Annotated in this window: 48 protein-coding genes, 1 pseudogene and 1 riboswitch (2 of these 50 only partly in view); of the genes and pseudogenes, 29 read left to right on the top strand and 20 right to left on the bottom strand. The window is 72.2% G+C overall.

The genetic code is table 11. The features are described from left to right. Positions 1–808, bottom strand: partial view of a beta-galactosidase gene (locus AB0J42_RS12280; protein WP_364292166.1) — the 5' end (the start) only. The gene continues 1,214 nt to the left of window position 1, outside the view; 808 of the gene's 2,022 nt are visible here — the first part of the coding sequence; the start codon lies at positions 806–808; its stop codon lies off the left edge, out of view. Positions 809–971: 163 nt separating this feature from the next. On the opposite strand from AB0J42_RS12280, the gene AB0J42_RS12285 reads away from it, so the two are divergent. From AB0J42_RS12285 to AB0J42_RS12310, 6 genes are all read left to right on the top strand, one after another. Continuing rightward, positions 972–1,979 carry a LacI family DNA-binding transcriptional regulator gene (locus AB0J42_RS12285; protein WP_364292169.1) on the top strand — a complete coding sequence of 336 codons (1,008 nt, stop codon included), beginning with the start codon at positions 972–974 and terminating at the stop codon, positions 1,977–1,979. 200 nt (positions 1,980–2,179) lie between these two features. Further along, a complete protein-coding gene (locus AB0J42_RS12290) occupies positions 2,180–4,870 on the top strand; it encodes a glycoside hydrolase family 3 N-terminal domain-containing protein (RefSeq protein ID WP_364292172.1) in 2,691 nt (896 codons plus the stop codon). Beyond that, positions 4,867–5,841 carry an ABC transporter permease subunit gene (locus AB0J42_RS12295; RefSeq protein ID WP_364292175.1) on the top strand — a complete coding sequence of 325 codons (975 nt, stop codon included), beginning with the start codon at positions 4,867–4,869 and terminating at the stop codon, positions 5,839–5,841. The genes AB0J42_RS12290 and AB0J42_RS12295 overlap by 4 nt, the downstream gene beginning before the upstream one ends. Then, entirely contained in the window at positions 5,838–6,713 is an 876-nt protein-coding gene (locus AB0J42_RS12300) for a carbohydrate ABC transporter permease (protein WP_364292178.1), read from the top strand. The genes AB0J42_RS12295 and AB0J42_RS12300 overlap by 4 nt, the downstream gene beginning before the upstream one ends. A gap of 45 nt (positions 6,714–6,758) precedes the next feature. Continuing rightward, on the top strand, positions 6,759–8,399 hold the full coding sequence (locus tag AB0J42_RS12305; RefSeq protein WP_364292181.1) for an extracellular solute-binding protein: 1,641 nt from the start codon (positions 6,759–6,761) through the stop codon (positions 8,397–8,399). Between the two features lie 4 nt (positions 8,400–8,403). Next, positions 8,404–9,096, top strand: a complete 693-nt coding sequence (locus AB0J42_RS12310) for a hypothetical protein (RefSeq protein ID WP_364292184.1) — start codon at positions 8,404–8,406, stop codon at positions 9,094–9,096. Here the strand turns inward: AB0J42_RS12310 and AB0J42_RS12315 are convergent. Beyond that, positions 9,090–11,069: an alpha-glucuronidase gene (locus tag AB0J42_RS12315; protein WP_364292187.1), complete on the bottom strand. Its 1,980-nt coding sequence runs from the start codon at positions 11,067–11,069 to the stop codon at positions 9,090–9,092. The two genes, AB0J42_RS12310 and AB0J42_RS12315, sit on opposite strands and share 7 nt — an antisense overlap. Before the next feature lie 62 nt (positions 11,070–11,131). Here AB0J42_RS12315 and AB0J42_RS12320 point away from each other — a divergent pair. Further along, positions 11,132–11,537: pseudogene (locus tag AB0J42_RS12320) on the top strand (short-chain dehydrogenase); the annotation flags it as partial. Here AB0J42_RS12320 and AB0J42_RS12325 read toward each other — a convergent pair. The 4 genes from AB0J42_RS12325 to AB0J42_RS12340 form a co-directional block, all read right to left on the bottom strand. Further along, the gene (locus AB0J42_RS12325) at positions 11,528–12,475 is read right to left on the bottom strand and encodes a WYL domain-containing protein (protein WP_364292190.1); all 948 of its coding nucleotides are present in this window, start codon (positions 12,473–12,475) and stop codon (positions 11,528–11,530) included. The pseudogene AB0J42_RS12320 and the gene AB0J42_RS12325 sit on opposite strands and share 10 nt — an antisense overlap. After that, positions 12,457–14,043 (bottom strand): CocE/NonD family hydrolase, encoded by a 1,587-nt coding sequence (locus AB0J42_RS12330; protein WP_364292193.1) that lies wholly within the window; start codon positions 14,041–14,043, stop codon positions 12,457–12,459. Before AB0J42_RS12330 ends, AB0J42_RS12325 begins: the two co-directional genes overlap by 19 nt. 67 nt (positions 14,044–14,110) lie before the next feature. Next, positions 14,111–17,611: a S8 family serine peptidase gene (locus AB0J42_RS12335; RefSeq protein WP_364292196.1), complete on the bottom strand. Its 3,501-nt coding sequence runs from the start codon at positions 17,609–17,611 to the stop codon at positions 14,111–14,113. Between the two features lie 124 nt (positions 17,612–17,735). Beyond that, positions 17,736–19,169 (bottom strand): glycosyltransferase family 39 protein, encoded by a 1,434-nt coding sequence (locus tag AB0J42_RS12340; RefSeq protein ID WP_364292199.1) that lies wholly within the window; start codon positions 19,167–19,169, stop codon positions 17,736–17,738. A gap of 280 nt (positions 19,170–19,449) precedes the next feature. Here AB0J42_RS12340 and AB0J42_RS12345 point away from each other — a divergent pair, with 280 nt between their 5' ends. The 4 genes from AB0J42_RS12345 to thyX all read left to right on the top strand — a co-directional run bounded on the left by AB0J42_RS12345 (position 19,450) and on the right by thyX (position 26,310). Then, positions 19,450–21,573 carry an anthranilate synthase component I gene (locus AB0J42_RS12345; protein ID WP_364292202.1) on the top strand — a complete coding sequence of 708 codons (2,124 nt, stop codon included), beginning with the start codon at positions 19,450–19,452 and terminating at the stop codon, positions 21,571–21,573. Positions 21,574–21,623: 50 nt separating this feature from the next. Next, positions 21,624–22,769 (top strand): amidohydrolase family protein, encoded by a 1,146-nt coding sequence (locus AB0J42_RS12350; protein ID WP_364292205.1) that lies wholly within the window; start codon positions 21,624–21,626, stop codon positions 22,767–22,769. Between the two features lie 82 nt (positions 22,770–22,851). After that, the gene (locus AB0J42_RS12355) at positions 22,852–25,494 is read left to right on the top strand and encodes a M4 family metallopeptidase (RefSeq protein WP_364292208.1); all 2,643 of its coding nucleotides are present in this window, start codon (positions 22,852–22,854) and stop codon (positions 25,492–25,494) included. Positions 25,495–25,581: 87 nt separating this feature from the next. Then, positions 25,582–26,310 (top strand): FAD-dependent thymidylate synthase, encoded by a 729-nt coding sequence (thyX, locus tag AB0J42_RS12360; protein ID WP_364292211.1) that lies wholly within the window; start codon positions 25,582–25,584, stop codon positions 26,308–26,310. A 10-nt stretch (positions 26,311–26,320) separates the two neighbouring features. Here the strand turns inward: thyX and AB0J42_RS12365 are convergent, their stop codons facing one another. Together AB0J42_RS12365 and AB0J42_RS12370 are read right to left on the bottom strand one after the other, a co-directional pair. After that, positions 26,321–26,629, bottom strand: a complete 309-nt coding sequence (locus AB0J42_RS12365; RefSeq protein WP_364292214.1) for a molybdopterin synthase sulfur carrier subunit — start codon at positions 26,627–26,629, stop codon at positions 26,321–26,323. 3 nt (positions 26,630–26,632) lie between these two features. After that, positions 26,633–27,712 (bottom strand): exo-alpha-sialidase, encoded by a 1,080-nt coding sequence (locus AB0J42_RS12370; protein WP_364292217.1) that lies wholly within the window; start codon positions 27,710–27,712, stop codon positions 26,633–26,635. A gap of 173 nt (positions 27,713–27,885) precedes the next feature. Here AB0J42_RS12370 and AB0J42_RS12375 point away from each other — a divergent pair, with 173 nt between their 5' ends. Further along, positions 27,886–28,638 carry a helix-turn-helix transcriptional regulator gene (locus AB0J42_RS12375; RefSeq protein WP_364292220.1) on the top strand — a complete coding sequence of 251 codons (753 nt, stop codon included), beginning with the start codon at positions 27,886–27,888 and terminating at the stop codon, positions 28,636–28,638. On the opposite strand, the gene AB0J42_RS12380 is transcribed toward AB0J42_RS12375, so the two are convergent. Then, on the bottom strand, positions 28,639–29,757 hold the full coding sequence (locus AB0J42_RS12380) for a globin domain-containing protein (RefSeq protein WP_364292223.1): 1,119 nt from the start codon (positions 29,755–29,757) through the stop codon (positions 28,639–28,641). 452 nt (positions 29,758–30,209) lie between these two features. Here AB0J42_RS12380 and AB0J42_RS12385 point away from each other — a divergent pair, with 452 nt between their 5' ends. From AB0J42_RS12385 to AB0J42_RS12395, 3 genes are read left to right on the top strand one after another with little or no spacing between them, the layout of a single operon-like run. Next, positions 30,210–30,905, top strand: coding sequence for a gamma-glutamyl-gamma-aminobutyrate hydrolase family protein (locus AB0J42_RS12385; RefSeq protein ID WP_364292226.1), 696 nt, complete (start codon positions 30,210–30,212; stop codon positions 30,903–30,905). A 9-nt stretch (positions 30,906–30,914) separates the two neighbouring features. Continuing rightward, positions 30,915–31,829 (top strand): alpha/beta hydrolase, encoded by a 915-nt coding sequence (locus AB0J42_RS12390; RefSeq protein ID WP_364292229.1) that lies wholly within the window; start codon positions 30,915–30,917, stop codon positions 31,827–31,829. Beyond that, positions 31,826–32,617 carry an enoyl-CoA hydratase/isomerase family protein gene (locus AB0J42_RS12395; protein WP_364292232.1) on the top strand — a complete coding sequence of 264 codons (792 nt, stop codon included), beginning with the start codon at positions 31,826–31,828 and terminating at the stop codon, positions 32,615–32,617. The genes AB0J42_RS12390 and AB0J42_RS12395 overlap by 4 nt, the downstream gene beginning before the upstream one ends. A gap of 144 nt (positions 32,618–32,761) precedes the next feature. Here AB0J42_RS12395 and AB0J42_RS12400 read toward each other — a convergent pair whose 3' ends face one another. Both AB0J42_RS12400 and AB0J42_RS12405 read right to left on the bottom strand, forming a co-directional pair. Beyond that, positions 32,762–33,943, bottom strand: coding sequence for an acyl-CoA dehydrogenase family protein (locus AB0J42_RS12400; RefSeq protein WP_364292235.1), 1,182 nt, complete (start codon positions 33,941–33,943; stop codon positions 32,762–32,764). Further along, positions 33,943–34,560 (bottom strand): methyltransferase domain-containing protein, encoded by a 618-nt coding sequence (locus AB0J42_RS12405; RefSeq protein ID WP_364292238.1) that lies wholly within the window; start codon positions 34,558–34,560, stop codon positions 33,943–33,945. Before AB0J42_RS12405 ends, AB0J42_RS12400 begins: the two co-directional genes overlap by 1 nt. A gap of 435 nt (positions 34,561–34,995) precedes the next feature. On the opposite strand from AB0J42_RS12405, the gene AB0J42_RS12410 reads away from it, so the two are divergent. The 9 genes from AB0J42_RS12410 (at position 34,996) to AB0J42_RS12450 (ending at position 46,365) form a co-directional block, all read left to right on the top strand. Further along, a complete protein-coding gene (locus AB0J42_RS12410; RefSeq protein WP_364292241.1) occupies positions 34,996–35,601 on the top strand; it encodes a phosphoribosylanthranilate isomerase in 606 nt (201 codons plus the stop codon). Between the two features lie 479 nt (positions 35,602–36,080). Further along, entirely contained in the window at positions 36,081–36,662 is a 582-nt protein-coding gene (locus AB0J42_RS12415) for a CDP-alcohol phosphatidyltransferase family protein (RefSeq protein WP_364292244.1), read from the top strand. 4 nt (positions 36,663–36,666) lie between these two features. Beyond that, positions 36,667–39,165 carry a mannose-1-phosphate guanyltransferase gene (locus AB0J42_RS12420; protein WP_364292247.1) on the top strand — a complete coding sequence of 833 codons (2,499 nt, stop codon included), beginning with the start codon at positions 36,667–36,669 and terminating at the stop codon, positions 39,163–39,165. Positions 39,166–39,422: 257 nt separating this feature from the next. Further along, on the top strand, positions 39,423–39,935 hold the full coding sequence (locus tag AB0J42_RS12425; protein ID WP_364292250.1) for an FHA domain-containing protein: 513 nt from the start codon (positions 39,423–39,425) through the stop codon (positions 39,933–39,935). Between the two features lie 23 nt (positions 39,936–39,958). Beyond that, complete coding sequence (locus tag AB0J42_RS12430; RefSeq protein ID WP_364292253.1) at positions 39,959–40,585, top strand: MerR family transcriptional regulator; 627 nt, start codon at positions 39,959–39,961, stop codon at positions 40,583–40,585. Between the two features lie 106 nt (positions 40,586–40,691). Then, positions 40,692–41,162 (top strand): bifunctional nuclease family protein, encoded by a 471-nt coding sequence (locus AB0J42_RS12435; protein ID WP_364292256.1) that lies wholly within the window; start codon positions 40,692–40,694, stop codon positions 41,160–41,162. A gap of 148 nt (positions 41,163–41,310) precedes the next feature. Then, positions 41,311–41,931 carry a MerR family transcriptional regulator gene (locus AB0J42_RS12440; protein ID WP_364292583.1) on the top strand — a complete coding sequence of 207 codons (621 nt, stop codon included), beginning with the start codon at positions 41,311–41,313 and terminating at the stop codon, positions 41,929–41,931. Positions 41,932–41,982: 51 nt separating this feature from the next. Further along, positions 41,983–42,074, top strand: a riboswitch (glycine riboswitch). Positions 42,075–42,228: 154 nt separating this feature from the next. After that, positions 42,229–45,057 carry an aminomethyl-transferring glycine dehydrogenase gene (gene gcvP / locus AB0J42_RS12445; RefSeq protein WP_364292259.1) on the top strand — a complete coding sequence of 943 codons (2,829 nt, stop codon included), beginning with the start codon at positions 42,229–42,231 and terminating at the stop codon, positions 45,055–45,057. Between the two features lie 474 nt (positions 45,058–45,531). Continuing rightward, on the top strand, positions 45,532–46,365 hold the full coding sequence (locus AB0J42_RS12450) for a tetratricopeptide repeat protein (RefSeq protein ID WP_364292262.1): 834 nt from the start codon (positions 45,532–45,534) through the stop codon (positions 46,363–46,365). A 56-nt stretch (positions 46,366–46,421) separates the two neighbouring features. Here AB0J42_RS12450 and AB0J42_RS12455 read toward each other — a convergent pair whose 3' ends face one another. Next, positions 46,422–46,769 carry a hypothetical protein gene (locus AB0J42_RS12455; RefSeq protein ID WP_364292265.1) on the bottom strand — a complete coding sequence of 116 codons (348 nt, stop codon included), beginning with the start codon at positions 46,767–46,769 and terminating at the stop codon, positions 46,422–46,424. Between the two features lie 82 nt (positions 46,770–46,851). On the opposite strand from AB0J42_RS12455, the gene AB0J42_RS12460 reads away from it, so the two are divergent. Then, complete coding sequence (locus tag AB0J42_RS12460; protein ID WP_364292268.1) at positions 46,852–47,445, top strand: alpha/beta family hydrolase; 594 nt, start codon at positions 46,852–46,854, stop codon at positions 47,443–47,445. 19 nt (positions 47,446–47,464) lie between these two features. Here the strand turns inward: AB0J42_RS12460 and AB0J42_RS12465 are convergent, their stop codons facing one another. Continuing rightward, on the bottom strand, positions 47,465–47,656 hold the full coding sequence (locus AB0J42_RS12465) for a DUF5999 family protein (protein ID WP_364292271.1): 192 nt from the start codon (positions 47,654–47,656) through the stop codon (positions 47,465–47,467). 204 nt (positions 47,657–47,860) lie between these two features. After that, the gene (locus AB0J42_RS12470; RefSeq protein WP_364292274.1) at positions 47,861–48,421 is read right to left on the bottom strand and encodes a TetR/AcrR family transcriptional regulator C-terminal domain-containing protein; all 561 of its coding nucleotides are present in this window, start codon (positions 48,419–48,421) and stop codon (positions 47,861–47,863) included. A gap of 126 nt (positions 48,422–48,547) precedes the next feature. Here AB0J42_RS12470 and AB0J42_RS12475 point away from each other — a divergent pair, with 126 nt between their 5' ends. Next, entirely contained in the window at positions 48,548–48,946 is a 399-nt protein-coding gene (locus tag AB0J42_RS12475) for a hypothetical protein (RefSeq protein WP_364292277.1), read from the top strand. A gap of 95 nt (positions 48,947–49,041) precedes the next feature. On the opposite strand, the gene AB0J42_RS12480 is transcribed toward AB0J42_RS12475, so the two are convergent. From AB0J42_RS12480 to AB0J42_RS12490, 3 genes are all read right to left on the bottom strand, one after another. Next, a complete protein-coding gene (locus AB0J42_RS12480; RefSeq protein WP_364292280.1) occupies positions 49,042–50,412 on the bottom strand; it encodes an RNA polymerase sigma factor in 1,371 nt (456 codons plus the stop codon). Positions 50,413–50,590: 178 nt separating this feature from the next. Beyond that, on the bottom strand, positions 50,591–50,896 hold the full coding sequence (locus AB0J42_RS12485; RefSeq protein WP_364292283.1) for a hypothetical protein: 306 nt from the start codon (positions 50,894–50,896) through the stop codon (positions 50,591–50,593). 44 nt (positions 50,897–50,940) lie between these two features. Further along, on the bottom strand, positions 50,941–52,086 hold the full coding sequence (locus AB0J42_RS12490) for an AMP-binding protein (protein WP_364292286.1): 1,146 nt from the start codon (positions 52,084–52,086) through the stop codon (positions 50,941–50,943). A 214-nt stretch (positions 52,087–52,300) separates the two neighbouring features. Here AB0J42_RS12490 and AB0J42_RS12495 point away from each other — a divergent pair, with 214 nt between their 5' ends. Continuing rightward, positions 52,301–53,194, top strand: a complete 894-nt coding sequence (locus AB0J42_RS12495) for an o-succinylbenzoate synthase (RefSeq protein ID WP_364292586.1) — start codon at positions 52,301–52,303, stop codon at positions 53,192–53,194. Further along, positions 53,191–54,849 (top strand): 2-succinyl-5-enolpyruvyl-6-hydroxy-3-cyclohexene-1-carboxylic-acid synthase, encoded by a 1,659-nt coding sequence (menD, locus tag AB0J42_RS12500; protein ID WP_364292289.1) that lies wholly within the window; start codon positions 53,191–53,193, stop codon positions 54,847–54,849. Before AB0J42_RS12495 ends, menD begins: the two co-directional genes overlap by 4 nt. Here menD and AB0J42_RS12505 read toward each other — a convergent pair. Next, positions 54,803–55,171, bottom strand: coding sequence for an STAS domain-containing protein (locus AB0J42_RS12505; protein WP_364292292.1), 369 nt, complete (start codon positions 55,169–55,171; stop codon positions 54,803–54,805). The two genes, menD and AB0J42_RS12505, sit on opposite strands and share 47 nt — an antisense overlap. A 222-nt stretch (positions 55,172–55,393) precedes the next feature. Beyond that, positions 55,394–56,134: a GntR family transcriptional regulator gene (locus AB0J42_RS12510; RefSeq protein WP_364292295.1), complete on the bottom strand. Its 741-nt coding sequence runs from the start codon at positions 56,132–56,134 to the stop codon at positions 55,394–55,396. Positions 56,135–56,254: 120 nt separating this feature from the next. Between AB0J42_RS12510 and AB0J42_RS12515 the strand changes: the two genes are divergently transcribed. Further along, a complete protein-coding gene (locus AB0J42_RS12515; RefSeq protein ID WP_364292298.1) occupies positions 56,255–57,034 on the top strand; it encodes an inositol monophosphatase family protein in 780 nt (259 codons plus the stop codon). A gap of 67 nt (positions 57,035–57,101) precedes the next feature. Here AB0J42_RS12515 and AB0J42_RS12520 read toward each other — a convergent pair whose 3' ends face one another. Beyond that, positions 57,102–57,153 carry the 3' portion of an HAD family hydrolase gene (locus tag AB0J42_RS12520; RefSeq protein WP_364292301.1) on the bottom strand. It continues 638 nt past the right edge of the window, so 52 of the gene's 690 nt are visible here — the last part of the coding sequence; its start codon lies beyond the right edge, outside the window; it ends in the stop codon at positions 57,102–57,104.

Here is a 57,153-nt window from a genome sequence, read left to right on the forward strand (position 1 = left end):
CCTCCGGCGCCCAGCGCCAGTAGTCGGCATTGCGATAAAAACGCATAAAGTTGGTCATCACGGGAATGTCCGACCGATACGACCGGACGATGTCCCGCTCGGCGATGAAGCACTCCAGCAGCGCGTCCGAGGTGAAGCGCTTGAAGTCGAGCCGCCGCGCCGGGTTCGACCACGACCGCGGGATGTTCGGCACCTCGATCTGCTCCCAGTCGGTGTAGACCTGCCCCCAGAACCGGGTGGTCCACGCCTCGTTCAGCGCGTCGAGGCCGCCGTACCTGCGCTGCAGCCACTCCCGGAACGCGGCCGAACTGGCCTCGTTGTACGCGGTCGGACCGTACTCGTTGCTGATGTGCCACATGGCCAGCGCCGGGTGGTACGAGTACCGCTCGGCCAGCTTGTCCGTGATCGCCGCCGCGTACCGCCGGTAGATGGGGGAGGACGGGTCGTAGTGCAGCCGGCTGCCGAACCCGAACGGCTCCCCGTCCGCCATGATCGGGAAGACCTCGGGATGCAGGTGGGTGAGCCAGACCGGGGGCGCGGCGGTCGGGGTGGCCAGGTTGACCGCGATGCCGCCTTCGTGCAGCAGGTCCATGACCTCGTCCAGCCAGCCGAACTCGTACTTGCCCGGCTCCGGCTCCAGCGAGGCCCAGGCGAAGATGCCCAGCGAGACGACGTTCACCCCGGCCTCGCGCATGAGCCGCACGTCCTCCCGCCACACGGACGGGTCCCACTGCTCGGGGTTGTAGTCGCCGCCGTACGCCAGCCCGCCGACGCGGCTCCTGAACGCGGCCATCCGGGTACGAGACATGGCGCTCCACAGTGATTCAGCGCTGACAGAAGGTGGATCGAAGCCGCGCAACGTCCGAAAGTTTCAAATGGAGTTGCCGGAAATTTGGCTCTAACCTGTTGCGTTACGGTAGGCTCCGCTTCGCGGCCATGTCAACAGGCCGCGAGCGCTCCCAGGGGGTTCCGTGCAACGCGCCACGCTCGCCGACATCGCCGCGACCGCGGGTGTCTCCGTGCCCACGGTCTCCAAGGTCCTCAGCGGGCGGAAGCACGTCTCGCCCGCCACCCGCGACCGGGTGCTGGAGGCGGCCAAAGCCCACGGTTACGAGTCGCCGCGACCGCCGGGCGGCCCGCGGGCGGGCATCGTCGACCTGCTCATCAACGGCCTCGGCTCGCCCTGGGCGCACGTGCTCATCGAGGGCGCCGAGGCGGCCGCCGCGCGCTGGGGTTTCTCGCTGGTGGTGACCTCCTCCTACCGCCCCGACTTCGACCGGCGGCGCTGGGTCGGCGCGCTGCGCAAACGCGGCACCGACGGCATCGTGCTGGTGCTGTCGAGGGCCGACCAGGAGGAGATCGACGCGATCAAGGACCTGCTCCACGTTCCGCTCGTGCTGCTCGACCCGGTCGGCCAGCGCGACGTGGGGCTGTCGGCCGTCGGCGCCACCAACTGGACCGGCGGCGTGCAGGCGACCACCCACCTGCTGGAGCTCGGCCACCGGCGGATCGGCTTCATCGGCGGCCCGCTCGACAAGCAGTGCACGCGCGACCGCTACGAGGGCTACCTCGCCGCCCACCGCAGCTTCGGCATCGACCCCGACCCGGACCTGACCCGCTACGGCGACTTCGCCATCTCGGGCGGCCGGCTCCACGGCGGCGAGCTGCTCGACCGTCCCGACCGGCCGACCGCGGTCTTCGCCGGCTCCGACTTGCAGGCCGCCGGGGTCTACCACGCCGCCGCCGAGCGGGGGCTCCGCGTGCCCGACGACCTGTCGATCGTCGGCTTCGACGACGGGCCGTCGTGCGAGATGATGGCGCCGCCGCTCACCACCGTGCGCCAGCCCCTCGACGAGATGGCCAACGAGGCGATCCGCCTGGTCCACGAGGAGCTCACTCACCCGCGCTCCACCGGCACCCGCATCGAGCTCGCCACGAGCCTCGTGGTGCGGAGCAGCACCGCCCCTCCCGCTCGCTGACTCTGAAACTTTCCGGAAAGTCCGGGGGCGCCCGTGGCGTCGTCGCAGCTTCGGCATGCCCGCAGACCTGGCCCTCTGAGTGGACTCTTGACAGGTCTCGACGCCGCGCCTTAAGTTGCCGCACTATTAACGCGTATCCGAAAATTTTCGGCAACAACCGGCATTCCGGTTTCCGTCCGGAGGTCGGCCGAGAGGATGGCATGACGGGCCAGGCACCCCCCAACATCACGCCCGGCGAGAATCCCCCCTGGCAAGACCGGAAGCTGACGCCCGCCCAGCGGGCCGACGCCCTCATCCCGCTCATGACGCTGGAAGAGAAGGTAGCCCAGCTGGTGGGAGTGTGGGCCGGCGCCGACCCATCGGGGGACGGCGTCGCCCCACGCCAGTCGGACATGAACGTCGTCGACTGGGCGACGGTCATCCGCCACGGCCTGGGCCAGCTCACCCGCCCCTACGGGACCGCCCCCGTTGACCCCGAGGCGGGCGCCCGGTCCCTGGACGCCTCCCAGCGGGAGATCATGGCGGCCAACCGGTTCGGCATCCCCGCCCAGGTGCACGAGGAGTGCCTGACCGGCTTCTCCGCCTGGCGGGCGACCGTCTACCCGGCGCCGCTGAGCTGGGGCGCCTCCTTCGACCCCGAACTCGTCGAGGAGATGGCGGGCCGGATCGGGCGCTCCATGCGCGCCGCCGGCGTCCACCAGGGCCTCTCGCCCGTCCTCGACGTGACCCGCGACTACCGCTGGGGCCGCACCGAGGAGACCATCGGCGAGGACCCGCACCTGGTCGGCACCATCGCAGCCGCGTACGTGCGAGGCCTGGAGAACGCCGGCATCGTCGCCACCCTCAAGCACTTCGCCGGATACGCCTCCTCCCGCGGCGGCCGCAACCTCGCCCCCACCCACATGGGCCCCCGCGAACTGGCCGACATCGTCCTGCCGCCCTTCGAGATGGCGCTCCGCCTCGGCGGCGCCCGGTCCGTGATGAACTCGTACTCGGAGATCGACGGCGTCCCGGTGGCCGCCGACGAGGACCTGCTCACCGGGCTGCTGCGCGACGAATGGGGCTTCACCGGCACGGTCGTCGCCGACTACTTCGCCATCCGCTTCCTGGAGACCCTGCACGGCGTCGCCGCGGACGGCGCCGAGGCGGCCGGCCTCGCCCTCCGCGCCGGCATCGACGTCGAACTCCCCACCGTCGACACCTTCGCCGAACCCCTCATCGAAGCGGTCAAGTCCGGCGCCGTCAGCGAATCCCTCGTCGACCGCGCCCTCCACCGCGTCCTCACCCAGAAGGCCGAACTCGGCCTCCTCGACCCGGACTGGCAGCCCATCCCCGCCCCCAGCGCGGGCGCGGCCGGTGATGTGAACGACACACCCGCCTCGGATGACACCGCCCCCACTGCGGACGCGTCGGCCTCCGGTGGCGTCACCCCCGCTATCAACGCGCCTGCCTCCGGCGGCGCGGATGTTGGTGTGGAGGCGCAGGCTGGCGGTGGTGTGGGTGACGCGTCGGCCGTCGGCGGCGTCGCTCCCACTGTTGGCGCGCGCGATTCCGGCGGCGCGGGTAACGGCGGGCAGGTCGTCGGCCACCGTACGGACGCGTCCGGCGGCACGAATGACGGTGTGGGCGTTTCCGGAACCCCCGGCGGTGGGTTGCGGCTGGATGACGAGGAGTCTCAGGAGCTGGCGTTGCGGCTGGCCCGGGAGTCGGTGGTGCTGCTGCGGAACGACGGGGTGCTGCCGCTGGCGGACGGGCGGCGGGTCGCCCTGGTGGGGCCGGTGGCCGACGATCCGATGGCGATGCTCGGCTGCTACGCCTTCCCGAACCATGTGGCGCCGCACCATCCGGGGTACGAGCTCGGCCTGGAGATCGCGTCGCTGCGGGAGGAACTGGCCAGGCTCGTCCCCGATCTCACGTACGCGCAGGGCTGCGACGTCCGCGGCGAGGACACCTCAGGCATCGCGGCGGCCGTCGAAGCGGCGGCCGGGAGCGACGTGTGCGTGCTCGCGGTCGGCGACCGGGCCGGGCTGTTCGGCCGCGGCACGTCCGGCGAGGGCTGCGACGCCGCCGACCTGACCCTGCCGGGCGTGCAGGCCGAGCTGGTACGGGCCGTCCTCGCCACGGGCACCCCGGTGGTGCTGGTGCTGCTGGCGGGCCGCCCGTACGCGCTGGGCCCGGAGACGGACGCGGCCGCGGCCGTGGTGTTCGGTTTCTTCCCCGGCCAGCTCGGCGGAAGGGCGCTGGCCGAGGTGCTCACCGGCGCGGTGAACCCGTCGGGCCGGCTGCCGGTGAGCGTCCCCCGCGACGCGGGCGGGCTGCCGGCCACCTACCTGTCGCCGCCGCTCGGGCAGCGCACCGACGTGTCGTCCGTCGACCCGACCCCGGCCTTCCCGTTCGGTCACGGCCTGAGCTACACCGCCTTCGAGTGGACGGGGGCGGAGAGCGGCGGCGAGTGGCCCGTGGACGGCGAGACGGAGGTGTCCGTCACCGTCCGCAACACGGGGGAGCGCCCCGGCGCCGAGATCGTCCAGCTCTACCTGCACGACCCGGTCGCCCAGACCACCCGCCCGGTCGTCCGCCTCATCGGGTACGCCCGCGTACCGCTGGAGCCGGGCGAGGCGGCGAGGGTGACCTTCACCGTCCACGCCGACCTCACCTCGTTCACCGGCGTGCGCGGCAGGCGGGTCGTCGAGCCGGGCGACGTCGAGCTGCGCCTGGCCCGCTCCAGCGGAGACGTCGCGGCGGCGCTGCCGCTGCGCATGACGGGCGCCGAGCGCGAGACCGGCCACGACCGCCGTCTGCTGCCGGAGGTGCGCATGGACCACAGCACGACCAGCAAGCCCAGCATGACCGGCGCCGGCCGGAGAGAGGGAGCACCGGAGGTCAGATGAGCGCAACCGACACGGTCCCCCCGGAGAGCAAGGAACGGGCCGGGCCAGGCCGCCGCGCCAAACGGCCCCGCACCAGCTGGGGGCGGGCGATCCGCCGCGACTGGCAGCTCTACACCCTGGCGATCCTGCCGCTGGCGTTCTTCCTGATCTTCCGGTACACGCCGATGCTCGGCAACGTCATCGCGTTCCGCAAGTTCGAGCCGGGCGGCAGCATCTTCGGCGAGGAGTGGGTGGGCCTGCGCTACGTGCGCATGTTCCTGGACGACCCCACTTTCTGGACCGTGTTCACCAACACGCTCGTCCTCGGCGGGCTGACGCTGCTGTTCTGCTTCCCGCTGCCGATCGTGCTCGCGCTGCTGCTCAACGAGGTCCGCACCCGGGCGCTCAAGCGGTTCCTGCAGTCGGTCTCCTACCTGCCGCACTTCCTGTCGATCGTGATCGTGGCCGGCATCGTCATGCAGATGACGTCGATCGACGGCCCGATCAACCAGTTGCTGAAGGTGCTGGGCGAGGAGCCGGTGCCGTTCCTGCAGCGGCCGGAGTGGTTCCGGACGATCTACGTCACGTCGGAGATGTGGCAGACGGTCGGCTGGGGGACGATCCTCTATCTCGCCGCGCTGACCACGATCGACGACCATCTGTACGAGGCGGCCCGGATCGACGGCGCCGGCCGGTGGCGGCAGATCTGGCACGTCACCCTGCCGGGCATCCGGCCGACCATCGTGACGCTGCTGATCCTCAACATCGGCACGTTCATGGCGGTGGGCTTCGAGAAGGTCCTGCTGCTGTACAACCCGCTGACGTACCCGACCGCCGACGTGATCACGACCTACCTGTACCGGATGGGCGTGGAGTCCAGCAGCCTCAGCTACGCCGCCGCGATCGGCCTGTTCGAGGCGCTGATCGGGATCGTGCTCATCACCTCGGCGAACGTGATCTCCCGCCGCACAGTAGGGACGAGCCTGTGGTGACGCTGGACAGAAGCCCCGGCTACCGCGTGTTCCGGTGGATCAACGCGCTGGTCCTCACCGGCGTGGTGATCGTCACGCTGTATCCGTTCGCGAACATCATCTCGCGCTCCTTCAGCGAGGAGCAGTACATCGTCACCGGGCAGGTCAACCTGCTCCCGCGCGGGTTTAACCTCTCGACCTACAAGGTCGTGATCTCGGACCCGATGTTCTGGACGAACTACCGCAACACGGTGATCTACACCGTCGTCGCCACGGCCATCGCCATGTTCCTGACGACGTGTTACGCGTACGTGCTGTCGAAGAAGCACCTCAAGGGGCGCACGGTCCTGATCTGGATCGCCGTGTTCACCATGATCTTCTCCGGCGGCCTGATCCCGCAGTACGTGCTGGTCAACAGCCTCGGCCTGACCAACACCCTCTGGGCCATCGTGCTGCCCAACGCCATCAGCGTCTTCAACCTGCTGGTCATGAAGGCGTTCTTCGAGAACCTGCCGGGAGATCTGGAGGAGGCCGCCGCCATCGACGGCCTCAACACCTACGGCATCCTGTGGCGCATCGTGCTGCCGCTGTCGAAGGCGGTCATCGCCACGATGGTGCTCTTCTACTCGGTCTCGTTCTGGAACTCCTGGTTCACCGCGTTCCTGTACCTGCACGAGCAGGAGCTGTTCCCGGTCACCATCTACCTGCGCAACCTCATCGCCGGGGCCACGACCTCGGAGTCCTACGGCCTGGCGGCCGGCGACGTGACACAGGCGGCGTCGAACATCCAGTCGGTGGCGATCATGCTCACCGTCCTGCCCATCCTGGCGGTCTACCCCTTCGTCCAGAGGTACTTCGTGTCCGGAGTCATGCTCGGCGCGGTCAAGGGATAGGCGTCACCCAACCCCCCACGGCAAAGGAGTCACCCGATGCGTGACATGACACGACGAAAGGCGCTCATCGGATTGAGCGCGCTCACCCTCGTACTCGCGGGCTGCGGCGGCGGGGGCGACGGCGGAGAGGCCGCGGACCCGGCCGCCGACTCGTCCCTGAGCAGGGCGGGCGCGATGGCCGACTTCGGGGTCAACCAGCAGTTCAAGGCCACCGAGCCGCTCGAGTTCGAGGTGCTCTACAACAACCACTCGTTCTACCCGAACAAGAACGACTGGCTGTTCTGGGAAGAGCTCACCAAGCGGACCAACGTGAAGATCAAGCCCATCGAGGTGCCGCTCAGCGACTACGAGCAGAAGCGCGGCCTGCTCGTGGGCTCCGGCCAGGCCCCGCTCATCATCCCGAAGACCTATCCGGGGCAGGAGGACACCTTCGTCTCCTCCGGCGCGATCCTGCCGGTCAGCGACTACATCGACCTGATGCCGAACTTCAAGGACAAGGTCGCCAAGTGGCGGCTGGAGCCTGAGCTGAACACCCGCCGGCAGGCCGACGGCCGCTTCTACCTGCTGCCCGGCCTGCACGAGAACGTCTGGGTCGACTACACCCTGGCCGTCAGGACCGACATCATGGAGGAGCTCAATCTGGAGGTCCCGAAGACCTGGGACGAGCTCTACGAGGTGCTCAAGGCCATGAAGGCCAAGTACCCGGACCGCTACCCGATGACCGACCGGTGGGGCGACCCCACCCCGGGCGGCAACCTGTTCAAGCTCGTCGCCCAGGCGTACGGCACCAAGGGCGGCTGGGAGTACCAGCACGCGACCTGGGACCCCGCGGCCGGCAAGTTCGCCTACACCGGCGCCATGCCGCAGTACAAGCAGATGATCGAGTACCTCCACAAGCTGGTGGAGGAGAAGCTGATCGACCCCGAGTCCTTCACCCAGCAGGATGAGCCGGCCAAGCAGAAGTTCAACTCCGGCAAGTCCTTCGTGATCAGCACGAACGCGCAGACCCTGATCAACGACTACCGGGGGCCGCTGGAGAAGGCCGTCAAGGGCGCCAAGGTCGCCAAGATCCCGGTGCCGATGGGCCCGGTCGGCGAGTACAAGATCGGCACCCGGCTGGAGAACGGCATCATGATCTCCAGCAAGGCGAAGGACCACCCGAACTTCGTGGCCATGATGCAGTTCATCGACTGGCTGTGGTACTCCGACGAGGGCCAGGAGTTCGCCAAGTGGGGCGTCGAGGGCACCACCTACACCAAGGACTCCGACGGCAACTACAAGATCGCTGACGACATCGACTTCATCGGGCTCAACCCGGACGCCTCCAAGCACCTGCAGAAGGACTTCGGCTTCGGCAACGGCGTGTTCGCCTACGGCGGCACCACCCAGCTGCTCCAGTCCACCTTCTCCGAGGAGGAGAAGGAGTTCCAGGACGTGATGAACGCCAGGCAGCAGTGGCCGGTCGACCCGCCGCACCCGTTCACCGACGAGGAGCGCGAGCGCTCCACGCTCTGGGAGACGCCGCTGAAGGACCACGTCACCCAGAACACGCTCAAGTTCATCCTCGGCGAGCGCGACCTCAGCGAGTGGGACGCCTACGTCAAGGAGCTCGAAGCCAAGAACATGACCGCCTACATCGACCTGGTCAACGCCGCGGCCGAGCGGTTCAAGAAGGAGCACGGCTGAGCCGATGGGCGAGGTGACCGCCGGGCGGCGGTTCGGGGAGGGCCCTCTCTCCCGCGCCGCCGCCCTCATCTACACGGTGCTGGTCGTCGAGCTGCTGCTGGTGGCCGCGACCGCGCCGGGCCTGGCCGGGCTGATGCTGCTGGAGCGCGACGCGAGCAACATCCCGCTGTACGCGCTCTGCGCGCTGCCGGCCGGCCCGGCGCTGTCGGCGGCGCTGTACGCGCTGCACCACCGCAGCGCCGACCTGGCGGACCTGGCGCCCGCGGCCGGTTTCCTGCGCGGCTACCGGGCCAACGCCGCCGACGTGCTGAAGGTCTGGGCGCCGTGGCTGGCCGGGATGACGGTGGTCGGGATCAACCTCGCCCACCTGTCCGCCGCCGGGGTGCCCGGATGGTGGGCGGCGCTGCTCGTCGCGGTCGCGGCCGGGGCCGCGCTCTGGGCCGCCAACGCGCTGGTCATCGCGTCGCTCTTCCGGTTCCGGGCGGTGGACACCGCCCGGCTCGCCTCGTACTTCCTGGCCCGGCGCCCCGCGGCGACGCTCGGCAACGCCTGCCTGCTGGTCGTGGCGGGCGGGCTCACGCTGGCGGCCACCGAGCTGGCCCCGCTCGCGCTGGCGTTCGCCTTCGCGGCGGGGCTGCTGCGCAACAGCCGCCCGATGATCGCCGACATCCGCGAGCGGTTCGTCGCCGCTCAGTGAATCCGGCGCCCGTGCGCGTCGGGCACGCCCGACTTGCGGAAGAAGTACGTGTTGATCTGGTCGCGCCACTCCCGGGCGGAGCGCAGCTGCTCGTCCAGCAGCTCGCCCACCCGGGCGTGCAGCGCCGGGTCCACCAGCCCGGCCAGCCCGTCCCAGACCGGCCGCAGCGCCGCGACCTCCTCGGCCCCGGCGAAGTGGGTGTCGTAGATGTGCTGGATCACCGTCTTGCCGCTCTTCAGCACGTGGCCGTAGGGGACGTGGTGGAAGAAGAGCAGCAGCTCGTCCGGGCACCGCTCCAGCGACTCGTACACCTCCGACCACGGCTCGGGGTACTGGCCGGTGTAGCCGGTGCCGGTGGCGCGCGTCCGGTCCACGCCCACCCCGTCGCGGTCGGCGAAGTGGTACGTGCCCCACGGCGTGTACTCGTAGCCGTCCACGTCGGGGCCGTAGTGGTGACCGGGCCGGACCATGAAGCCGACGCCGAGCGGCGCCGTGTACCGCTCGTACGTCTCCCACGAGCCGTCCATGATCGTGCGCAGCGGCTCCCGCACCCGCTCGGCCACGTCCGGGAAGGTCAGGCCGATCCACTCGTCCAGGATCTCCCCGGGGTCCAGGCCCGGGTCCCAGGCCAGCCGCCCGAACGCGTACAGGTTGGCCTGCGCCAGCGGATGCCCGGTCCAGTACGGGTCGGCGCCCACGTTCGAGACCGCCACCAGCTCCTCGGCGACGCCCGCCACCGAACGCCCGCCCGGGCCCCACGGCTCGAAGCCGAGCACCTCGCGCCACATCGGCGCCAGATAGCAGACGTGCCGCTGCTGCCCGGTGTACTCCTGCGTCACCTGCAGCTCCACCGCCAGCCGGGTGCGCGGCATCGCGGCGATCACCGGCGAGACCGGCTCGCGCACCTGGAAGTCCATCGGCCCGTGCTTGACCTGGAGGATCGCGTTCTCCGCGAACTGCCCGTCCAGCGGCGCGAAGTGGTCGCAGGCGGCCCGGGCCCGGTCGGTGGAGCGGTCGCGCCAGTCCTGCCGGTGGTCGTAGACGAAGGCCCGCCAGTGCACCACCCCGCCGTACGGGGCGAGCACCCCGGCCAGCAGGTTGGCCCCGTCCGCGTGGGTGCGGCCGTAGGCGAACGGCCCCGGCTGCCCCTCGGAGTCGGCCTTGACCAGGTAGCCGCCGAAATCCGGGATCGCCTCGTACACCCGGTGGGTCGCCTCCGCCCACCACGCCCGCACGTCCTCGTCCAGCGGGTCGGCGGTGTCCAGCCCGCCCAGGACGACGGGCGCGGCGAAGGTCACCGACAGATGCACCTTGATCCCGTACGGGCGCAGCACGCCGGCGAGGTCGGCCACGTCGCCCAGCCGGTCGGTGAGCAGCCGCGCCTCGGTGGCGTGCACGTTGACGTTGTTCACGGCGACCGCGTTGACGCCCACGGCGGCGAGCAGCCTGCCGTAGGCGCGCACCCGCTCCAGGTCGCCGCGCGGGCCGCCCTCCTCCCAGAAGATCGACCCGCCCGCGTACCCCCGCTCGACCTGCCCCATCACGGGATGCACGTCGACGTTGTCCCAGTGGTCGAGCATCCGCCGCCGCATCGCGGGCCGGTGCGGCTCGGCCGCGAAGTCCGCCCCGAACGCCCGCTCGCCCATCCTCACCACGTGGAAGAGCCCGTACAGCACCCCGGCCGGACCGCCGGCCACCACGGTCACCCCGCCGCGCCGCCCGATCAGGAACTCCTCGTCCCCGCCGGGCTCCGCGCCGTCCAGCACCTTACGGGCGCCGTCCGGGAGGCTTTCCCAGGTGGCCAGCACGAGGTCGGCACCGTCCGCCAGGCTCCCGCCGAACCCGGCGCAGGCCCGGCCGACCTCCTCGCGGACGGTCTCCACGAGCGGGCCTTCCCCGGCCACGAGGACCCTGCGGGATCCGATCGCCCGGAACGCCTCGGGGGGAAGCCACGCGGAGTGGATCTCAGTCATGAGGCCGAATCTACCGAGAAAACATGACATGCGGTGTCCTCTTTCAGCGGAATCCTGGCCGCATCACCAGCCACCACACCCTGCCGCTGCTGATCAGGAACCCGGGCGGCCTGGTCGTCGAGGTCACCGACGGCACCTGGGACTTCAACGCCCCCCGCTACCGGGAGAACCTCTTCTACGACCTGGCCAAGACGGCGGTGAACCGGCTCGCCTTCGCACAGGCGCACGAGCTGCGCCCGCACGGCGGCACGGCGGTCGCGCTCACCCCCGGGTTCCTGCGCTCGGAGGCGATGCTGGAGCACTTCGGCGTCACCCGGCAGGATGCGCTGGTCCGGCCGCTCGGTCTCCAGCGCCGACCTGGCCAAGGAGTACGGGTTCACCGACGTCGACGGCAGCCGCCCCGACGTCTGGCGTTACCTCGCCGACACCGAGGGCGGCAAGGAGACGGACCCGGCGGACTACCGGTAGAGCGCGGCCGTGCGGGCGGCGGCGCCGGCGACCATCTCCCGCAGCTCGGCGGGCTCCAGCACCTCCGCCTCCGGGCCGAACCGCAGCACCTGCGAGTACGCGACCTCGATCGACTCCACGGCGAGCCGGACCGTGCCGTCGGGCCGGAGCGAGGCCTCCGCGTCCGGCAGCGCCGCCGGGTCGGCGATGTGCCGCAGCATCCGCCGCCCCGCCTCGGTGAGCCGGAGCGTGATCGAGGTGCGCAGCAGCGACCGCCGGAACGCCTCCGCCTGCTCGTCCCAGAACGCCGCCAGGTCGAAGCCGGGGTCGCGGTCGAACGTCTGGTCGAGCACGGTGATCTCGCCGAACCGGTCCACCCGGAACAGCAGGAACCGCGCCCGCCCCGGCAACCGGGCCGCGAGGTACCAGACGCCCGCCTTCAGCACCAGCCCGTACGGCTCCAGCGCGCGGGAGCGCTCCTTGTAGACGGCCGTCACCCTCCGGTCGCTCCACACCGCCCTGGCCAGCGGCGCGAGCTGCGGCGGCGGCGGGGAGCCGGTCGCGAACCAGCCGGGCGCGTCGAGGTGGAAGCGCTGCGCCGCCGTCGCCGGGGCGTCGCGCAGCCCGGGGGAGAGCGCGGCGGCGGCCTTCAGCCGGGCCGTCGCCGCCACCTCCTCCAGCCCCATCTCGCGCAGCGCGGCCGGGACCCCGGACAGGAACAGCGCCTCGGCCTCCGCCCGGTCCAGCCCGGTCAGCCGGGTCCGGTAGCCCTCCAGCAGCCGGTAGCCGCCGCCGCGCCCCCGTTCGGCGTAGACCGGGATGCCCGCCGACGACAGCGCCAGCACGTCGCGGTGGACGGTGCGCTCCGACACCTCCAGCTCGCGGGCCAGCTCCGCCGCCGTCATGCCGCCGCGGCCCTGCAGCAGCAGCACCAGCGACATCAGCCGGGCGGCGCGCACAGCGGCAGGATCACGGCGGAGGGGTGATCGGGGGAGTGGAAGACCTCGACGTCGCTCGGCGCCATCGGCCCGGTGTGACCCAGCGGATCGCCGACGCCCGGGTTGCGGGGGATGGTCGGGTAGGCGCCGGCGGCGACGTGCACGCGGATCCGGTGGCCCCGCCTGAACCGGTGGCCGATCGGCCACAGCTCCACCCGTACCCTGCGCACGTCCCCCAGCGTATCGGCGGCGAGCGGGCCCAGGCGCCGCACGCCCTCGCAGACGTTCATGGACCGCCCGTCCGGGTGCACGTCGCACACCCGGACGACCACGTCCGCGTAGGGCGTGCTGGCGCGGACGTACAGCTCGGCGCTGACCGGGCCGATCATCTCCAGGTCGGACTCCAGCGCGGGCGAGCTGTAGACGAGCACGTCCCGGCGGGCCTCCAGGCGGCGCTGGTCGCGCGGCCGGGAGTCGGCCAGCAGCACCGGGCCGCCGATCACCGGCGTCGGATGGTCCGGGTGGTAGCGGAACCGGTCGGGCTCCGACTCCACCGGCCCGTCCGTGCCCAGCCCGAAGTCGTGGCGCAGGTGCCAGCGCTGGTGGCGCAGGCCGGGGACGGGCCAGTCCGGGTACTCGCGCCACTCCTCGGCCCCCGTCACGTACAGCCGCACCGGCTGCTCGCGCAGGCGGGAGGCGTCGCCCAGCAGGTGGGCGCGGAACCAGGCGAGCGACTCGGCCATCGACGGCCCCAGGTGGCGGGCGTCGATGTGGGACCAGGGCCCGATCGTCAGGTACGGCTGCCGGCCCGCCGCCCGCATCGCCAGATAGTCCTTGAGCTGCCACGGCAGGAACACGTCGTACCAGCCGCCGAGCATGGTGACCGCCGCGTCCACCTCGCCGACCCTGGGGGAGTGGTCGCGCCGGGTCCAGTACGGGGCCGGGTCGGCGTGGTGGGCCAGCAGGTCGCGGTAGAAGCGGAGCGGCCGCCCGGCCGAGGCCAGGTCCAGCTCGGCCACCGGCCGCCCCGTCAGCACCGCGCGCCGGGTCACCCGCGGCGCGGTCAGCCCGGCGGCGCTGCCGAACCGGCCGCCCATCTGCTCGGTGAGCGTGGTCCAGCTCAGCGCCGACTCCAGCGCGAACGCGCCGCCCACGTAGGCGGCGTCGCGGAACTGGGAGGCGGTGATCTGGGTGGCCATCGCCTTGAGGTCCGGGCCCGCGTCCGCGGCCACGGCCCACTGGGTGAAGCCGAGGTAGGAGGGGCCGAAGGTGGCGAACGCGCCCCCGTACCAGGGCTGCTCGCGCATCCAGGCGATCGTCGCCAGCCCGTCGTCGTGCTCGTGGCCGAGCGGGTCGAGCTCGCCGCCGGAGCCGAAGCCGCCCCGGCAGCTCTGCATCAGCACCTGGAAGCCGTTCCAGGCGAAGCCGCGCCCGTACAGCAGCCCGAACATGCCGCGCCGGCCGTACGGGGAGCGGATCAGCACGACCGGGGCCCGCTCGGCGCCGGCCGGGACGTAGCGGTCGGCGAGCAGGGTGACGCCGTCGGGCATCCGTACGGGGATGTCGCGGTGGACACGTACGCGTCGCATTACTAACCAGTAACATACGCGCCGCCGCGAACGGTAGCCCCGGGGTGCCCCGGGGCTGCCTACGAGACTACGGCGCGGTCTTGTCCGGCCGCTCCGAGATCCGGATCGCGTTCACCAGCGTCGCCCCGTCCCGGGCCGCGAACCGGACGTTGAGCTGGCCGTCGGCGACCCGCACCGTGTACTGCCTGCTCACCGCCGTGTACGTGCCCGCCTCCAGGGCCAGATCCAGCGCCGGGATGGCGAGCTCGCCCTCCACCAGCAGGTCGAAGACCCGCTTGCCCATGCGCATGTCGCGGATCTCGGCGAAGTCCAGCTCCACCGTGTAGACGCCGTCGGGCACGGAGTCGAAGCGGTACTCCAGCATCCGCTCGCGGGCGGTCCTGAAGAGCGTCTGGTCCTCGGTCCCCTTGATCTTCTTGTGGGTGCTCGCCGTGGCGGTGGAGTCGGCGACGTAGCCGTGCGAGCCCGCCCGGTAGCGCCGGTCGGCCGTCCAGGCGTCACCGGCGGCGTCGGTGTGGCCGCGCGAGGCGCCCACGTCCACCGCCACCTGGTGCTTGGGCACCACCACGGTCACCGCGATCTCGATCACCGGCTGACGCCCGCTGGCCGACTTGACCAGGAGCTTCCCGGCCCGGGTCGTGCCCGGCCGCACGCCGTCGCTCGACACCGTCACCTTCAGCGTCGCCTGCTGCCCCTTGGCGAGGGTGCCGGAGGCCGGGGTGACGCCGAGCCGGCCGTCCGCCGGGTCCGCGGTGACGGTGTACGGGGTCGGCGAGCCGAGGTTGGTCAGCTCCAGCGTGCGCTCCCTCGTCTGCCCGGCCGGCATGACCACGGTCAGCTCGGCCGCCGAGGCGGCCACCCGCCCCGTCACCAGCGCCGTGTCGACCCGGGTCACCGTGCCCGGGGCCACCGTCACCGGCTGGGTGAAGGTGCCGTAGTCCGCCTTCGAGACCTCCACCTCGTAGTCGCCGGCCAGCACCTGCCCGTAGAAGGAGCCGTCGTCGCCGGTGGTGAACGTCGCCGCGTCGCCCACCTGCACCGTCGCGCCGGGCAGCGGCTCGCCGTCGTTGGCGTCCGACACCACGCCCGTCACCAGGCCGTGCCTGCTCGCCGTGATGGTCAGGCTCTGCCCGTCGGCCAGCGCCGCGGTGTCGTAGGAGTAGAGCAGCGCGTCGTCCCCGGCCGCGTTCTCCACGCCGACCGTGCCGAACGCGCCGCGCGCCCGGTCGGCCTCCAGGCCCTTGTAGCGGAAGCCGATCGTGCCGTCCTCGCCCAGCAGGGCCGCGAACGACACGCGCAGCGACTGGTCGGAGTAGAACTTGACGTCCCGCCACTCCACCACGAACCGCCGGTGCGGCGCCGTGCCGGTCACCGCCGTGTACACGCCGCTCTCCGCGTCCACCACGAAGTCGTCCCAGAACGGGTAGACCGCGTTGTTCGGCGTGCCCGAGCTCGGCAGGTTCCCGTTGCCCGGCGCCGTCACCCGGGACTCGGCGAAGGTGAGGAACCCGTTGGTGGACACCCAGGCCCGGCTCTGCCCGGTGCCGTAGAACGGCACGGAGAACGGCAGCGTCACCTGGACCGCGTCGTCGTCGCCGGTCAGCGCCAGCCTCTCGGTGCCCGCCACGTACGGCTCGGCGCCCGCGCGGCAGGTGTAGCCGAAGTTGTCGCCGCGCAGCGGCAGCTCCACGTCCCTGACCACGTCGCCGTCCACCGTCACCTCCGCGGTGGCGGCCGAGGAGCAGCGCGAGGAGGGGGTGACGGCCAGCTCGTAGGAGCCGTGCGGCAGCGTCAGCGAGTACCGGCCCTCGGCGTCGGTCACCGCGCTGAGCGGCGTGCCGGACGCCGCCACCTGGGCGTCCGCCTCGGGCGCGCCGGCGGTGGTGACCGTGCCGGTCACCACGCCCGACGGGAGCGCGGTCACGGTCAGCTCCACGGTGGCGGTCTCCTCGCCGGTCACCGCCACCGTCGCGGTGCCGCGCTCGTAACCGAACTTCTCCGCCGTCACCTCGTACTCGCCGGGCAGCAGGCGTACGAACGAGAACGCGCCGTCGTCACCCGTCACCAGGCTGCGGCTGATCGGGCCGTCGACCGTCACCGTCGCCCCGGCCACCGGCTGCCCGCCGGCCGTGACCGTACCGCTCAGCCCGCCGAGGCTGTCCTGCGGCGCGGCCAGCACCGCGGCGTAGGTGTCGAGCTTGCCCTCGCCCCAGACGTTGTTGTCCTCGGCCGTGCCCCCGCAGCTGGTGTCGGCGGTGTCGGCCGCCGTGGCGTCCAGCAGCGGCCGGGTCGCGGCGACGTCGCCGTGCAGCCGCGGCGAGGCCGACCACATGAGCGCCACCGTCGCCGCCACGTGCGGCGAGGCCATCGAGGTGCCGGAGAAGGAGGCGTAGCCGCCCGGCACCGAGGAGCGCACCGCCACGCCGGGGGCGGCGATGTTCGGCTTGATCTCGCCGTCCTCGCCCGCGCCCTTGCTGGACCTGGTGTAGAGCGCGCCGTTCACGTCGAACGCGCCGGCGCTGTAGCTGACGGCGTACTGGCCGGGCGAGCCGCTGCTCTGGCAGGACGGTCCCTCGTTGCCGTTGGCGAACGCCGGGAAGATGCCGGCCGCGACCCACGCCTCGACCGTCTCCTTGTACCAGGGGTCGAAGCCCTCACCGCCCCAGGAGTTGTTGACGATGTCCGGCGCCAGGTCGGGGCGCGGGTTCTCGCCATTGGCGTCGGTGGGCGCCAGCACCCACTGGCCCGCGGCCAGCAGCGAGGCGTCCGTGCAGGTGCTGAACTCGCAGCCCTTGGCCGCGATCCAGCGGGCGCCCGGGGCCACGCCGATGCCGTTCGCGCCGACCATCGTGCCTATGACGTGGGTGCCGTGGTCGTTGTTGTCGCACGGCGCCGCCGACGGGCAGATCCCCGCCGGATCGAACCAGTTGTAGTCGTGCACGACCGTGCCGTCCGGCTGGGTGCCCCGGTACGCGGCGATCAGGTCCGGGTGGTCGAACTGCACGCCGCTGTCGATGTTGGCCACCACGACGCCCTCGCCGCGGTTGCCCAGCTCATCCCAGACGCGCGGGGCGCCCACCCGGTCGATGTTCCACTCGTTCGCCCTGATCCGGGCCTGGGGCTTGTCCTCCGCCGGCTTGGGCAGCGTCAGCGTGCGGACCGGCTCGATCCGGTCCACCTCGGGCATCCCCGAGATCTCCGCCGCCAGCTTGGACCCGGCCGTCACCTTGACCGCGTTGACGATCCAGAACGGGGTGTACTCGGCGCGGTGCTGGTCCAGCAGCTTGCGCAGGCCCGCCTGCGCGGACTCGGCCGTCCGCGTCTTGGCCTCGTAGACCAGCTCGGCCTTGGTCTCCTTGGTCCCGGCCCGGCGGGCGCCGCTCAGGTCGGCGCCGCGCTTCATCCGCACCCAGAACGTGGCCTTGTCGTCGCTGTCCAGCTGCGCCTGGACCGCTCTGTCGATGTTGCCTGGATCGGGGGCGGCCTGGGCCACCCCGGTGGGGACGATCAGGGATAAGGCGGCGGCGGCTCCCATGAGGAGCGCGCGCCAGCGGGGGGTGTTCGGCACTGGCTCTCCTTCGCGCCCGCCGGAAAGGATCTTTTCCGGCTCTGTCGAGAAGAGTGAAGAGAGCTTGTCGGGATTGCAAGAGAAAATCCTGACAAGCTGTCATGTGTAACAAAATGTAATGTGGTCAGTTGAAATGTCGCCAGCGGTCCCAGGTGGCGCTCCACGGCTGCCGCAGCCCCCGGCACAGGAACACCGGCACGCCCTGCTCCTCGTTCTCCACCCCCAGGCCGTTGTCCACCGTGGCCCGCACCTCGCAGGAGGAGAACTCGCCGCTCATCAGGCCCGCGTTCACCAGGATCGCCGGGTCTCCGTCCGCCGGCGGCGGCCCGTACTCCCAGAGCTGGTTGTGACCCGAGTAGACCCGCGTCAGTCCCGCCTGGGAGAGCGAGCCGTGCTCGCCGTAGTTCGCCGTCACCACGACGGCGCGCCGGCGCTCGTCCGGCGGCAGCGCGTCCAGCACCCCGGTGACGGCCGCGTTCAGCGCCGGCCAGCCGACCGACTCGCGCGCCACCTCGTTGATCATCGGCACCGGCGTGCTCCCCAGGACGGCCAGCGGCACCAGCGGCAGCGCGATCACCGCGTTGCCGGCCCCGCCCAGCGCCAGCGACCAGCCCGCCGACCTGATCTTGTCGCGGCCCGCCGCCTCCGCCGTCACGCAGCCCGCCGCGAACAGCAGCAGGATCAGCCCCGCCGTGTAGTCGAACCGGCCGCCGCTGACCAGCGTCAGCGCCGCGGCGGCCGGGTAGGCGACGGCCAGCGCCCGCACCCGGCGGTCCCGCCAGAGCCGCACGAACCCGAACCCGCCGATCACCGCCACCACCGGCCCGAACAGCAGCAGCTGCATCGGTGCGAACAGCACCCGCATCTCGCCGCCCTTGTTCTCGCCCAGCGCCGCCGCCATCTTGAGCTGCGGCAGGTCGTGGGTGAGCTGGTAGAGCAGGTTCGGCAGCGCCACCACGACGGCGACCAGCGCCCCCGCCCACAGCCAGCGGCTCATCAGCAGCCGCCGCGGCCCCGCCGCCAGCACGCCCGCCGCCAGCGCCAGCACCAGCATGGCGATGAGGAGTTTGTTGTACGTGGCCGCGCCGATCACCGCGCCGGCCGCGAGCCACCAGCGCCCGCCGCGCAGCAGCGCCCTGAGCGTGAACAGGATGGCCGCCGCCCAGAACGGCAGGTCGAAGCTCACGGTCAGCAGCGTGTGCCCGGCGATCAGCACGTACGCGCCGGTCGCGGTCCCGGCCGCGGCCAGCGTCTGCGCCGCCCGCCCGCCGCCCAGCTCGCGGGCGATCAGCGCCGTCAGCACCACCAGCGCCGCCATCGCCAGCGCGGGCAGCACCCGCAGCGCCGCCGGCGAGTCGCCGAACAGCGCCATCGAGACCCGCGCCGCCATCGGGGTGAAGGGCGGCTGGTCGACGTAGCCCCAGCCGGGATGCTCCGCCAGCACCCGGAAGTAGAGCTCGTCGCGGTGATATCCGTACCGGGGGCTGAGCGCCGGCAGCAGGGCCACGAGCGCGGCCGAGACGGCGCCCACCGGCCGCCAGGCGAGGGGTCTTTCCATGGCGCTTCAACCTATCGGGAGAAAGATCCCATCTGTCATACACGGTGCCATTTGCCCTGTTAAAGGCGCGTCTGTGACGCGCCGCGGCCCACCCGTGTCGCGTTGCGCGATCTTGAGGGCGGGAGTAGCCTGTGCCCTATGCGACATCACTCCTCGCTTCAGTGGTGGCGCCGCTCGTAGGCGGCGCGATGATTTCGCATACCCTCTGGAAGGCCGCCCCGGTTGGCGGCCTTTGTCGTGTTCGCCCCGGGGCTCAATGGAAGTGCGCGAAGGGGCAGCAGTGGAGACGAGCGGATATACCACCGCCAAGGGCATCGGCGTCGAACTCGAGGTGCGCGCGGTGTCCGAGGACGCGCTCGAGGAGATCGTGACAGCCCTGGGGGAGCGGCGCGGCGGCGCGTTCTCCTCGGGCATGGACTACCCGGGCCGCTACAGCAGGTGGGCGTTCGGCTACGTCGACCCCTGCCTGGAGCTGGTGGCCAAGGGCCGCACCATCTCGGCGCGGGCGCTCAACGAGCGCGGCCGGGTGGTGCTTCCCGCCGTCGCCTCCTGCCTGCTCGCCGCGGGCAAGCCGGCCGGCGAGCCGACCGCCGACTTCGTCCAGGTGTACGTGCCGGAGTCGGAGGATCTGCTGCCCGAGGAGATGCGCAGCCGCCGGCCCACCGTCTTCACCGCCATCCGGGAGGTCATCGCCGCCTTCAAGGGCGACGACCCGCACCTCGGCCTCTACGGCGCCTTCGGCTACGACCTGGCCTTCCAGTTCGAGCCGATCAGGCAGCGGCTGGAGCGCCCCGCCGACCAGCGCGACCTCGTCCTCCACCTGCCCGACCGGCTCGTCGTCATCGACCGGCAGCGCGAGACCTGCTTCGAGCGCCGCTACGAGTTCACCGTCGACGGCCGCGGCACCCGCGGCCTGGAGCGCACCGGCGAGGTCACCCCGCCCTCCGCCCCCGCCGAGGTGCCGCCCAACCCGCCCAAGGGCCAGTACGCCGAGGTCGTGGCCGCCGCCAAGGAGCGCTTCAAGCGCGGCGACCTGTTCGAGGTGGTGCCCGGCCAGGTCTTCCACGCCACCTGCGACGACCCGCCCGCCTTCTACCGCGGCCTGCGCAAGAGCAACCCCGCCCCGTACGAGTTCATCATCAGCCTCGGCGAGGGCGAGCACCTCGTCGGCGCCTCGCCCGAGATGTTCGTCCGCGTCACCGGCGACCGGGTCGAGACCTGCCCGATCTCCGGCACCATCGCCCGCGGCGCCGACCCGGTCGGCGACGCCGAGGCCATCCGCACCCTCCTGACCAGCGTCAAGGAGGAGTCGGAGCTGACCATGTGCACCGACGTCGACCGCAACGACAAGTCGCGCGTCTGCGTCCCCGGCACCGTCAAGGTCATCGGCCGCCGCCAGATCGAGCTCTACTCGCGGCTCATCCACACCGTCGACCACATCGAGGGGCGGCTGCGGCCCGGGTTCGACGCGCTGGACGCCTTCCTCACCCACATGTGGGCCGTCACCGTCACCGGCGCCCCCAAGACCTGGGCCATGCAGTTCATCGAGGACCACGAGGCCACCACCCGCCGCTGGTACGGCGGCGCCATCGGGTTCATCGGCTTCGACGGCTCCATGAACACCGGCCTGACCCTGCGCACCGCCCAGATCAGGGACGGCGTGGCCGCCGTGCGGGCCGGCGCCACGCTGCTGTTCGACTCCGACCCCGAGGCCGAGGAGCGCGAGACCGAGCTGAAGGCCAGCGCCCTGCTCGGCGCCCTGGCCGCGGTGGGCCGGCCGGAGACCGTGACCGAGGAGCCGCCCCGGGAGCAGCCCGGGCTGGGCATGAAGGTGCTGCTCGTCGACCACGAGGACTCCTTCGTCAACACCCTCGCCGACTACTTCCGGCAGGAGGGCGCCGAGGTGGTCACCCTCCGCCACGGCTTCCCCACGGCGATGATCGACGAGATCGGCCCCGACCTGGTGGTGCTCTCGCCCGGCCCCGGCTGGCCGTCCGACTTCGGGATGTCCGCCCTGATCGACCAGCTCTACGCCCGGAACCTGCCCGTCTTCGGCGTCTGCCTGGGCCTGCAGGCGATGGTCGAGCACGCCGGCGGCACACTCGAACTGCTCGATCAGCCCGAGCACGGCAAGCGCGGGCAGGTCTCCCGGCTCGGCCCCAGCGCCCTGCTCGACGGGCTGCCCGAAGAGTTCACCGCCGCCCGCTACCACTCGCTGCACGCCAAGCGGCCCGGAGTGGTGGGCTTCACGGCGACCGCCGTCACCCCCGACGGCAACGTCATGGCCATCGAGGACCCCGAGCGGCGCCGCTTCGCCGTGCAGTTCCACCCGGAGTCGATCCTCACCGCCGAGGACGGCGTCGGCGCGAAGATCATCCAGAACGTGCTGAGGCTGAGCCGGTGAGTCGGTAAAACGTCCGCGGGGGCGTGCGGGAACCGCCTAGAGTCTCCCGCATGCTCCCCGTAGATCTGCCCGACACGGTGCGTGACGCCCTCCTCGCCCCGCTCGTCGACCACGCCTGCCACGGGGTGCGCCGCGACGACCTGACCCGCGGCCGTTTCGAGCTGCTGCTCAACGAGGGCGGCAGCCCGGCCCCGCCCGGCACCACCCACTTCGACACCCCGCTCGGCGCGGCCGTGCGGCGCTGGTGCGCGCCCGTGCTCGGCCTGGAGCCGCGCGCGCCGGCCGCGGTCTACCTGTCGCGCCGCGCCGACCTGGGCGCGGCCGAGGTCAACCGGCTCCTGCTGCGCGCCGCCGGCGTCTCGGCGTTCCTCGTCGACACCGGCACCGAGGGCGCCGACCTGCTGACCGCGGCCGAGATGGGCGCGGGCGGCGGCGCGGGCGCCGACGAGATCGTCAGGATCGAGCAGATCGAGCAGGACGTGGCCGAGATGGCGGGCGGCGGCGTCGAGTACCTGGACAGCCTCGGCGAGGAGCTGTCCGCCCGCGCCGTCCGGGCGGCCGGGCTGAAGACCGTCGTGGCCGGGCGGGTCGGGCTCGACCTCGACCCGGCGCGGCCCAGCCGGGGCGCGGTGCTCGCCGCCGCCAACCGGCGCCTCGCCGACCCCAAGCAGCCGCTCGCCGAGCCGGCGCTGGCCCGCCACCTGCTCTGGGCCGCCGCCGACGTGGCCCGCGAGCGCGGGCTGCCGCTGCAGGTGCAGACGGGCCTGGCCGCCTGCGAGGCCGGGCTCCACCTGGCCCGCCCGGCCCTGCTCACCGGCTTCATCCGGGCGCTGCAGCCCGCCGGGGTGCCGGTCGTCCTGCTCACCGGCTACCCCTACCAGCGCGAGGCGGCCCAGCTGGCGCACGCCTTCCCACACGTGTACGTGGACATCGGGCTCGCCCTGGCCCACACCGCCGCCGGGTCGCCCCGGGTGCTGGCCGAGCTGCTGGAGCTGGCGCCGTTCCACAAGCAGCTGTACGGCTCCGGCTGCCGCGGCCTGGCCGAGACGTGCCTGCTGGGCGCGGTCTACTTCCGGCGGGCGCTCGGGCAGGCGCTGAAGGAGCGGCTGGACGCGGGGGAGTGGACCACCGCCGACGCCGCCAGGGTCGCGCACATGATCGGCGCGGGCAACGCCCGCCGGGTGTACCGCCTCTGAGTTACCAAATCGTGATTTGTCGGGTAGTAAACCCGGCAGTGATGATCGGGGACGCCGGTGTCTGTCCACACCTGGAGGTGCCGTGTCCTGGCGTCCCCCCGCTCTCATCACCACGGCGCTCGCCGTCGTCCTCGCCTTACCCGGCGTCGCGGCGGCCGACGACCCCCCGCCGCCCCAGGTCGAGTCCCGCGCGGGCACCGAGGCCCCGGCGGAGGTCAGCGGCCTCGCCGAGCCCGCCGGGGCGGGCGACCCCGTCGCCGCCGCCCGGGACCACCTGGCCGGCCCGCGTTACCACATCGACCCGGCCGACCTGACCCCGCTGCACACCGTCGCCGACGGCCGGGACGAGACGGTCAGGTTCGCCCAGCGCCACCGCGGCCTGCCGGTGCTCGGCGGCCAGTACCTGGTCCACTTCCGCAACGAGGGCGGGCAGCGTACGGTCACCGGCGCGGGCGGCCGCTATCTCACCGAGCTGGACGTCGCCACCACCCCCGCGATCACCGCCGGGCAGGCCGGGCAACTGGCCCGCGCCCGGCTCATCCCCGACCGCGCCACCCGCGAGACCGTTCAAGCCGGAGCCGGCGAGCTCGTCGTCGTGCCCACCGGCAGCGGCGTGCTCGCCTGGCGGGTCACGCTCCGCGGCCGGGACGCGCGGCTCGGCCTGCCGCTGCTGCGCGAGGCGTACGTCGACGCGCACACCGGGCGGGCCCTGTTCAGCGTCGACCGGCTGCGCCTGGCGGACCCGGGCGAGGCCAGCGGCACGACCGCGCACGGCCAGAGCGTCACCCTCCGCGCTCACCTGCGCGACGACGGCGCCTACGAGCTGCGCGACCGCTCCAGGCCCATGTGGAACGGCGCCACCGGCGAGATCCTCACCTACGACGCCAAGGGCGGCGACGTCTCCGGCTACGTGGTGCCGGGCATCCCGCAGGGGCTGGAACCGGCCCGCTCGGACACCCCCGCGTTCGGGCCCGAGCACACCGAGAGCGGCGCGGTCGACGCCCACCACCACGCGGGCCTCGTCTACTCCTACTTCCGGGAGCTCGGCCGCGACGGGCTCGACGGCCGCGGCGGCACCATGCACTCGGTGGTCGACGTCACCGACGAGGGCGAGCCGTTCGCCAACGCCTTCTGGGACGGCACCAAGATGGTGTACGGCGGGGGCGGCCCCGACTTCCACTCCTTCGCCGCCGGCCTCGACGTCGTGGGCCACGAGATGACCCACGGCGTCATCGAGCACAGCGCCGGCCTGCTCTACCTCGGCCAGTCCGGCGCCATCAACGAGGCCCTCGCCGACTACTTCGGCAACGCCATCGAGGTCGACACGCTCGGCGTGCCCATGACCGACCCGGAGGCGAGCCTGCTCGGCGAACGGCTGTGCAAGACCGCCGCGCCCGCCGCCTGCGCGATCCGCGACCTCGGCGACGGCCGGCACGCCACCCGCGACTACATCGGCGCCGGGGTCAGCCTCGACAGCGGAGGGGTCCACCTCAACTCGACGATCTTCTCCGGCGCCCTGTGGGAGATCCGCGAGGCGCTCGGCGGCGCGAAGACCGACCGGGTCGTCTACAAGGCGCTCACCGAGTACATGACCCCGCTCGACGACTTCGTGGACGGCCGCCGCGCCGTCGAGTCCGCCGCCCGCGCCGCCCGCCTGCCCGCCCGCGACCGGCTCACCGTCGCGCGGGCCTTCGACCGGCACGGCATCCGGCCCGGCTGGGAACGGCGCATCCCCACCGACAGCCGGGTGCTCGCCGACGGGCTCACCGTGGCGTTCACGCCGCCGGGCCTCGCAGGCGACCGGTACGTGATGACCGGCGGCGCCGCCGACGGCACCGGGCCCACCTACATCGTCACCGGCCGGACAGGCGGCGGCGGGCCGGTCCGGCTGTCGGAGAACGACGACCTCGACGACCTGCCCGCCACCGACGGCCGCCGCGCCGTCTGGGTGTCCATGCGGACGGGGCCGCAGCTGACGTTCCGGGTCCTGTCGCGGCCCCTGGACCGCCGCGCGCCGGAGACCGTCCTGCACGAGTCGCCGGAGGTCATCAACGGCGTCGCGGTCGACGGCGACACCGTCGCCTGGGCGGGCACCGACCCGGCCACCGGCGAGAAGGAGGTGTGGGTCAAGCACGGCGCCGCCGCGCCCGTCGTCATCACCGCCGAGCCCGGGGTGCATGGCTTCCAGCCCTCGGTCGAGGACGGCAAGGTGGCGTACGTGCGCGTCTGGGAGGAGGGCGGCGCCGGCCGCTCGACCCCGGCCGTGTACGACGTGGCCAGCCGGACCGAGGTCGTGGTGCCCGAGGTGCCCGGCACCGGAGGGGGCCCGTCGTTCTCCGGCAGGCCCGTCATCACCTCCCGGCACGTCGTCTGGCTGACCGACACCGACGGCGACGGCAGGGCGGGCGTCATGCGGGCGGCGACCGACGGCACCGGCACGACCGCGCTCGTCCCGGACGGCCCGGACGCGCCCCGGGTTGTCTGGCTCGACGCCGTGGACACGACCGTCACGGTCAACGTCCAGCCGGGGCTGACGCCGCGCAACCGCGACCTGCCCAAACTGTTCCAGATCCCGATGACGGGCGGGAAACTGGAGCGCTTCTCCTGCAACCGCGGCAACCAGTACCTGCCCGCCGCCGGTGACGGCAGACGGGTGATCTGGTACGACGGCACCGCCGGCGACACCGACCTGGTCATCCGCGACCGGCCGGCCCGCCGCTGCTGACCCCCGGCGGGGGCCCGGCTCCGGCGGGCCCCCGCCTGTGGTTTGCTTGGGTGCCGTCAGCATCACCGAACCGACCGGGGGGTTCCCATGGGCAGCGCCGAGCCCGAGATCACGTTCCGCAGCGACATGGACGTGGAGCTCGTCAAGTCCGCCGCGTCAGACGCCGACGTGCTCTGGGCGGCGCGCGTCTCCACCAAGGGCGAGAGCTCGCTGGCCGAGATCGAGGCCGACCCCGAGCGCTCCAAGGGCCTGATCAACTTCCTGATGCGCGACCGGCACGGCACGCCGTTCGAGCACTCGTCCATGACCTTCTACGTGAGCGCGCCGATCTTCGTCTTCCGCGAGTTCATGCGCCACCGGACCTTCTCCTACAACGAGGAGTCGGGCCGGTACCGGCAGCTGACGCCGGTCTTCTACGTGCCGGGCCCCGACCGCAAGCTGGTGCAGGAGGGCAGGCCCGGCAAGTACGTCTTCCGCGAGGGCACCCCCGAGCAGCACAAGCTCGTCACCGAGGCGACGATGGAGAGCTACCGCCAGTCCTACCGCGCCTACCAGGAGATGCTCGACGCCGGGGTCGCCCGGGAGGTCGCCCGCACGGTCCTGCCGGTCGGCCTCTACTCCTCGATGTACGCCACCTGCAACGCCCGCGCCCTGATGAACTTCCTCTCCCTGCGGGTCAAGCGCGAGGACTCCACGTTCCCGTCGTTCCCGCAGCGGGAGATCGAGATGGTGGCCGAGCAGATGGAGGCCATCTGGGCCGGGCTCATGCCGCTGACGCACGCCGCCTTCGAGGCCAACGGCCGCGTCTGCCCCTGACCGGCCCGGCTCACGCCAGGACGGGCATGACGTAGACCTCCGCGCCCGGCGGCAGCGCGCAGTCGAGGCCGCCGAGGCCGCGGGCGTTCTCGCCGCACACGATCATGCTGATGTGCCGGCGGATCCGCCCGTACTCGTCCCTGATCCGCTCCTCCAGCAGGGGGTGGGTGCGGCGCAGCACGTCGAGCGCCGCGCCCAGGGTCGGCGGCGAGTGGCGGTCGCGGCCGACCGCGAACACCTTCACCTCCGTACGGCCGCTCACCCACCGGCGCAGCACGGCGGGCAGCACGAACACGACCAGCATCACCGGACGGGCCATGGCTCAGAGCACCGCCGCCCGCACGGTCAGCACGTCGGGCAGGTGGGCGGCCACCCTCGACCAGGTCGCCCCGTCGTCGGCCGACCAGTGGACCTCGCCGTCGCGGGTGCCGAAGAACAGGCCCGTCTCCGTGGCGGCCATCGCGTCGCGCAGGACGCTCGCGTACACCGGGCCCTCGGGCAGCCCCCGCTCCAGCGGCTCCCACGACCCGCCCGCGTCGGCGCTGCGGAAGACCCGGTAGCGGTGGTCCACCGGCGTGCGGTCCACGTCGGCGTGGAGCGGCAGCACGTACAGCGTGTCCGGGCGGGACGGGTGGGTGACGATGGGGAAGCCGAAGTCGGAGGGCAGCCCCGCGCCGATGTCGTGCCAGGCGCCGCCGAAGTCGTCGCTGCGGTAGACGCCGAAGTGGTGCTGCAGGAACAGCCGGTCCGGCCGGGCCGGGTCCATCGCCACCTTGTGCACGCACTGGCCGAACTCCGGATACTGCTGCCCCTCGGGCAGGAACGGGGCGCGGATGCCCCGGTTGGCCGCCTCCCACGTCAGGCCGCCGTCGGCGGTGCGGTAGAAGCCGGCGGCGGAGACCGCCACGCCGAGCACGCGCGGGTCGGTCGGGTGCGGGATGATCGTGTGCAGGCAGAGCCCGCCGCCGCCCGGCTGCCAGCGGGGCCGGTGCGGGTGCTCCCACAGGCTCTCCACCAGGCGGTAGGTGACGCCGCCGTCCTCCGACCTGAACAGCGCGCCCGGCTCGGCGCCGGCCCACACCACGCCGGGCTCCGAGGGGGAGGGCGTGAGCTGCCAGACGCGGGTGAGCGTGGCCTCCGTCTTCTCGGGGAAGGCGATCGGCGGCTGGCCGGCCTCCTGCCAGGTCTCGCCGAGATCGTCGGAGTACATGACCGAGGGGCCGAAGTGGCCGTACTCGATGCCGGCCAGCAGGCGGGGAGTCCGGCCGCGGGTGTCGATCGCGACGGAGGGGACCCCGACGGTGGAGAACCGGACCGGGTCGACGCGGAACGCGCCGGTGGCGGTGGAACGGGCGAGGAACAGGCCCTTGCGGGTGCCGATGGCGAGCAATGTCTCTGTCATGGCGTTCGCTCCCGTGGTCGGTTGCGGCCATCGTGTCACGGGGCTGCCGGGCTCGCTGAGTTCTGGGAGATTCGCCCCGCGATTACCTCCCGGGTAATCGTGGTCTTTCTCCTGTCATCGCTAATGTGCCGGATATGGGAGCTGTTGCCGTACAAGAAGAGACGTTTGGTGAATTGCTGCGTACGTGGCGGCAGCGGCGCCGCGTCAGCCAGCTCGATCTGGCGATCGAGGCCGGCGTCTCCAGCCGGCACATCAGTTTCCTGGAGACCGGGCGCGCCCGGCCCAGCAGGGAGATGGTGATGAAGCTGGCCGAGGAGCTGGACATCCCGCTGCGGCACCGCAACCGGCTCCTGGTCGCGGCGGGGTTCGCGCCGGTCTTCGCCGAGCGCGAGGTGCGCGACCCCGAGATGCGGGCGGTACGGGAGGCGCTCGGCACGATCCTGGCCGGGCACGAACCGTACCCGGCGCTGGTCGTGGACGCCGCGTGGGACCTGGTGGCCGCGAACACGGCGGCCGGGCTGTTCACGGCGGGGGTCCCGGAGGAGCTGCTGGCGGAGCCGGTCAACGTGATGCGGCTGTCCCTGCACCCGGAGGCGCTGGGCGGGCGGCTGGTGAACCTGGCCGAGGTCCGCGCCCGCCTGCTGCACCAGCTCCGCAGGCAGGCCGAGATGTCCGGGCACGGGCGGCTGGCCGAGCTGCACGACGAACTCGCCGCCTACCGCTACCCCGGCGTGGACCTGAACGTGACGCACGTGCCCGGCCCGGGCGACATCCTGCTGCCGTTCCGGATCAGGCACGGCGACCGCGTGCTGTCCATGTTCACCACGATCGCCACCTTCGGCACGCCCGTCGAGGTGACGGCCTCCGAGCTGGCGATCGAGACGTTCTGGCCCGCCGACGAGGAGACCGCCGCGGCGTTCCGCTGATCACCGCTCCCCGGGCATCACGTCCCGGTGGATGCGCTGCGGCGGCACCCCGTCGCGCCGCAGGTTGCCCACCGTCTCGGTGACCATCGAGGGCGGCCCGCACACGTACACCTCGTGCTCGGCCCAGGAGTGGAAGCGGCGCGTCACGTCCGCCAGGCGCCCCCGGATCCCCTCGTACCCCGGATCGTCCGACACCACGGGCAGCACCCGCAGCCACGGGAACGCGGACTCCATCCTGACCAGGTCCGGCAGGTCGTACAGCTCGGCCGCGGTGCGCGCCCCGTACAGCAGGTGCATCCCGCGGCGGCGGCCGGAGGCGATCACCTGCTCGATGATCGCCTTCAGCGGCGCCAGCCCGGTGCCGCCCGCCACGAACAGCAGGTCGCGCCCGTCGTGCTCGGGCGGGGCCATCGAGCCCATCGGCGGGCCCAGCATGACCGTGTCGCCGATGCGCGTGTCGCGGATCAGCGTGGCCGACACCCAGCCGCCGGGCACCGAGCGCACGTGCAGCCGGATCGTGTTGTCGGGACGCGGCGCGTTCGCGATCGAGTACGTCCGCCACACCCGCGGCCAGCGCGCGGTCTGCACGCTGACGTACTGGCCGGGCGTGTACGGGAGCGGCTCCGACGGGCGCAGGGTGACGACCGCGATGTCGCTGTGGCGGCGCTCGTGGTCCACCACCTCCGCCAGCCACCAGGCGGGGGAGACCCCGGCGTCGGCCTCGGCGGACTCGATCATGATGTTGGCCGCCGCCGTGAACGCCGACACCCAGGCGGCCTCGACCTCGGCGTTCCAGACGGCGGCGGCGAAGCGCCGGACGGTGGCGAGCAGCGCGCTGCCGATGGCGGTGTAGTGCTCGGCGAGCACTCCGTACTTGCGATGGTCCCTCCCCAGCCGGCTCAGGTACGCGCGCATGCTCTCCGGGCTGTCGACGCTCCACACGATGCGGGTCAGCGCGCTGAAGAGCCGGTCGCGCTGGACGTCCAGCGCCGGCGGGAACATCCCGCGCAGGTGCGGGTTCTCCGCGAACAGCCTGCCGTAGAAGTATGCGGTCGCCTTGTCGGCCACCGGCTCGATGATGGAGAAACTCTCCTTGACCAGGCGCGGATTCAATGACATATACCCAACCCGTCCTATAGACCGGAAATCATTTCCGGTCGTGCTGTCCCACCTCCCTGGCGGCTCCGGGTGATGAGCGTCCGGCCTGCCCCGGCACGTCCGATCGCTCGAAATCCAGTGTTACACCGCGTCCGTAGCCCCACAACCGATTCGCCCGATGAAGTGCGGATCTGAACTATCGGTAACGGTCACGCTGTTTTCTCTATCTGCTGGCGCGGTGTTTCGAGTATTAAACACGAATAAGAATTGTATTCGGCTTCATGCCGATATTTACGGATTTGGACGGTGAATCCTTGCTCCCGGCCGCCCTGCGCCGGGACCGGACGGCGAGCTCCAGACGGGCAGCCGGGAGGAGACTTGTGGGACAAGCGACATAAGCGAAATGGTGTGCGCCATGATGGTCAGGTGCCCGCACCCCAGGCCACCCCGCACAACCCTCCCTTGGAGATCGCATGTCCCGACCGCTGATCGGCGTCACCGCCTACCTCGAGGCCGCCCGCTGGGATGAATACGTGCGCGAGGCCGTGCTCTCCCCGCCCGCGTACGCCAAGGCGGTCGAACGGGCCGGCGGCGCGCCGGTGGTGCTGCCGCCCATCAGCCCGCACGCCATCGGCGACTACGTCAGGACGCTGCGCGGCGTGGTGCTGACCGGCGGCGTCGAGGTGGGCGCGAGCACCTACGGCGGCGAGCAGGACCCCCGCGCCCCCGAGCCGCAGCCGCACCGCGACCGGTTCGAGCTGGCCCTGGCCCGCGCCGCCGTCCAGGCCGACATCCCCGTCCTGGGCATCGCCCGCGGCATGCACGTGCTCAACGTCGCCCAGGGCGGCAGCCTCATCCCGTGGCTGCCCGAGATGCTGGAGCACGAGCGGCACAACGAGCCCGGCGCCCGCCACCGCATCCAGGTGAGCGTGTCGAGCAAGCTCGGCAAGGCCGTCGGCGACCAGGTGGAGGTCGTCGCCCCGCACACCCAGTCGGTGCGCCGCCTCGGCACCGGGCTGCTCGCCGTGGCCTGGGCCGACGACCAGATCGTGGAGGGCATCGAGCTGCAGGGCCACCGGTTCGGCGTCGGCGTGCAGTGGCACCCCGAGCGTGACACCGGCCAGGGCGCGAACGGATTGTTCGATGCGCTGGTGGAAGCCGCCCGCTAGGCTTCGATCATGACGCTGCATCCCCAGGCCCGCGCGTACGTCTCCGCCTACCCGTCGGACCTGGGCGACGACCCGGACACGCTCGATCTGGAGCGGATCCGGGAGATGCGCGCCGTCGACGGGCTCGCCGCCCACCGCGGCCCGCTCGCGCAGCTGCCCTCGGTCCGCGACGAGACGGCCGAGGGCGTGCCCATCCGCATCTACCGCGCCGGCCGCGGCGACGAGCCGCTGCCCGTCGTCGTCTACTTCCACGGCGGCGGCTTCGTCTTCGGCAGCGTCAAACGGAACGACGCGCTCGGCCGGGACCTGGCCATCCGCACCGGCGCCGTGGTCGTCTCCGTCGGCTACCGGCTCGCCCCCGAGCACCCGTTCCCGGCCGCCGCCGACGACGCCTGGACCGTCGTGCGCGATGTCTTCGCCCGGCCCGCCTTCTACCAGTGCGACGGCCGGGTCGCCGTGGTCGGCGACAGCGCGGGCGGCAACCTCGCCGCGGTGGCCGCCTGGCAGGCGCGCGACGCCGGGCTCGCCCTCGCCCACCAGGTCCTCGTCTACCCGGTGCTCGACGCCGCCATGGACACCCCCAGCTACCGCGAGTTCGCCCGGGGCTACGGCCTGGACGCCAGGGAGATGGCCTGGTTCCTGCGCCAGTACGCCGCCGGCGCCGACCCCGCCGACCCGCGGCTGTCGCCGCTGCGGCTGGAGTCCCTCGCCGGGCTGCCCCCCGCCACCGTGGTGACCGCCGAGTGCGACGTGCTGCGCGACGAGGGCGAACGCTACGCCGCCCGGCTCGCCGAGGCGGGGGTGCCGGTCGAGCTGCGCCGGTACGAGGGCGCGGTCCACAGCTTCTTCGCCCTGCCGCGCCTGTTCGACCAGGCGGCCGAGGCGCGGGAGTTCGTCGCCGCCCGGCTCAAGGAGTTCCTGTGACGTACGAGAAGGCCTACGAGCGGCTCAAGCTGGACCGTCCCGCCGACGGCGTGCTGCGCGTGACCATCAGCGCGCCTGGCCGGCTCAACGCCGTCGACAGCACCGGCCACCGCGAACTGGCCGAGATCTGGCGCGACGCCGACCGCGACGACTCCGTCCGGGCCGTGCTGGTCCGCGGCGAGGGCGAGGCGTTCTCCGCGGGCGGCGACCTGGCCATGATCGAGGAGATGACGCGCGACCACGACATGCGGATGCGCGTCTTCACCGAGGCCCGCGACATCGTCTACAACGTGATCAACTGCGCCAAGCCCGTGGTCTCCGCCATCCAGGGCCCGGCCGTGGGCGCCGGGCTGGCCGTCGCCCTGCTCGCCGACATCTCCGTCGCCGGCCGCACCGCGCGCATCATCGACGGCCACACCCGCCTCGGCGTCGCCGCAGGCGACCACGCCGCCATCGTCTGGCCGCTGCTGTGCGGCATGGCCAAGGCCAAGTACCATCTGCTGCTCTGCGAGCCCGTCACCGGCGAGCAGGCCGAGCGGATGGGGCTGGTCAGCCTCTGCGCCGACGACGACGCCGTCCACGAGACCGCCCTGGAGATCGCGGTCAAGCTCGCCGCCGGCTCGCCGGAGGCCATCCGGCTCACCAAGTACGCGCTCAACAACTGGCTGCGCCTGGCCGGGCCCGCGTTCGACGCCTCGCTCGCCATGGAGTTCCTCGGATTCACCGGCCCCGACGTCGCGGAAGGGGTCCGGGCGGTGCGCGAGAAACGGCCGCCGCGCTTCACCTGAACTGGGGTTTCGCCGCCGTAACCGGGGTAGTCGCACAGGCATGGAACGCATGGCCGGATCGCACCGGGGGCCTGTCCGCCGGGGCCGAGAACGCAGCCCCGGGGGACGAAGCAGCGGCCCGCCGCGGTCCGGGCCGGGTGGCGGTCAGAAGCCGCGGGGGAGGCCGAGCACCTGCGTCGCGAGGTAGTTGAGCAGAAGCTCCTCGGTCACGGGTGCCACCCTCCCGATCCGGGCGTCGGCGAGCAGCCGGGCCACCGGATACTCCAGGGAGTACGCCATGCCGCCGTGGGTCTGGAAGGCGGCATCGGCGGCCTCCCAGGCGGCCTGGGAGGCGGTCAGCTTGGCGATGTTGGCCTCGGTGCCGCAGGGCAGCCGCCGGTCGAACGACCAGGCCGCCTTGTAGATCATCAGCCGGGCCAGCTCGATCTTCGCCTTCACCTGGGCGAGCGGGAACGCCACCGCCTGGTTGGCGCCGATCGGCCGCCCGAACACCTCGCGCTCCTTGGCGTACTGCACGGCCACCCGTAGCGCCACCTCGGCGCCGCCCAGCGCGGAGGCCGCCAGCAGGACGCGCTCGGGGTTGAGGATGTCCCACAGCACGGCCGCGCCCTGGTCGATCTCGCCCACCACGTTCGCGGCGGGCACCCGCAGGTCGTCGATGAACACCATGTTCGACGGCGTGGTGTTGGCGCCCATCTTCGGGATCGGCTGGAACGACAGCCGCCCGGCCGCGACCGCCTCCGGCACGTTGACCAGGAACACGGTCAGCCCGTGAGTGCGCGGCTTGGCCTCGGCCGCCGGCACCGTCCTGGTGACCAGCAGCATCCAGGTGGCCCGCTGCACGCCGGTGATCCAGATCTTCTGCCCGTTGATCACGAAGTCGTCGCCGTCGCGGCGGGCCGAGGTGGTGATCGCCAGCGAGTTCGACCCGGCGTCCGGCTCGGTCAGCGCGAAACACGTCTCCAGCTCGCCGCTCGCCAGCCGCGGCAGCAGCTCCTCCTGCTGCCACGCACTGCCGTGGCGGGTCAGGGTCAGCGCCCCGAAACCGGGCGTCAGCACGTACGTGAAAGCCGAGCCGCCCGCCGCGCCCGACGCCGAGATCGTCTCCGTCGCCACCGCCAGCTCCAGCAGGCCCTGCCCGCCCCCGCCGAACCGCTCCGGCACCGCCAGCCCCAGCCAGCCGCCCTCGCCGAGCTCCTCCCACACCTCCTGCGGCCAGCGCTTCTCGGCCTCGCACCGCTGCCAGTAATCAAGGTCGTAGCGGGCACAGATGTCGGCGACGCCCCGCTGCACGGCGAGCGCGCTCTCCGGGAGAGTGAAATCCATCACGCCATGGTAGAAGGAAGCTCTGTTCGGGGGCGAGGCCTGCGCGCGTGGAACACGAACGCCGGAGGCGCGTTCCGCCACACCGTCCGCCCCGCCACCACCTCCTCGAACCGCTCGGTCAGCAGCGCCCGGAAGCGCCGCGCCCTGCTCAGCGGGATCGCGTGCACGTACGAGAAAGTGGTGAACGCGGCCGTCTGGCTCATCACCGACGTCACCGCGTCCATCAGCACGAGCTGCAGCCGCTGCGGGAACGCCGCCCACGGCAGCCCGCTCACCACCACGTCCGCGTGCTTCAGGTCGCGTTCGGCCAGCAGCTCCGGCAGCTTGGCGGCGTCGCCGTTGACCACGTCGACGGTCGGGAAACGCTCGGCCAGCAGCGCGGCCATCGTCTCGTTGAGCTCCACCGCGAGGTGGTGACCCCGGCCGTCCAGCCGGCGCTGGATCTCCGCGGTGAACGGTCCTGTCCCGGGCCCCAGCTCCACCACGGTCGGCTCACCGCGTTCGGGCACCGGTGCGCAGACCGCCGCGGCTAGCCGCTGCGAGCTGGGCCAGAAGGCGCCGATCGTGGCTGGTGAGCGCAGGAATTGGCCCAGGAACAGCGAGGTGTCGTTGGACATGGCTCCGACGGTAGAGGGAAGATCGCCTCCGGGTCTCCCCGGCGGAGATCCGGCCACTTGGAGGATACGGCATCCTCCGCCGTGAGGGCGGTCCCAAGCCGTTCCCGGCTCTCTCGGCGGCCATGACCTGGGGCGTCGTCCACCGGCCTGCTTTCCAATGAATCTACAGTGTAAAGGCGCTCCGGCTGCTCACTCGTGCGGCTGAACCCGCCACGATGCTCACTCGTACGGCTGAAACCCGCCACGATGCTCATCCGTACAGCTGAACCTGTCACGAGGCGGGGTGGTGTTCCCGCATGGGCAACCGCCCGGGAGGCAGGGTGGAGTTCCGCACGGACAACCGCCCGGCGCGATCGTGGGTGTTGCCGGGGCGATCCGAGGTGCTCATCCCGGCGTGGTCGCGGGGGGAGTGCCCGCGCCGCTAACCTCTTGGGTGTGTACGTGAAGATCTGCGGTCTGACCGATCCCGGCGCCGTGGCCGCCGCCGTCGAGGCGGGTGCCGACGCCATCGGGCTCGTGATGACCGCCAGCCCACGGCAGATCACGCCGGAGCGGGCGGCCGAACTGGCGGCCGCGGTCCCGCCGGAGGTGCTCACCGTGGGCGTGTTCCGCGGGGAGGACCCGGCGACGGTCCGGGCCGCGGCGCTCACGGCCGGGGTGCGCGCCATCCAGCTTCACGGGCGTCACCCGCACGGCGACTTCACCGCGCTCAAGGACCTCGGGCTCACCCTGATCCGGGCCGTCGACGCCCAGGCCGACCTCCGATGCGGCGCCTTCGACGAGAGCCTGCTCCTCGTCGACGCGCCCCGGGCCGGTTCCGGCGAGCCGTGGGACTGGTCGGCCGTCCGCGGCCGTCCGACCGGACAGTGGCTGCTCGCCGGCGGCCTGGCCCCCGGCAACGTCGCCGAGGCCGTGGCCGCCGCCCGCCCGTGGGGGGTCGACGTCTCCAGCGGCGTCGAGGCCTCTCCCGGCGTCAAGGACCCGGCGCTGATCACCGCCTTCATCGACGCCGCCCGCGCCGCCTCCCCCCGCACCGAATAACCCCCCGCCTCTCGCGACGGCGCCCTTACGCCTCCCCCGCGCCGAATAACCTCCGCCCCTTCACGACGGCGCCCTTAGGCCTCTCGTCCGACGCCCCTCACGGCGGAGGCCCCCTCACGACCCCACACATCCCTCTCGGGCTGTCCTGGTCCCGCCTTACAAGGGCGGGCCCGGCGATCCCCTCGCTCACGCGGACCTTCACAGTTCTGTTTCTACGGCGTGAGCCCGGCGACGGCGGGGCGCTCTCCCCGTCCCGCTTTTCGGCGTGAGGCCGGCGATCGCGTCTCCCGCGCGGGTCCCGTTTCTCTCACCGGGTTACCGGTCCTGGATCTCCGGGTTCTGCCTCTGGAGCTTGCCCGGCTTGGACTTATTCGCTCGAATCCGCTCCGCGGAAAACCGGCCGCACCCGCGCCTGACGCCCCCGACCTGGCCGGAAGCGGCCCCGCTGTGCTGGGAGTTCGCACAGTAGGGTCTGGGGCGTGAGTGAAACTTCCGCCGAGGACCGAATCTGGACGGTTCCGAACCTGCTGAGCTTCCTGCGCCTTCTCGGCGTGCCTGTGTTCCTGTGGCTGGCTCTGGGGCCGCGGGCGGACGGATGGGCGCTCGCTGTGCTGGCGGTGGCCGGGTTGACCGACTGGCTGGACGGGAAGGTCGCTCGCGCGTTCAACCAGGTGAGCAGGCTCGGGCGGCTGATCGATCCGGCCGCGGACAAGCTGTACGTGTTCGCGACGATCTTGGCGCTGCTGGTGAGGGAGATCATTCCGTGGTGGCTGGCGGCCGTGATCCTCGCCCGGGAAATCTTCGTCGGCGCGTTCTTCCCCGTTCTCCGTAAACATGGTTATCGGGCACTTCAGGTGCATTTCCTGGGCAAGGCCGCCATGTTCAACCTCATGTACGCCTTCCCTCTCCTCTTCCTTGCCTCCCACACGGGGTGGTATGCCGAAGGGGCACGCGTCGCAGGGTGGGCGTTCGCGCTGTGGGGAACGGGGCTCTACTGGTGGGCCGGCGTGTTGTACGCGATACAGGTACGACAGCTCGTGACCGCGAACACGAAGGAGTGAGCGGGTGAAGGCGGTTGTCATGGCGGGCGGCGAAGGCACCCGGTTGCGGCCGATGACGGCCAACCAGCCCAAACCCCTGCTTCCGGTGGTCAACCGCCCGATCATGGAACACGTGCTGCGCCTGCTGAAACGGCACGGCGTCACCGAGACCGTGGTCACCGTCCAGTTCCTGGCCGCGCTCGTACGCAACTACTTCGGCGACGGCGACGAGCTCGGCATGAGCCTGCAGTACGCGATCGAGGACGTGCCCCTGGGCACGGCCGGGAGCGTCAAGAACGCCGCCGCCCGGCTGCGCGACGGCCGCTTCCTGGTCATCTCGGGCGACGCGCTCACCGACATCGACCTCACCGACATGATCCGCTCCCACCGGGAGACGGGGGCGCTCGTCACGATCGGGCTCAAGCGGGTGCCCAACCCCCTGGAGTTCGGCATCGTCATCGTCGACGAGGCCGGGCGGGTGCAGCGCTTCCTGGAGAAGCCCACCTGGGGCCAGGTCTTCTCCGACACCGTCAACACCGGCATCTACGTCATGGAGCCCGAGGTGCTGGGCGACGTCCCCGCCGGAGAGCCCGCCGACTGGTCGGCCGACGTCTTCCCCCGGCTGCTGGAGCGCGGCGCCCCCATCTACGGCTACGTGGCCGAGGGCTACTGGGAGGACGTCGGCAGCCACGGCAGCTACCTCAAGGCGCAGGCCGACGCCCTGTCCGGCAAGGTCCGCCTCGACATCGGCGGCTTCGAGGTGTCGCCCGGCGTCTGGGTGGCCGGCTCCGCCTCGGTCGAGCCGGACGCGGTGCTCAAGGGGCCGCTGTTCGTCGGCGAGTACGCCAAGGTCGAGGCCGGCGCCGAGCTGCGCGAGTACACGGTGCTCGGCAACAACGCGGTGGTGCGCGAGGGCGCCTTCCTGCACCGTGCGGTCGTGCACGACAACGTCTACCTGGGCCCCGGCACCCACCTGCGCGGCTGCGTGATCGGCAAGTCCACCGACGTGATGAGCGGCGCCCGCATAGAGGAGAACGCGGTCATCGGCGACGAGTGCGTCATCGAGGCCGAGGCGTACGTGTCGAGCGGGGTCAAGATCTACCCGTTCAAGACCATAGAGGCCGGGGCCGTCGTCAACACCAGCGTCATCTGGGAGTCGCGCGGCCAGCGCAACCTGTTCGGCCCGCGCGGCGTCAGCGGGCTGGTCAACGTCGAGATCACGCCCGAGCTCTGCGTCCGCCTGGCCAGCGCGTACGCCACGACCCTGCGCAAGGGCGAGCACGTCGTCATCTCGCGCGACTCCTCGCTGGCCGCCCGGGCGCTCAAGCGGGCCGTGATCGGGGCGCTCACCGCCAGCGCGATCAACGTGGACGACCTGGAGGCCGCGCCGCTGCCGGTGGCGCGCTTCCACGCCGCCAGGGGCACCGCGGCGGGCGGCGTCGCGCTGCGCACCACGGCGGGCGACCCGCAGAGCGTCGACATCGTCATCATGGACGACCGCGGCGCCGACCTGCCGCCCGGCTCCCAGCGCAAGCTGGAGCGGGTCTTCTCGCGGCAGGAGTTCCGCCGCGCCTTCCCCGGCGAGATCGCCGAGCTCACCTACCCGGCCAGGGCCGTCGAGGACTACACCCGCGAGCTGCTGAGCCGGGTGGACATGACCGGCGTGCGCGGCATGAAAGTGGTGGCCGACTGCGCGGGCGGCACCTCGTCGCTGGTGCTGCCGCGGCTGCTGGGCCGGGCCGGGATCGAGGTGCTCACCGTCAACGCCGTGCTGGACGACCTGTCGCCCACCGAGACGCTCGCCGAGCGCCGCCGCGACCTGCAGCGGCTGGCGGAGCTGGTCAGCTCCTCGCGGGCGGCGTTCGGGGTCCGGTTCGACCCGGTGGGGGAGCGCATCGCGCTGGTGGACGAGCAGGGCCAGCTCATCAGCGAGGAGCGGGCGCTGCTGGTGGTCCTGGACCTGGTGGCGGCCGAGCGCAGGAGCGGCCAGGTGGCGCTGCCCGTCACCACCACCCGGGTCGCCGAGCAGGTGTGCCGCTTCCACGGCGTGCAGGTGCAGTGGACCTCCACCGCCGTCGACGCGCTCACCTCGGCCGCCGCCGGCCCCGGCATGATCTTCGCCGGTGACGGGCGGGGCGGTTTCGTGGTGCCGGAGTTCAGCCCGGCCATCGACGGGCTGGCGGCCTTCATGCGGCTGCTCGGGCTGGTCGCCCGCACCCGCCTCTCGCTCAGCCAGATCGACGCCAGGATCCCGGTGGCCCGGATGCTCAAGCGGACGATCCCCACGCAGTGGGCGGCCAAGGGGGCGGTGATGCGCTCGGTCATCGAGGCGGCCGAGTCCGGCGACGGCCACCGGATCGACACCACCGACGGGGTGCGGGTGGTCGGCGACGACGGGAGCTGGGTGCTCATCCTCCCCGCGGCCACCGAACCCGCCACCGACCTGTGGGCCGAGGCGGCCGACGTCGACACCGCCCAGCTCTTGATCGAACGCTGGGCTAGGGTGGTCGAGGAGGCGACATGATCCACACATCGCCGCTTCCTGTCCGGGATTTGCCGGGAAGGACGGCAAGATCGTAATGTTGAAACGCGCGGCGGCATGGACCTTCAGGTGGGGGCGGTTGTAACTTTGTCAGCGTCCGAACCTGTCGTCCAGCGCCCCGCCTTGACCTTTGCCGCTGATCAGCGTAAGTTGCGGCATTCGCAAAAACCTGACGAGCGAAGCGAGGCGCGCCGCGAGCACCGTAGCCGCGTCTTCGCGGTAGGAGGCCGAGCCGATCGATGCCGAGCGTCTACTGCACGCAGTGCGGGCATGCCAACCCCGAGGATGCCCGTTTCTGTTCCCGCTGTGGGTCCCAGCTGACCAGACTCGAGGTCTCCGGGGACACCACGTCGACGATCTCCGTCGCGGGAATTGAGGCGTACGAGGCTGAGACCGGCGACATGCTGATGGCCGAGCGGGCGCTGGTGGAGCAGCTCCCGCCGGGCACGGCGCTGCTCACCGTCACCCGGGGGCCCAACCAGGGCAGCCGCTACCGGCTCGACAAGGACCTGACCACCACCGGCCGCCATCCCGAGAGCGACATCTTCCTCGACGACATCACGGTCTCGCGCCGTCACGTCGAGTTCTACCGCTACCGCGGCGGCCAGTTCTCGGTGCGCGACGTGGGCAGCCTCAACGGCACGTATGTGAACCGCGAGCGCATCGAGGAGGTCCCGCTCCACTCGGGCGACGAGGTGCAGATCGGCAAGTTCCGGCTGCTGTTCCTGATGCGGACCCCCAGCGGCGCATGAGCTCCCAGGCGGCACGCTCGCACATGAGCATCGGGGAGGTGCTCGCCCTGCTGCAGGGCGAGTTCCCCGACGTCACCATCTCCAAGATCCGCTTCCTGGAGGGTGAGGGGCTGATCGAGCCCGAGCGCACCCCGTCGGGCTTCCGCAAGTTCACCCACCTGCACGTCGAACAGCTCCGCTACATCCTGACCGAGCAGCGCGACCGCTACCTCCCGCTGCGCGTGATCAAGGACAAGATGGCCGAGAACTTCGGCCGTCCCCGCGCGCTGCCGGAGAAGCAGGAGGTCAGGCTCACCCGCGCCGAGCTGCTGGAGGCCGCGGGCCTCGACGACGAGACGCTCACCGAGCTGGAGGACTACGGGCTGCTGGCCCCGGTCGCCAGGCGCTACGACGAAGAGGCGCTGAAGATCGCCCGGGCCGTGGGCGGGCTGGCCCGGTTCGGGCTGCACGCCCGTCACCTGCGCGCCGTCAAGGCCGCCGCCGAGCGGGAGGCGGGGCTGGTGGAGCAGACGGTCGCGCCCATCCTCAAACGCCGCAAACCGGGCGCCATCGGGGAGGCCGACGAGGTGGCCAGGGAGCTGTCCTCGCTCCTGCTCGACCTGCACGCGGCGCTCCTGCGCACGGGGGTTCGGGACGTTCTGGGCCGATGAGCGGCCTGCGGGACATTCAGGGCCCGGCGGGTGTTACGTTGAAATGCAGAAGCGGACCAGCGATGACCTGAGCCGGGCCACCGGCCAGTCGAATATGGAGCAGCCCGTGTTGCAGATGGAGGTAGTGGGCGTCCGGGTAGAGATGCCTACCAATCAGCCGATCGTTCTGCTCAAGGAGGCACACGGGGACCGGTTCCTGCCGATCTGGATCGGCATGACCGAAGCGACGGCCATAGCGCTGGCACAGGCCGACGAGCCGCCGCCCCGGCCTCTCACCCACGACCTGTTCAGGGACGTGCTCAGCGCCCTCGGCGTGGGCCTGCGCGCCGTCAACATCGTCGCGCTGCGTGACGGCATCTTCTTCGCCGACCTCGTGTTCTCCAACGGTGTTGAGGTGAGCGCGCGGCCGTCCGACTCCATCGCGCTCGCGCTGCGCACCGGTGCCCGCATCTTCGCCAGCGAGGAGGTGGTCCAGGAGGCAGGCGTGATCATCCCCGACGACCAGGAGGACGAGGTGGAGAAGTTCAGGGAGTTCCTTGACACGATCTCACCCGAGGACTTCGGCCAGGCGGGGTAGGTATTTCAGTGCATTTACGCTTCACGACGCGCCGAGCCGGATCGTTGACTGAGCATGGTCACAGTCCTACGGTGCAAGTGAAACTCGTGGCCGACCTTTTACGAACCCCCAGATGAGGCCACGGGATGAGAGAAAGCCGGAGGTCCGCGTGGCGGTCAGCAGCGGCGAGGGAAAGACGGCCGGCCAGGAAGATCCGGTGCGGCGCGAAAGCGCGCGGCAGCGTGCGGGAGAGCAGGGCTTGCTCTTCGACGAGCAGCCTGCCGCGCTGCCGGACGACATCGGATACCGCGGGCCCACGGCCTGTGCCGCGGCCGGCATCACCTACAGGCAGCTCGACTACTGGGCGCGGACCGGGCTGGTCGAGCCCACCATACGGGCGGCGCAAGGCTCCGGCTCCCAGCGCCTCTACAGCTTCCGCGACATCCTGGTCCTGAAGGTCGTCAAGCGGCTCCTCGACACCGGAGTCTCCCTCCAGCAGATCCGCACCGCCGTCCAGCATCTGCGCGACCGCGGGGTCGCCGACCTCGCGCAGATCACCCTGATGAGCGACGGCGTCAGCGTCTACGAGTGCACCTCGGCCGACGAGGTCATCGATCTTCTCCAGGGCGGGCAGGGCGTGTTCGGCATCGCGCTCGGCCGGGTCTGGCGCGAGGTCGAAGGATCCCTCGCGGAGCTGCCGGGGGAACGGGCGGCGGTCGTGGACGACGTCCCGGCCGACCATCCCGCTGACGAACTGGCCCGGCGGCGCCGCGCGCGACGCACCGGCTGAAGCCCCGAACCACCCCAATCCGGTCGAAGCCTGTAACCTAGGACTTGCTGACGACCCCGTGCGGGAGAGACCCCGGCACGGCCGGGGCGCCGAAGGAGCAACCCTCCCCGGAATCTCTCAGGCGCCAGTACCGCTCGGGTGAGGCAACTCTGGAAAGCAGGTGCGTCAGACCAGGCGCACCTCACCGACGGTGCAAGCCCGGTGCGGGTGAAGCTCTCAGGTCGTCATGACAGAGGGGGAGATCCGGCATAAGCCCGCGCCCAGCGCCGGTCTCCACAGCCTCGGGAGGCATCTCCAATGACCGACCTGTCAGCACCGCCTTTCTCCAGCCGGCACATCGGGCCCACCCCGGCCGAGCAGCAGCGCATGCTCGAAGCCGTCGGTTTCGCCTCGGTCGCCGACCTCGTGGCCGCCGCCGTGCCCGAGGCCATCAGGGCCAAGGACCGCCTCACTTTGCCGGCCGCCGCCGGCGAGGCCGAGGCCATCGCCGAGCTGCGCGCCCTGGCCGGCCGCAACCAGGTGCTCACCTCGATGATCGGCCTGGGCTACTACGACACGGTGACGCCCGCCGTCATCCGCCGCAACCTGCTGGAGAACCCGGGCTGGTACACCGCCTACACCCCGTACCAGCCGGAGATCTCGCAGGGCCGGCTGGAGGCGCTGCTGAACTTCCAGACCGTCGTCTCCGACCTGACCGGCCTGCCCGTCGCCGGGGCGTCCCTGCTCGACGAGGCCACCGCCGCGGCCGAGGCCATGACGCTGGCCCGCCGCGCCGGCAAGGTCAAGAGCCCGGTGTTCGTGGTCGACGCCGACACGCTGCCGCAGACCAAGGCCGTGCTCGCCACCCGCGCCGAACCGCTCGGCATCACGCTCGTCGAGAGCGACCTGGAGGGCGAGCTGCCCGAGTGCTTCGGCGTGCTGATCCAGTACCCCGGCGCGTCCGGGCGGCTGCGCGACTTCCGCGACGTGGCCGAGCGCGCGCACCAGGCGGGCGCGCTGGTGGTGGCCGCCGCCGACCTGCTGGCGCTCACGCTCGTGGCCGCGCCCGGCCAGCTCGGCGCCGACATCGCCGTCGGCTCCTCCCAGCGGTTCGGCGTGTCGTTCGGCTTCGGCGGCCCGCACGCCGCCTACATGTCCGTACGCGAGGGACTGCAGCGCCAGATGCCCGGGCGGCTGGTCGGGGTGTCGGTCGACGCCGACGGAGCCCCCGCGTACCGGCTGGCCCTGCAGACCCGCGAGCAGCACATCCGCCGCGAGAAGGCCACCAGCAACATCTGCACCGCGCAGGTCCTGCTCGCCGTCATCGCCGGCATGTACGCCGTCTACCACGGCCCCGACGGGCTGCGCCGGATCGCCCGCCGCGTCCACCGGCACGCCGCCGCGCTCGCCGAGGGGCTGCGCCGGGGCGGCGTCGAGGTCGTGCACGGCGAGTTCTTCGACACCGTGCGCGCCCGCGTGCCCGGCCGGGCCGCCGAGGTGGTCGCCGCCGCGGCCGAGCGGGGTGTCAACCTGTGGCAGGCCGACGCCGACCACGTCTCCATCGCCTGCGACGAGAAGACCGGCGCCGCCGAACTGGCCAAGGTCTGGGCCGCCTTCGGCGTCGAGGGCGGCGTCGCGCCGGAGTCCGCCTCCGACGCGCTGCCCTCCACGCTGCTGCGCGAGTCGGACTTCCTCACCCACCCGGTCTTCAACACCCACCACAACGAGACCTCGATGCTGCGCTACCTGCGCAGGCTCCAGGACAAGGACATCGCTCTCGACCGCTCGATGATCCCGCTCGGCTCCTGCACCATGAAGCTGAACGCGACCACCGAGATGGAGCCCATCACCTGGCCCGAGTTCGCCGGCGTCCACCCGTACGCGCCCGAGACGCAGGCGCTCGGCTACGTCGAGCTGATCGAGACGCTGGAGGGCTGGCTCGCCGAGGTGACCGGCTACGACAAGGTCTCCATCCAGCCGAACGCCGGTTCCCAGGGCGAGTTCGCCGGGCTGCTCGCCATCCGCGCCTACCACCGCGCCAACGGCGACACCGAGCGGGACGTCTGCCTCATCCCGTCCTCCGCCCACGGCACCAACGCCGCCAGCGCCGTCATGGCGGGCATGCGGGTCGTGGTCGTGGCCTGCGACGACGAGGGCAACGTCGACCTGGCCGACCTCGACGCCAAGATCGCCAAGCACCGCGACCGGCTGGCCGCCATCATGGTCACCTACCCGTCCACGCACGGCGTCTACGAGGAGACCGTCACCGAGATCTGCGCCAAGGTCCACGACGCCGGCGGCCAGGTGTACGTCGACGGGGCCAACCTCAACGCGCTCGTCGGGCTGGCCAAGCCCGGCCAGTTCGGCGCCGACGTGTCCCACCTCAACCTGCACAAGACGTTCTGCATCCCGCACGGCGGCGGCGGCCCCGGCGTCGGCCCGGTCGCCGTCCGCGGCCACCTCGCCCCCTACCTGCCCGGCCACCCGCTGCGCGACGGCTCACCCGTCGGTCCCGTCTCCGCGGCGCCTTACGGCTCCGCCGGGATCCTGCCGATCTCGTGGGCGTACATCAGGATGATGGGCAGCGACGGCCTCACCGCCGCGACCGAGCAGGCCATCCTGTCGGCCAACTACGTCGCCCGCAGGCTCGCCCCGCACTACCCCGTCCTCTACACCGGCCGGGGCGGGCTGGTCGCCCACGAGTGCATCATCGACCTGCGGCAGATCACCAAGGAGACCGGCGTCACCGTCGACGACGTGGCCAAGCGGCTCATCGACTACGGCTTCCACGCGCCCACCATGTCCTTCCCCGTCGCCGGGACGCTCATGATCGAACCGACCGAGAGCGAGGACCTGGCCGAGCTGGACCGGTTCCTGGACGCGATGATCGCCATCCGCGCGGAGATCGCCAAGGTGGCCTCCGGCGAGTACGACAAGACGGACAACCCGCTGCGCAACGCCCCGCACACCGCGGCGGCGCTGACCGCCGACGAGTGGACCCACCCGTACTCGCGCACCGAGGCGGGCTACCCGGTGCCGTCACTGCGCGACGACAAGTACTGGGTGCCGGTCCGCCGGATCGACCAGGCGTACGGCGACCGCAACCTGGTCTGCTCCTGCCCCCCGCTGGAGTCGTACGAAGACTGACCACCGTTCAGCCGGGCCTACGCCGGCCGGGCCTCTATGGGACCGGTCGGCGTGAGGGCCGAGCGGGTCTTCGCCGCATCGGTCGGCGCCGGCGTGACCCCGGCGCCGCTGTCGGCTGTGATCAGGGCGTGGCAGTGCGGCCGGGAGGACGACGGCCCGGTGCGCTCGCCGGGCCGCAGCCTGCGGAGATCGCCGTCACGTCCATGTTGGGGCGGACCGGCGGTTGGCCGCTGCTCGTGGATCCGGGATGCAGGGGGTCGTGAGGGGCATGTGCAGTCGGGTGTCGCGCCTCACGGGATGCTCTGCCTTGGCGAGGCGGTGTGGCGGGTTCGGGGGTTGCGGACGGAACGTTTTGTGTCGGCGGGCAGGGTGGTTTTGGATTTTTCGGGCGTGAGTCAGACCGGTAGGGCAACACGGCAGACATGATCGCGAGAACTCGTTAGGCTCGGGACGTTCGTCGCCGAAGGAGCTCCCTTGACGTTCTCAGAGCTGGAGACCCCGCCGCTCGACGCAGCCCGCCGCCTGGCCGAAGAGGGTGACCTCGCGGGCGCGGCGGCCATCCTCGCCGAGGTGGCCGAGGAACCTGACAATCCGGATCGGGCGCAGGCCGCCGTGGGGCTGGCCGTGGTGCTCGACCAGCGGGGCGACGTCGAAGGGGCGAGGGCCGCCGCCAGGACGGCGCTGGCCACGGGTCATCCCGAGTTCGCCGCGCAGGCCGCGTGCCACCTGGCTCAGGGGTTCGAGCGTGAGGGGCGGCTGGAGCAGGCGCGCGGGGCCTGGCAGGCGGTGCTGGGGCTCGGTACTCCCTCGTACTTGCCGCTGGCTCATCTGGCGCTGGCCCGGCTGGCGGGGGAGCTGGGCGACTACGACGAGGCGGAGGCCGAGCTGCGCGCCGCCATCGAGACGGGCGGGCAGGCCGACGGCGAGGAGGAGCCGGACGGGCACGCGGTGCAGGCCCGGGTGCACGCCGCGCAGCAGCTGGCCGATCTGCTGATGGAGCGCGACGAGCCCGGTGAGGCCGCCGACGTGCTGATCGACGTGCTGCAGGACGCCTCCGGTGACGACCTGGCGCGGCTGCGCGTACAGCTCGGCATCGCGCACCTGGAGATGGCCTGCGCGGAGTTCGCCGGGGCCGTCGAACAAGGGGGAGAGGCGCAGGTGAGCGCGCTGGCGATCGAGCTGCTGGCGCGTACGCTCCCGCTGCGCGGCCGCGACGACGCCGCCGATCAGGTGTGGGTGTACGGGCTGGAACACGAGGACGAGGGGCTGGCGGCCGAGGTGCGCCTGCGCTACGGACGCGACGCCTGAACGGCCTGAGGGTTCCCGCTGACGGGCGTGAGATTGCGCCTGGCCTGGGCAACCTGCTAGGGCCTGCGCATCAGCGCTCCCGCCGCGGCGATGTTGATCAGTACGATCGACACCCAGACGATGATCAGCCCCACCGTGCCCGCCTGGCTGGCGGCGATGGCCGTCAGCGGGATGCCCAGGCCCATGGAGCCGAGCGTGATCGGGGCGATCGAGCGGGGGCCGTCGTTCTTGCGCTTGGCTTCCACGCCGCGTAGCCGCAGCTCCGCTTCGACCCGGGCCGCGATCTGGGCGTCGAGGCGGTCGGCCAGCGAGTCGACCAGGGCGGTTTCGTACTCGGGGCCGAGGTCGCGGCGGGCGTCGATCGTCGCCCGCAGCTCGTCGCGGACGTCCTTCTCCTGTTGCATGCAGGACATCCTGCCTGTTCTCGGGCGCGCCGTCATCAGCCCTCGGGGCCATGTCGGTGTCCTCCCCAGGTACGGTGCTGCCATGGAGATCATGACTCCCCGGGGGCCGGCGCGGGTCGACGTGGACGAGGGGGAGGCGGACCGGCTGCTGCTGGTGCTGACGCACGGGTCGGCCGGGGGAGTGGACGCGCCCGATCTGCTGGCCGTGCGGGAGGCGGCGCTCGGCATGGGGGCGACCGTGGCCAGGGTGACGCAGGCGTTCCGGGTGGCGGGGGCGCGGGCGCCGGGGCCGGCCGAGCGGCAGGACGAGGCGTGGCTGACGGTGATCGGCGAGCTGCGGGCGCGCTGGCCCGGCCTGCCGCTGGTGCAGGGCGGCCGGAGCAACGGGGCGCGGGTGGCCTGCCGGACCGCGCGGGCGGCCGGGGCGGCGTCGGTGGTGGCGCTGGCGTTCCCGCTGCATCCGCCGGGCAAGCCGGAGCGGTCGCGGGCGGGCGAGCTGCGCGGCGCCGGGGTGGACGTGCTCGTGGTGAACGGCGACCGGGACCCGTTCGGGGTGCCGGACGCGGCGGACGCGGCGCGGCTGGTGGTGCTCCCCGGTGAGGGGCACGACCTGAAGAAGGACCCCGCCCGGGTGGGCGAGGTGGTCGCCGGCTGGCTGGCCCGTCATCTCGGGTGACCGGCCGGTGTGCGGTGGCTCAGGCGGCCCCGACGGCGGGGCGGTGCGGCGCGATGGCGGTGCCGCCGGGCAAGAGCTCACCGGTGTCCTCGAACAGGACGACGCCGTTGCACAGCAGGCTCCACCCCTGCTCGGGGTGGCGGGCCAGGGTGCGGGCGGCTTCGCGGTCAGGTGCGTCCGCAGACGGACAGACCGGGTCGTGCGGGCACATCGGCGTGCCTCCGAAATCTCTTTGGATGGCTCCCGGTCACGGGGCCGGGAACCGCTTGGCCTTACTTCCTAGCAAGTGTGCGATGTGCGTCACATATTCCGACATAGTCCGTTTGGACTGTTCCGGGAGGATCCTCCCCGTCGGCGTGTGACCCACGACACAGCGTGCCTCAGGCAGGATAACGGGCCAAGCACGACACGCACACTAGGTTTCCAGCCCCCGGAGCAACGCGTCCAGCCCGCGCTCGAAGTCGGCGTCGGCCCGGCTGTCGCGCCGTACCCACTCGTCCACCTCGGGGTCGGCCCAGCCCGAGCGCTGCACCTCGACCGCGACGCTGCCGAACACGAAGGCCCGCAGCGTGCGCACCGCCTCCTCCGCGTCGGGCAGGCCGCCGTCGGCGAGCTGCTCGACCTGCTCGGCGACGGCGACGGCGGCGGCGCCCTTGGGCGGTTTGGTGAGCGCCAGCGCCAGCACACCGGGGTGCTCGCGCAGCAGCTCGCGGCTGGCCCGGCACCACGCCCTGGCGGTCTCCTGCCAGGTGGCCGCCTGCTCGACGTGGACGGCGGTGACGTGCTCGGCCAGCGCGTCCATCAGCGCCTCCTTGCCGCGCGGCAGGTGGTGGTAGATGGCCATGGCCTCGACCTGGAGCGCGTCGCCGAGCCGGCGCATGGTGAGCCTGCGCAGGCCCTGGGTGTCGGCGATGTGCAGGGCGGCCTCGATGATGCGCTCGCGGGACAGGGGGACGGGCGGTCGCTTGGCGGGCATGACTGATCATCTTACTATGTAAAGGAGGGGGCGCCGGGGCGCCGCGCCGGACCGGTTACGGAGTCGCGGCGCGGAACGCGTACCCTGGTCGCTGGTAAAGAGCCGACAGCGTGAAGGGCAGAGTCGATGGCGTTTTTCCGTCCGCGGGTGAGCCGCGAGGCCGAGGTCCGCTACCACGCGGATCAGGAGATCTCCAAGAGCTTCCCCGAGCTGCTCGAGAAGGCCAGGGAGGCCGAGCAGGTCCTGCGCGACCTGCGCGCCGCCGACGCCGACGAGCTTGAGCTGCGCGCCGCCGGCCTGGCGTTCGACAAGGCGCTGACGGAGGCGCTGCGCGCGGCCGAGGCCGGGCAGCGGGCGGCGTTCGGGGTGCGGGCCTACGACGACCGCATCGCCCGGCGCAAGGCCAAGGCGACGCCCACGGGCGCCATGTGGACCGCCCAGGTGGAGCGGCTGCGCACGCTGCGCGAGGAGAACCGGATGTGGGGCATCCCGCGCGTCCCGGGCCGCGTTCCCTCCGCCCGGTGATCCGCCCGCCCGCCATCAGGCCCTAGGACGCGAACGAGCCCCGGCACACGCCGGGGCTCGTTCGCGTCTCACGGGGCCGGCGACGGCCCGCGGCGTCAGCTGGCCCAGTCGAGCAGGGGGCGGGTGTTGCTCGGGTGGCGCAGCTTGGACAGCGACTCCTTCTCCAGCTGGCGGATCCGCTCACGGGTGAGGCCGAGATGCTTGCCGATCTCGTCCAGCGTGTGCGGCTTGCCGTCGATCAGCCCGAACCGCAGCGCCATGATCTTGGCCTCGCGCGGCGACAGGTTCGACAGCACGTTCCTCAGCTGGGCGCCGAGCAGCTGCCGGTCGACGATCTCCGACGCCTCCGGCGAGTCGACGTCCTCGATCAGGTCGCCGATGGTGGTCTCGCCGTCCTCGCCGATCGTCGCGTTGAGCGAGATCGGCTGGCGGCTGGTCCGCATCAGCTCCTCGATCTGGCTGGGCGTCCTGTCCAGCTCCTTGGCCAGCTCCTCCGGCGTGGGCTCGCGGCCCATCCGCTGGTGCATCTCACGCTCGACGCGCGACAGCTTGGAGAGCAGCTCCAGCACGTGCACCGGCAGCCGGATGGTCCGGGCGGAGTCGGCGAAGCCGCGCTGGATCGCCTGGCGGATCCACCACATGGCGTAGGTGGAGAACTTGAAGCCCTTCTGGTAGTCGAACTTCTCCACGGCCCTGATCAGGCCCAGGTTGCCCTCCTGGACGACGTCCAGTAGCGACATGCCGCGGTCGGTGTACTTCTTGGCCACCGAGACCACCAGCCGGAGGTTGGCCTCCAGCATGTGGTCCTTGGCCGCCTTGCCGTCCTCCGCCACCCAGCGCAGTTCCTCGCGGTACTCGGGGGACAGGTCCGGCTCGGTCTCCAGCTTGTGCTCGGCGTACAGGCCCGCCTCGATGCGGCGCGCCAGCTCGACCTCCTCGGCGGCGGTGAGCAGGGTCCGGCGGCCGATCGACTTCAGGTACGTGTGCACCGAGTCGCCCATGGCGGACTGGTGGTCGTCCAGGTCGGCCGTCTCGTGGTCCAGCTCGTCCACGTCGGTGTCGGCCGTCTCGGCCTCGGCGGCGTCGGCCGCGGTCCTGTCGAGGTCGGCCTCCTCGCGCGGCGTGTCCTCGGTGAGGTCGTCGATCTCGGCCTTTGCCTCAAGGCGCCTGGAGTCGGTAGTCTTTGAGCGCGAAGCCCTCCTGGTGGAGCGCTTGGCGGCGGTCTTCGTGGCGGTCTTGTTCACGGGCTTCCTGGTAGCCTTCTTCGTGATCGCGGGCTCGTTGTCAGCGGCTAGGTTCACCCCGGACTCGGTGAGCTCGCGCAGGATCGAACGGCCCTCGGCCGGATCGATCCCGGCCTGGGCGAACGCGTCGCGCAGCTCCGCGAGCGAGAGGCGGCCCTGGGCCAGCCCTCGGTCAATCAGCTGATCGAGAGTGGCGTTCGGGGCCACGGCGGTTCGGGGCATGAGGACACCTCCTCCGTACGGAGTGGAAGCGAATGTAGGCGGGTGCAGGTGGCGCGGCCCCGGCTCCGGCCGCTTTGTTCACCTGTATCCATAACGCCAGGGGGCCGGATTTGTTCCCTCGTACGTGAAAAAGGGCGAGCCGCCCGATCGGCGGCGCGCCCTGAAGGGTCCTCTCGGCCTACTCGCCGATCTTCAGCTCGCCCACCTCGGGCATGGGCATCGGCTGGGCGTCCTCCAGCCGCTCGTCCGTCCAGTACTGGAGCACGTCCTCGGGGTCGGGGTTGACCCCGGTGGACACCACGATATCGGTGGGCTCGGCTGACGGGCCGGCGGGGGTCGGGCTGATCTCCTCGATGCCGGCCCGGGTGGTCTCCCGCGCCTGCTCAAGCCTGCCCGCCGAGGCGGCCGCCGCGACCCAGACACCGCCGGCGACGACGACGCCGACGACGGCCGCTGACGCCCACGTCTTGCGGGACTGCTTCATGAAGGCTCCTTCCCTCTCCCCACTATGACGCATCCGGACATCGATCAGGTTCCGGACTTCAGCCGCAAGAGATCGGGTTTTCCGTTGGGCAGCAGCGGGAGGCCGGGTAGCAGGCGCAGGTCGCGTGGCGCGGCGTAGGGCGGCAGCCGGTCGGCGCAGTAGGCGCGCAGCTGCGCGAGTGTGGGCGGATTCACAGGGTCGGCGGGCACCACGGCGGCCACCACCAGCTCGCCCCACTCGGGGTCCGGCCTGCCGATCACGGCGACGTCGGCCACCTCGGGATGGCCGCTCAGCACCGCGGCCACGGCCCCCGCCACCACCTTCTCCCCGCCGGTGTTGATGACGTCGTCGGCCCGCCCCAGCACCCGCAGCCGGCCGTCGGACAGCTCGCCGAGGTCGGAGGTGATGAACCAGCCGCCGTCGAACGGGGCGGGCTCGCCGGAGCGGTAGCCGGAGAAGAGCACCGGCCCGGCCACCCGGATCCGCCCGTCCTCGCCGATCTTGAGATCTACGTTGTAAAGGGGCCGGCCGTCGTACACGCACCCGCCGCACGTCTCGGTCATCCCGTACGTGGTCACGATCGTCGCGCCGAGCTCCCGGGCCTCGTCCAGCAGACCGGGCCGGGGCGCCGCGCCGCCGAGCAGGATGGTGCGGAACCCGGACAGGTCGGCCCCCAGCTCGACCAGGCGATGCAGCTGGGTGGGCACCAGCGACACGTGGTCGGCGCCCGAGCCGAGCACCGCCCGCGCGTCGAAGCGCTCGTGCATGATCGGCTCGCTCTCGCTGAGCAGCGACCGCACCAGCACCTGCAGGCCCGACACGTGCGAGGCGGGCAGGCAGCAGAGCCACCGCTCGCCCTTGGCCGCGCCGATCCGCCGCAGGGAGGATGCCGCCGAGGTCCGCAAGGCCGTCGCCGAGAGCATGACCCCCTTGGGCGCGCCCGTGGTGCCGCTGGTCGCGATCACCACCGCCACGTCCGGCGGCACTCCCAGACCGCCCTCGACGGGCTCGCCGTCGACGTGGGTGGGCCGCAGCGCGGCGATGGCGGCGCCGGCCTGACCCGGCGTGAGCGGCAGCACCGCGGGCCCCTCGCCCGACAGCGCGTCTCTGATCGCCGCGTACAGTTCGGGCCCTGCCGGACGGACCAGGGCGTGCAGCGGACGGTCCGGATGCGACGGATTCCTCCCCATGCTCGTAAGGTTAGTGACTCCTTCGCTCCCCCGAGGAGAGCTCCCGGGGTACGACGGACCAGCCCCCGCCCCTCCCGAACACAGGACCCGTATCAGTGAAGCGATTCCCCTGCCGGTCGAGCCCCGCGGCTTCCTCGCTAGATTTGATGGCGTCAGAACGGCAGCGGCGGCAGGGAGGGTCGTGACGCGTTCTCCCGTGGTGTTCCGGATCCCGATGCGCACCAGATTCCGGGGGCAGACCGTCAGGGAAGGGGTCCTGCTGCACGGCCCCGCAGGCTGGGGCGAGTTCTCGCCGTTCCCCGAGTACGGGCCGCGCGAGTGCGCCCGCTGGCTGGCGTGCGCCCGCGAGGCCGCCTTCGAGGGCTGGCCGGAGCCGGTGCGCGACACCGTCCCGGTGAACGCGACCGTGCCCGCCGTCGGGCCGGAGCAGGCGCACGAGCTGGTGCGGCGCTCCGGCTGCGGCACGGCGAAGGTCAAGGTGGCCGAGCCGGGCCAGAGCTTCGCCGACGACCTGGCCAGGGTGGAGGCGGTGCGCGACGCGCTGGGCCCGTCCGGCAGGCTGCGCGTGGACGTCAACGGCGCCTGGGAGGTGTCGGAGGCGGTGCGCCGGCTCAAGGAGCTGGACCGGTTCGGCCTGGAGTACGCCGAGCAGCCGTGCGCCACCCTCGACGAGCTCGCCGCCGTGCGCCGCGCCTGCGACGTGCCGATCGCGGCCGACGAGTCGATCCGCCGCGCCGAGGACCCGCTGCGGGTCAGGGCGGCCGAGGCCGCCGACATCGCGGTGGTCAAGGTCCAGCCGCTCGGCGGGGTGCGGAACGCGCTGCGCGTGGTCGAGGCGTGCGGGCTGCCGGCCGTCGTGTCGAGCGCCGTGGAGACGTCCGTGGGGCTGGCCGCCGGTCTGGCGCTGGCCGCCGCGCTGCCCGAGCTGCCGTACGCGTGCGGGCTCGGCACCCTGTCCCTGCTGGAGGGCGACGTGGTGGACGGGCCGCTGGTGCCCGAAGGCGGCGTGCTGGCCGTGCGCCGCCCCGACGTGGACGCCGGGCGGCTGTCGGCGTTCGAGATCGATTCTCCGTCGTGGCTGCGGCGGATGCAGGAGGCGTCACTGTGAACCCCGCTACCGCGCTGGCCACGGTGCTGGTCGACGAGCTGGTGCGCTGCGGCCTCACCGACGTCGTGATCGCGCCCGGCTCCCGCTCCGCGCCGCTGGCGCTGGCCGCGCACGCCGAGCCGAGGCTCCGCCTGCACGTGCGGATCGACGAGCGGTCGGCGTCGTTCCTGGCGCTCGGGCTGGCCAAGCGGACCGGCCGCCCGGTCGCGGTGATCTGCTCGTCCGGCACGGCCGCGGCCAACTTCCATCCGGCGGTGATCGAGGCGGGCGAGGCGGGCGTGCCGCTGCTCCTGCTGACCGCCGACCGGCCGCCGGAGCTGCGCGGCACCGGCGCCAACCAGACGATCGACCAGATCAAGCTGTACGGGACGGCGACGCGCTGGTTCGCCGAGGTGGGCGTGCCGGAGAACCGGCCGGGCCAGGTGGCCTACTGGCGGTCGCTGGCCTGCCGCGCCTACCAGCGGGCGGCGGGCCCGGACAGCCCCGGCCCGGTCCACCTGAACCTGGCCTTCCGCGAGCCGCTGCTGCCCGACGGCGACACCTCCTGGTGCGAGCCGCTAGGCGGCGGCGAGGGCCCGTGGGTGCGGGCCCGCGTCGCGCCGCCCTCCGCCGCGCTGCACCTCCCGCCGACCCGGCGCGGGGTGCTCGTGGTCGGCGACGGCGCGCCCAACGTGCGCCGGTACGTGGCCGCGGCGGGGATGGCCGGCTGGCCGGTGCTGTCGGAGCCGCAGGGCGGCGGCCGCTACGGCGACAACGCGGTCTCCACCTACCACTTCCTGCTCGGGCTGCCCGAGTTCGCCGACGCCCACGAGCCCGACGTGGTGGTCACGCTGGGCCGGCCGGGCCTGTCCCGGCCGCTGCTGTCGTGGCTGCAGCGCGCCCAGGAGCACATCGTGGTCGCGCCCGACCTGGACCGCTGGCCCGACCCGGCCCGCTCGGCCACCCAGGTGGCGCAGGCGGTGGAGATCCAGGCGGCCTCCGGCGACGACGGCTGGCTGCACGCCTGGCGGCGGGCCGACCAGGCGGCCAGGGCGGCGGTGGACGAGGTGCTCGACTCCTCCGGGACGAGCGAGCCCAGGCTGGCCCGCGACCTGGCCGACGCGCTGCCCAACGGGTCGCTGCTGTTCTGCGGCTCCTCGATGCCGATCCGCGACCTGGACCAGGCGATGCGGCCGCGCCGCGGCATCCGGCTGATGGCCAACCGGGGCGCCTCCGGCATCGACGGCCTCGTCTCGACCGCGATGGGGGCGGCGCTCGGCCACAACGGGCCCGCCTACGGCCTCATCGGCGACCTGTCGTTCCTGCACGACCAGAACGGGCTGGTGCTCGGCCCCCGCGAGCCGCGGCCGGACCTGTGCCTGGTGGTGGTCAACAACGACGGGGGCGGCATCTTCTCGATGCTGCCGCAGGCGGCCCTGCGCGACCCGTTCGAGCGTGTCTTCGGCACCCCCCACGGGGTCGACCTCGGGTACGTCACGGCCTCGACCGGCACCCCGTACACCCTCGTACAGGACATCTCCGATCTGCCGAAGGCGCTGCGGGGGGAGGGGCCGCGGGTGGTGGAGGTGCGCACGGACCGCGAGGCGAACGCGCGGATCCACGAACGGCTCAAGGACGCCGCGCAGGAGGCGGTACGAGCCGCGCTGGCCGGTTAGCCGCCGGGGCGGCGCGGAAGATCTCGTCCAGGCCGGTGACGCGCAGCAGCCTGGCCGTCATGGGCGGCACGCCGGACAGCCGCAGCACGGCCTGGCGCTGCTGCGCGCGCAGCCGGATCGCGACGAGCACGCCCAGGCCCGCGGCGTCGACGAAGGTCAGCGCGCCCAGCTCCAGCACGATCTCCCGGAGGCGGGTGATCCGGTCCAGCAGCTCGTCGACGTGGGCGCGGAGCGCGTCCCTGGAGGCGATGTCCAGCTCACCGGCCACCGCTACGGTCGCGACACCGCCGCGCACGCTCGTTTTCAGGTCTAGCGCCTTCATGGGACCCCCGCCGCCGTCCGTCGTCAGAAGAAGCGCCGATGCCGGGGGTCCCGCCGCCTCTTCCCGGGCCCGCCGGTGTGAGGTCCGGCGCGGCGCGAGGCCAGGCGGCGCATGAGCATCGTGGTGCGCTTGCAAGGCTGGAGTGTAGCGGGGGAGGCGGCATTACGCGGGAAGAACCCGATAACCCATGAAAATGGGGCATGGCTCGTAAAGCCGCCCGGATCAGCGCTCGATCAGCGTGACCTCGAGCGAGTAGTGCGAGGCGCGGTAGACGTGCGAGCCGTGCTCGACGGCGCGGCCCTGGTCGTCGTAGGTGGTGCGGACCATGGTCAGCAGCGGGGCGCCGCGCCGCTCGGCCAGCAGCCGGGCCTCCGCCTGGGTGGCCGCCCGCGCGCCGATCCGCTGGTTGGCCACCCGCATCCGCACGCCCGCGCCGCGCAGCAGCTCGTACAGGCCCCGGCTCTCCAGGCCCTCCGAGGTCAGCGGGGCCAGCCCCATCGGCAGCCAGTTGTGCAGCAGCGCCAGCGGCTCGCCGGAGGCGAACCGGAGCCGTTCCAGGTAGAGCACCTCGGTGCCGGGCTCGATGCCCAGGACGCCGGCGATCTCCTCGTCGACGGGCCTGGGCTCCAGCCGGAGCACCTGGGTGGCGGGCTCCTGCCCGGAGCGGCGCAGGTCGTCGTAGAGGCTGGTCAGCTCGACCGACCGCTTGACCTGGCCGTGCACCACCTGGGTGCCGACGCCGCGTTTACGGACGAGCAGTCCTTTGTCGACCAGGTACTGGATCGCCTGGCGGATCGTGGGCCGGGACAGCCCCAGCTTGTCGGCGAGCAGGATCTCGTTGTCGAGCCGGGCGCCGGGGGCCAGGTCGCCCCGCCGGATGGCCTCGGCGATCTGCTCGGCCACCTGGAAGTAGAGCGGCACGGGGCTGGATCGGTCCAGCTCGATCGCCAGGTTCGCGGTCATGCCGAGCAGATTATCCGAGGTCAGAATGTCATGACAAATAAACGGAAACGAGGGCGGTTCGTCGCTTGATGCGGCTTACTGTCATGGTTGTCTGTGATGACTGCTTCTCTTGGGGGACCGATGGACACGACCGCACTGCTGGACACCGCCGTCGAGGCCGCCAGGGCCGTGGGGCCGCGGCTGCGCGAGGCGTTCCGCTCCCGGCCGGAGGTGGCGACCAAGCGCGACTTCCACGACCCGGTGACCGAGCACGACAAGGCGGCCGAGGAGACCATCCGGGCCGTCATCGAGAAGCGGGTCCCCGGCAGTGCGATCGTGGGGGAGGAGATCGGCGAGACCGGCTCCGGCGACCTGGTCTGGTATGTCGACCCCATCGACGGCACCGCCAACTTCGCGGCCGGGCTGCCGTTCTTCTGCGTGTCGATCGCCGCCGCCGTCGGCGGCGAACTGGTGGCCGGAGTGGTGTACGACCCCGTACGCGGGGACGAGTTCACCGCCACCACCGAGGGGGCCTGGTGCGGCGGGAAGCCGATCCGCAGCGCGGGGGCGGCCCGCGACCGCGAGGCGATGCTGCTGTGCAGCTACCCGTCGCCGCTCGACCTGGAGGCCGACGGCGAGGAGGGGCTGCGCCGCTACGGGCGGCTGGTCGAGGCGTTCGCGGCCGTGCGCAGGCCCGGCAGCGCCGCGCTCAGCCTGGCGCACGTCGCGGCGGGCTGGGCGGACGTGACCTACGCGACCCGCGCCCAGTCGTGGGACGTGGCGGCGGGCGCCCTCCTGGTCCGCCAGGCGGGCGGCGTGTACCTGGGCGACCCCGTCGCGCCCGGCGACTACCTGGCCCACGTCGGCACCTTCGACCTGAAGTCGTCCGCCCTCGCAGGGGTGACCGTGCAGAGGCGGTAAGGGCCGGTCCTCGCGCGGGGAGCGGGCTTGAGGCTCGGTTCTCCGGGGTCCGGTCAGGGTGGCGATTTCAGAGGGTGCTCAGCAGGGACGGGAGTTCGGTCAGGGTCGTGATGCGGGGG

The sequence above is a fragment of the Nonomuraea sp. NPDC049649 genome (assembly GCF_040675175.1).
Lineage (GTDB): Bacteria > Actinomycetota > Actinomycetes > Streptosporangiales > Streptosporangiaceae > Nonomuraea.

What these genes read in the sequence shown, in the direction of transcription:
- AB0J42_RS12425 (WP_364292250.1), top strand. Translation starts at nt 39,423, where the DNA reads ATGCCGAGCGTCTACTGCACGCAGTGCGGGCATGCCAACCCCGAGGAT.
- AB0J42_RS12310 (WP_364292184.1), top strand. Translation starts at nt 8,404, where the DNA reads ATGGGCGAGGTGACCGCCGGGCGGCGGTTCGGGGAGGGCCCTCTCTCC.
- AB0J42_RS12305 (WP_364292181.1), top strand. Translation starts at nt 6,759, where the DNA reads ATGACACGACGAAAGGCGCTCATCGGATTGAGCGCGCTCACCCTCGTA.
- gcvP (WP_364292259.1), top strand. Translation starts at nt 42,229, where the DNA reads ATGACCGACCTGTCAGCACCGCCTTTCTCCAGCCGGCACATCGGGCCC.
- AB0J42_RS12405 (WP_364292238.1), bottom strand. Translation starts at nt 34,560, where the DNA reads ATGTCCAACGACACCTCGCTGTTCCTGGGCCAATTCCTGCGCTCACCA.
- AB0J42_RS12475 (WP_364292277.1), top strand. Translation starts at nt 48,548, where the DNA reads ATGGCGTTTTTCCGTCCGCGGGTGAGCCGCGAGGCCGAGGTCCGCTAC.
- AB0J42_RS12480 (WP_364292280.1), bottom strand. Translation starts at nt 50,412, where the DNA reads ATGCCCCGAACCGCCGTGGCCCCGAACGCCACTCTCGATCAGCTGATT.
- AB0J42_RS12430 (WP_364292253.1), top strand. Translation starts at nt 39,959, where the DNA reads ATGAGCATCGGGGAGGTGCTCGCCCTGCTGCAGGGCGAGTTCCCCGAC.
- AB0J42_RS12495 (WP_364292586.1), top strand. Translation starts at nt 52,301, where the DNA reads ATGCGCACCAGATTCCGGGGGCAGACCGTCAGGGAAGGGGTCCTGCTG.
- AB0J42_RS12290 (WP_364292172.1), top strand. Translation starts at nt 2,180, where the DNA reads ATGACGGGCCAGGCACCCCCCAACATCACGCCCGGCGAGAATCCCCCC.
- AB0J42_RS12390 (WP_364292229.1), top strand. Translation starts at nt 30,915, where the DNA reads ATGACGCTGCATCCCCAGGCCCGCGCGTACGTCTCCGCCTACCCGTCG.
- AB0J42_RS12330 (WP_364292193.1), bottom strand. Translation starts at nt 14,043, where the DNA reads ATGCGACGCGTACGTGTCCACCGCGACATCCCCGTACGGATGCCCGAC.
- AB0J42_RS12470 (WP_364292274.1), bottom strand. Translation starts at nt 48,421, where the DNA reads ATGCCCGCCAAGCGACCGCCCGTCCCCCTGTCCCGCGAGCGCATCATC.
- AB0J42_RS12400 (WP_364292235.1), bottom strand. Translation starts at nt 33,943, where the DNA reads ATGGATTTCACTCTCCCGGAGAGCGCGCTCGCCGTGCAGCGGGGCGTC.
- AB0J42_RS12455 (WP_364292265.1), bottom strand. Translation starts at nt 46,769, where the DNA reads ATGCAACAGGAGAAGGACGTCCGCGACGAGCTGCGGGCGACGATCGAC.
- AB0J42_RS12460 (WP_364292268.1), top strand. Translation starts at nt 46,852, where the DNA reads ATGGAGATCATGACTCCCCGGGGGCCGGCGCGGGTCGACGTGGACGAG.
- AB0J42_RS12365 (WP_364292214.1), bottom strand. Translation starts at nt 26,629, where the DNA reads ATGGCCCGTCCGGTGATGCTGGTCGTGTTCGTGCTGCCCGCCGTGCTG.
- AB0J42_RS12340 (WP_364292199.1), bottom strand. Translation starts at nt 19,169, where the DNA reads ATGGAAAGACCCCTCGCCTGGCGGCCGGTGGGCGCCGTCTCGGCCGCG.
- AB0J42_RS12370 (WP_364292217.1), bottom strand. Translation starts at nt 27,712, where the DNA reads ATGACAGAGACATTGCTCGCCATCGGCACCCGCAAGGGCCTGTTCCTC.
- AB0J42_RS12485 (WP_364292283.1), bottom strand. Translation starts at nt 50,896, where the DNA reads ATGAAGCAGTCCCGCAAGACGTGGGCGTCAGCGGCCGTCGTCGGCGTC.
- AB0J42_RS12505 (WP_364292292.1), bottom strand. Translation starts at nt 55,171, where the DNA reads ATGAAGGCGCTAGACCTGAAAACGAGCGTGCGCGGCGGTGTCGCGACC.
- AB0J42_RS12465 (WP_364292271.1), bottom strand. Translation starts at nt 47,656, where the DNA reads ATGTGCCCGCACGACCCGGTCTGTCCGTCTGCGGACGCACCTGACCGC.
- thyX (WP_364292211.1), top strand. Translation starts at nt 25,582, where the DNA reads ATGGGCAGCGCCGAGCCCGAGATCACGTTCCGCAGCGACATGGACGTG.
- AB0J42_RS12385 (WP_364292226.1), top strand. Translation starts at nt 30,210, where the DNA reads ATGTCCCGACCGCTGATCGGCGTCACCGCCTACCTCGAGGCCGCCCGC.
- AB0J42_RS12295 (WP_364292175.1), top strand. Translation starts at nt 4,867, where the DNA reads ATGAGCGCAACCGACACGGTCCCCCCGGAGAGCAAGGAACGGGCCGGG.
- AB0J42_RS12510 (WP_364292295.1), bottom strand. Translation starts at nt 56,134, where the DNA reads ATGACCGCGAACCTGGCGATCGAGCTGGACCGATCCAGCCCCGTGCCG.
- AB0J42_RS12350 (WP_364292205.1), top strand. Translation starts at nt 21,624, where the DNA reads ATGCTCCCCGTAGATCTGCCCGACACGGTGCGTGACGCCCTCCTCGCC.
- AB0J42_RS12315 (WP_364292187.1), bottom strand. Translation starts at nt 11,069, where the DNA reads ATGACTGAGATCCACTCCGCGTGGCTTCCCCCCGAGGCGTTCCGGGCG.
- AB0J42_RS12380 (WP_364292223.1), bottom strand. Translation starts at nt 29,757, where the DNA reads ATGTCATTGAATCCGCGCCTGGTCAAGGAGAGTTTCTCCATCATCGAG.
- AB0J42_RS12490 (WP_364292286.1), bottom strand. Translation starts at nt 52,086, where the DNA reads ATGGGGAGGAATCCGTCGCATCCGGACCGTCCGCTGCACGCCCTGGTC.
- AB0J42_RS12515 (WP_364292298.1), top strand. Translation starts at nt 56,255, where the DNA reads ATGGACACGACCGCACTGCTGGACACCGCCGTCGAGGCCGCCAGGGCC.